The sequence below is a fragment of the Azospirillum baldaniorum genome, assembly GCF_003119195.2.
Classification (GTDB): Bacteria; Pseudomonadota; Alphaproteobacteria; order Azospirillales; family Azospirillaceae; genus Azospirillum; species Azospirillum baldaniorum.
In genome coordinates, this window is the sequence record NZ_CP022260.1 from 170,025 (window position 1) to 212,500 (window position 42,476).

At 69.3% G+C, this 42,476-nt stretch carries 30 protein-coding genes (2 of these 30 cut by a window edge); 10 read left to right on the forward strand and 20 right to left on the reverse strand.

The features are described from left to right. The 6 genes from kdpA to Sp245p_RS27510 form a co-directional block, all read left to right on the forward strand. Positions 1-401, forward strand: partial view of a potassium-transporting ATPase subunit KdpA gene (gene kdpA / locus Sp245p_RS27485; RefSeq protein WP_014242080.1) — the final stretch only. 1,309 nt of this gene lie to the left of the window's left edge; only the last 401 of its 1,710 coding nucleotides appear in the window; the start codon falls outside the window, past its left edge; it ends in the stop codon at positions 399-401. A 13-nt stretch (positions 402-414) separates the two neighbouring features. Continuing rightward, positions 415-2,544: a potassium-transporting ATPase subunit KdpB gene (kdpB, locus tag Sp245p_RS27490; protein WP_014242081.1), complete on the forward strand. Its 2,130-nt coding sequence runs from the start codon at positions 415-417 to the stop codon at positions 2,542-2,544. A gap of 10 nt (positions 2,545-2,554) precedes the next feature. Next, positions 2,555-3,163, forward strand: coding sequence for a potassium-transporting ATPase subunit KdpC (gene kdpC, locus Sp245p_RS27495; protein WP_014242082.1), 609 nt, complete (start codon positions 2,555-2,557; stop codon positions 3,161-3,163). Positions 3,164-3,249: 86 nt separating this feature from the next. Next, on the forward strand, positions 3,250-6,009 hold the full coding sequence (locus Sp245p_RS27500) for a sensor histidine kinase (protein WP_014242083.1): 2,760 nt from the start codon (positions 3,250-3,252) through the stop codon (positions 6,007-6,009). Continuing rightward, on the forward strand, positions 6,006-6,704 hold the full coding sequence (locus Sp245p_RS27505; RefSeq protein WP_014242084.1) for a response regulator: 699 nt from the start codon (positions 6,006-6,008) through the stop codon (positions 6,702-6,704). Before Sp245p_RS27500 ends, Sp245p_RS27505 begins: the two co-directional genes overlap by 4 nt. Before the next feature lie 171 nt (positions 6,705-6,875). Then, entirely contained in the window at positions 6,876-7,529 is a 654-nt protein-coding gene (locus Sp245p_RS27510; RefSeq protein ID WP_014242086.1) for a TerC family protein, read from the forward strand. Between the two features lie 56 nt (positions 7,530-7,585). Here the strand turns inward: Sp245p_RS27510 and Sp245p_RS36350 are convergent, their stop codons facing one another. Continuing rightward, positions 7,586-9,286 carry an adenylate/guanylate cyclase domain-containing protein gene (locus tag Sp245p_RS36350; RefSeq protein ID WP_014242087.1) on the reverse strand — a complete coding sequence of 567 codons (1,701 nt, stop codon included), beginning with the start codon at positions 9,284-9,286 and terminating at the stop codon, positions 7,586-7,588. Between the two features lie 158 nt (positions 9,287-9,444). On the opposite strand from Sp245p_RS36350, the gene Sp245p_RS27520 reads away from it, so the two are divergent. Beyond that, entirely contained in the window at positions 9,445-10,143 is a 699-nt protein-coding gene (locus Sp245p_RS27520; RefSeq protein ID WP_014242088.1) for a Crp/Fnr family transcriptional regulator, read from the forward strand. A 9-nt stretch (positions 10,144-10,152) separates the two neighbouring features. On the opposite strand, the gene Sp245p_RS27525 is transcribed toward Sp245p_RS27520, so the two are convergent. Beyond that, a complete protein-coding gene (locus Sp245p_RS27525) occupies positions 10,153-10,731 on the reverse strand; it encodes a YceI family protein (protein WP_014242089.1) in 579 nt (192 codons plus the stop codon). Between the two features lie 46 nt (positions 10,732-10,777). Continuing rightward, positions 10,778-11,632 (reverse strand): hypothetical protein, encoded by an 855-nt coding sequence (locus tag Sp245p_RS27530; protein ID WP_014242090.1) that lies wholly within the window; start codon positions 11,630-11,632, stop codon positions 10,778-10,780. Positions 11,633-12,074: 442 nt separating this feature from the next. Between Sp245p_RS27530 and Sp245p_RS27535 the strand changes: the two genes are divergently transcribed. Both Sp245p_RS27535 and Sp245p_RS27540 read left to right on the forward strand, forming a co-directional pair. After that, positions 12,075-15,053, forward strand: coding sequence for an HsdM family class I SAM-dependent methyltransferase (locus Sp245p_RS27535; RefSeq protein WP_014242091.1), 2,979 nt, complete (start codon positions 12,075-12,077; stop codon positions 15,051-15,053). A gap of 1 nt (position 15,054) precedes the next feature. Continuing rightward, positions 15,055-15,840 (forward strand): hypothetical protein, encoded by a 786-nt coding sequence (locus tag Sp245p_RS27540; protein WP_129557244.1) that lies wholly within the window; start codon positions 15,055-15,057, stop codon positions 15,838-15,840. Between the two features lie 274 nt (positions 15,841-16,114). Here Sp245p_RS27540 and Sp245p_RS27545 read toward each other — a convergent pair whose 3' ends face one another. The 10 genes from Sp245p_RS27545 to Sp245p_RS27590 form a co-directional block, all read right to left on the reverse strand. After that, positions 16,115-16,819 (reverse strand): nitroreductase, encoded by a 705-nt coding sequence (locus Sp245p_RS27545; protein ID WP_014242093.1) that lies wholly within the window; start codon positions 16,817-16,819, stop codon positions 16,115-16,117. A gap of 77 nt (positions 16,820-16,896) precedes the next feature. Further along, complete coding sequence (locus Sp245p_RS27550) at positions 16,897-17,271, reverse strand: response regulator transcription factor (RefSeq protein ID WP_014242094.1); 375 nt, start codon at positions 17,269-17,271, stop codon at positions 16,897-16,899. Positions 17,272-17,428: 157 nt separating this feature from the next. Next, positions 17,429-18,076, reverse strand: a complete 648-nt coding sequence (locus Sp245p_RS27555; protein WP_014242095.1) for a response regulator transcription factor — start codon at positions 18,074-18,076, stop codon at positions 17,429-17,431. Between the two features lie 34 nt (positions 18,077-18,110). Further along, complete coding sequence (locus Sp245p_RS27560; RefSeq protein ID WP_014242096.1) at positions 18,111-19,601, reverse strand: PAS domain-containing sensor histidine kinase; 1,491 nt, start codon at positions 19,599-19,601, stop codon at positions 18,111-18,113. A 165-nt stretch (positions 19,602-19,766) separates the two neighbouring features. Further along, positions 19,767-21,440, reverse strand: a complete 1,674-nt coding sequence (locus Sp245p_RS27565) for an FAD-dependent oxidoreductase (protein WP_014242097.1) — start codon at positions 21,438-21,440, stop codon at positions 19,767-19,769. A gap of 228 nt (positions 21,441-21,668) precedes the next feature. Next, the gene (locus Sp245p_RS27570; protein WP_014242098.1) at positions 21,669-23,165 is read right to left on the reverse strand and encodes an efflux transporter outer membrane subunit; all 1,497 of its coding nucleotides are present in this window, start codon (positions 23,163-23,165) and stop codon (positions 21,669-21,671) included. A gap of 70 nt (positions 23,166-23,235) precedes the next feature. Beyond that, on the reverse strand, positions 23,236-26,499 hold the full coding sequence (locus tag Sp245p_RS27575; RefSeq protein ID WP_109139091.1) for an efflux RND transporter permease subunit: 3,264 nt from the start codon (positions 26,497-26,499) through the stop codon (positions 23,236-23,238). After that, positions 26,496-29,597 carry an MdtB/MuxB family multidrug efflux RND transporter permease subunit gene (locus tag Sp245p_RS27580; RefSeq protein WP_109139092.1) on the reverse strand — a complete coding sequence of 1,034 codons (3,102 nt, stop codon included), beginning with the start codon at positions 29,595-29,597 and terminating at the stop codon, positions 26,496-26,498. The genes Sp245p_RS27575 and Sp245p_RS27580 overlap by 4 nt, the downstream gene beginning before the upstream one ends. 15 nt (positions 29,598-29,612) lie before the next feature. After that, positions 29,613-30,965: an MdtA/MuxA family multidrug efflux RND transporter periplasmic adaptor subunit gene (locus Sp245p_RS27585; RefSeq protein WP_014242100.1), complete on the reverse strand. Its 1,353-nt coding sequence runs from the start codon at positions 30,963-30,965 to the stop codon at positions 29,613-29,615. Positions 30,966-31,261: 296 nt separating this feature from the next. Further along, positions 31,262-32,440 (reverse strand): pyridoxal phosphate-dependent aminotransferase, encoded by a 1,179-nt coding sequence (locus tag Sp245p_RS27590; RefSeq protein WP_041813145.1) that lies wholly within the window; start codon positions 32,438-32,440, stop codon positions 31,262-31,264. A 296-nt stretch (positions 32,441-32,736) separates the two neighbouring features. Between Sp245p_RS27590 and scpC the strand changes: the two genes are divergently transcribed. Next, on the forward strand, positions 32,737-34,230 hold the full coding sequence (scpC, locus tag Sp245p_RS27595) for a succinyl-CoA:acetate CoA-transferase ScpC (protein ID WP_014242105.1): 1,494 nt from the start codon (positions 32,737-32,739) through the stop codon (positions 34,228-34,230). Positions 34,231-34,302: 72 nt separating this feature from the next. On the opposite strand, the gene Sp245p_RS27600 is transcribed toward scpC, so the two are convergent. The 7 genes from Sp245p_RS27600 to Sp245p_RS27630 form a co-directional block, all read right to left on the reverse strand. Next, positions 34,303-34,656, reverse strand: a complete 354-nt coding sequence (locus Sp245p_RS27600) for a hypothetical protein (protein ID WP_014242106.1) — start codon at positions 34,654-34,656, stop codon at positions 34,303-34,305. A gap of 116 nt (positions 34,657-34,772) precedes the next feature. Then, the gene (locus Sp245p_RS27605) at positions 34,773-36,476 is read right to left on the reverse strand and encodes a methyl-accepting chemotaxis protein (protein ID WP_014242107.1); all 1,704 of its coding nucleotides are present in this window, start codon (positions 36,474-36,476) and stop codon (positions 34,773-34,775) included. A gap of 121 nt (positions 36,477-36,597) precedes the next feature. Then, positions 36,598-38,127, reverse strand: a complete 1,530-nt coding sequence (locus Sp245p_RS27610) for an AMP-binding protein (RefSeq protein ID WP_014242108.1) — start codon at positions 38,125-38,127, stop codon at positions 36,598-36,600. A gap of 55 nt (positions 38,128-38,182) precedes the next feature. Beyond that, on the reverse strand, positions 38,183-39,952 hold the full coding sequence (locus Sp245p_RS27615; protein ID WP_014242109.1) for an ABC transporter permease subunit: 1,770 nt from the start codon (positions 39,950-39,952) through the stop codon (positions 38,183-38,185). Next, a complete protein-coding gene (locus Sp245p_RS27620; RefSeq protein ID WP_014242110.1) occupies positions 39,949-41,052 on the reverse strand; it encodes an ABC transporter ATP-binding protein in 1,104 nt (367 codons plus the stop codon). Before Sp245p_RS27620 ends, Sp245p_RS27615 begins: the two co-directional genes overlap by 4 nt. 30 nt (positions 41,053-41,082) lie before the next feature. After that, positions 41,083-42,156, reverse strand: coding sequence for a polyamine ABC transporter substrate-binding protein (locus tag Sp245p_RS27625; protein ID WP_014242111.1), 1,074 nt, complete (start codon positions 42,154-42,156; stop codon positions 41,083-41,085). A 111-nt stretch (positions 42,157-42,267) separates the two neighbouring features. Next, positions 42,268-42,476, reverse strand: the final stretch of a protein-coding gene (locus Sp245p_RS27630) for an enoyl-CoA hydratase/isomerase family protein (RefSeq protein ID WP_014242112.1). It continues 562 nt past the right edge of the window; the window shows 209 of its 771 coding nt (coding positions 563-771); its start codon lies beyond the right edge, outside the window; its stop codon occupies positions 42,268-42,270.

The window sequence follows — 42,476 nt, forward strand, 5'->3', positions numbered from 1 at the left end:
CCGCCTTCGCCGTGGTGCTGGACAGCGGCCTCGCCTCGCTCGCCAACGCCGGCCCGCACGGCTTCTCGGAAGCGCTCTACGCCTACGTCTCGGCGGCGGCCAACAACGGCAGCGCCTTCGGCGGGCTGTCGGGCAACACGCTCTGGTACAACCTGACGCTGGCTGCCGGAATGCTGGTGGGCCGCTTCCTGGTCATCGTGCCGATGCTGGCGGTCGCCGGCTCGCTCGCCGCCAAGACGCGCAGCGCGGCCTCGGCCGGCACCTTCCCGACCCATGGCGGCCTGTTCGTCGGGCTGCTGGCCGGCGTCATCCTGATCGTCGGCGGCCTGACCTTCTTCCCGGCGCTCGCCCTCGGCCCGGTGGCCGAGCATCTGGCGATGCGCGCCGGCCTCCTCTTCTGACCGGGGACCATCCATGGACACCCATTCGAAAACCGCCACCCGGACTCCGGCCTCCACGCTGCTGGACCCGGCCATCCTCCTGCCCGCCGTCGCCGGCTCCGTCCGCAAGCTCGACCCGCGGCTGATGGCCCGCAACCCGGTGATGTTCTGCGTGGAAGTGGTGGCGGCGCTGACCACGCTGCTGTTCCTGCGCGACCTCCTGACTGGCGCTGGGCTGACCGGCGCCGGGGGGATCGGCTTCTCCCTGCAGATCGTGCTCTGGCTGTGGTTCACCCTGCTCTTCGCCAATTTCGCGGAGGCGGTGGCGGAGGGCCGCGGCAAGGCCCAGGCGGCCAGCCTGCGCCGCACCCGCACGGAGACCACCGCCAAGCGGCTGGCGGGCGAGGGCTGGGAGAGCGTTCCGGCCACCCTCCTGAAGCCCGGCGACCTCGTTCTGGTGGAGGCGGGTGACCTCATCCCCTCCGATGGCGAGGTGGTGGAGGGTGTGGCCAGCGTCAACGAGGCGGCGATCACCGGCGAATCCGCCCCGGTCGTCCGTGAATCCGGCGGCGACCGCTCCGCGGTGACCGGCGGCACGCAGGTGATTTCCGACTGGATCAAGGTGCGGATCACCGCCGCCCAGGGCAACACCTTCCTCGACCGCATGATCGGGCTGGTCGAGGGCGCGCAGCGGCAGAAGACGCCCAACGAGATCGCGCTGAACATCCTGCTGGCCGGCATGACGGTCATCTTCGTCATCGCCGTGGCGACCATCCCCAGCTTCGCCGCCTACGCCGGCGGATCGGTGGGGGTGCTGGTGCTGGCGGCGCTGTTCGTCACGCTGATTCCCACCACCATCGGCGCGCTGCTGTCGGCCATCGGCATCGCCGGCATGGATCGGCTGGTGCGCTTCAACGTGCTCGCCATGTCAGGCCGGGCGGTGGAGGCGGCGGGCGACGTGGACACGCTGCTGCTCGACAAGACCGGCACGATCACGCTCGGCAACCGGCAGGCGGCGGAGTTCCTGCCGATTTCCGGCGTGGCCGACCGCGATCTCGCCGACGCCGCCCAACTCGCCTCGCTGGCCGACGAGACGCCGGAGGGCCGCTCCATCGTCGTGCTGGCGAAGGAGAAATACGGCATCCGTGCCCGTGACATGGCCGGGCTGCACGCCCAGTTCGTGCCCTTCACCGCCCAGACGCGGCTGAGCGGTATCGACAGCGACGGTGTGACGATCCGCAAGGGTGCGGTGGACGCCGTGCTGGCCCATGTGCGGACCCTCGGGCAGGGCATCGCCCACCAGGGCAACACCGTCACCGCGCTGCGCCCCGATCCCGCCCTGGAGGCGGCGGTGCGCGAGGTCCAGGCCATCGCGGAGCGCGTCGCCAAGTCCGGCGGCACGCCGCTGGCCGTCGCCCGCGACGGCCGGCTGCTCGGCGTCATCCATCTGAAGGACATCGTCAAGGGCGGCATCCGGGAGCGCTTCGCGGCGCTGCGCCAGATGGGCATCAAGACGGTGATGATCACCGGCGACAACGCCATGACCGCCGCCGCCATCGCGGCGGAGGCCGGGGTGGACGATTTCCTGGCCCAGGCGACGCCGGAGATGAAGCTGCGGCTGATCCGCGACGAGCAGGCGCGGGGCAAGCTGGTCGCCATGTGCGGCGACGGCACCAACGACGCCCCGGCGCTGGCCCAGGCCGACGTCGGCGTGGCGATGAACACCGGCACCGTCGCCGCCCGCGAGGCCGGCAACATGGTCGATCTGGACAGCGATCCGACCAAGCTGATCGAGATCGTGGAGATCGGCAAGCAGCTGCTGATGACCCGCGGCGCGCTGACCACCTTCTCCATCGCCAACGACGTGGCGAAGTACTTCGCCATCATCCCCGCCATGTTCCTGGCCTTCTACCCGCAGCTGGGCGCCTTGAACGTGATGGGGCTGGCCAGCCCGGAGAGCGCCATCCTGTCGGCGATCATCTTCAACGCGCTGATCATCGTCGCGCTGATCCCGCTGGCGCTGCGCGGCGTCGCCTACCGCGCGGTGGGCGCGGCCCGGCTGCTGCGCCGGAACCTGCTGATCTACGGGCTGGGCGGCCTGATCGTGCCCTTCGTCGGGATCAAGCTGATCGATCTGCTCGTCACCGCCATCGGACTCGTGTGAGGACCCTGCCATGCTGAAGGAACTGCGTCCCGCCCTCGTCATGATCGCCGCGCTGACCGTGGTGACCGGGCTGATCTACCCGCTGGCCGTCACCGGAATCGCCCAGGCCGTCTTTCCTCATCAGGCCAACGGCAGCCTGATCGAGCGGGACGGGACGGTCGTCGGCTCCGTCCTGATCGGCCAGGGCTTCACCGGGGAGGGCTATTTTCACGGGCGGCCCTCCGCCACGCTGGGGCCGGACCCGTCCGACCCGTCGAAGAGCGTGCCGGCGCCCTACAACGCCGCGGCCTCCGGCGGCTCCAACCTCGGCCCGACCGCCCAGGCGCTGGCCGACCGGGTGCGCGCGGAGACGGAGCGGCTGAAGGCCGAGAAACCCAAAGCTCCGGTGCCGGTCGAGCTGGTGACGACCTCGGCCAGTGGCCTCGACCCGCATCTGTCGCTCGCCGCCGCCGATTTCCAGGTCCCCCGTGTCGCCCGCGCCCGCGGCCTGTCGGAGGCCCAAGTCAGCGCCCTGGTCACCATGAACACCGAGCCGTCGCTGCTGGGGCCGCTGGCGGAGCCGGTGGTCAACGTGCTCCGGCTCAATCTCGCTCTCGACGCCGCCACGGCGACGCATTAGCTGAAGGTCAACAGGCGGCCCCGCTCCGTCTCCCGCGCGGGCGGGGGAGGGGACGGGGCCGTCGATCCGTTCCGAAAGCCGCCCCGATGCCGAACGACCGAACCGCCGCCGCTGCCCGGCCTTCGCCCGAAGCGCTCCTGCGCGCGGCGGCGCGGGAGGGGCGCGGGCGGCTGAAGCTGTTCCTGGGTGCGGCCCCCGGCGTCGGCAAGACCTACGAGATGCTGCTGACCGCCCAGGCCAAGCGGCGCGACGGGGTGGACGTGGTGGTCGGCGTGGTCGAGACCCATGGCCGGCGCGAGACCGAGGCGCTGCTCGCCGGCCTGACGGTCCTCCCGCGTCTCAAGGTCGAGTACAAGGGCCGCCGGCTCGACGAGATGGACCTCGACGCCATCCTCGCCCGCCGCCCGGCCATCGTTCTGGTGGACGAGCTGGCCCACACGAACGCCCCCGGCAGCCGGCACGCCAAGCGCTACCTTGACGTGGAGGAGATCCTCGCCGCCGGGATTGACGTCTACACGACGATGAACATCCAGCATGTGGAGAGTCTGAACGACGTCGTCGCCCGGATCACCCGCGTCCGCGTGCGCGAGACGGTGCCGGACTCGATCCTCGACCGCGCCGACGACATCGAGGTCATCGACATCACGCCGGACGACCTGATCCAGCGGCTGAAGGACGGCAAGGTCTATGTCCCGCGCACCGCCGAGCGGGCGATCCGCCATTACTTCTCCCCCGGCAACCTGACGGCGCTGCGCGAGCTGGCGCTGCGCCGCACCGCCCAGCGGGTGGACGACCAGCTGCTCACCCACATGCAGGCCCACGCCATCGCCGGCCCCTGGGCGGCGGGGGAACGGCTGCTGGTCTGCGTGAATGAGGACCCGGCCTGCGCCGCCGTCGTCCGCTACGCCCGCCGTCAGGCCGAGCGGCTGCGCGCCCATTGGACCGCGTTGCACGTCGAGACCCCGCGCAGCCTGCGCCTGAGCGAAGCCGAGCGCGACCGCATCGCCGACGCGCTGCGGCTGGTCGAGAAGCTGGGCGGCGAGGCGGTGACCATCCCCGGCGGCGACGTCGCCGGCACGGTGGTCGAGTATGCGCGGACCAACAACGTCGCCCACATCGTCATCGCCAAGTCCCACCGCGGCCCCTGGGCGGAGCTGCTGCGCAGCTCCGTCGCCTTCCGGCTGATCCGGCAGGCCGGCGGCATCAGCGTCCACGTCATCGCCGACGACGCCGAGGAGCCGATCCCGCCCAAGACGGTGCGCACCGCGGCCCCCCGGCGCCCGGCGCTGTCCTGGTGGCCCTACGCCGCCGCCACCGGCTACGTCGCCCTGGCGCTGGGCATCGGGGAGGTGCTTCAGCAGGTGCTGGACGTCAGCAACGTCGCGCTGGTCTTCCTGACGGCGGTGCTGACCAGCGCGGTGACCGGCGGGCTGGGGCCGTCGCTCTACGCCTGCGTCGCCAGCATCCTGGCCTTCAACTATTTTTTCCTGAACCCGCTCTACACCTTCTCCATCGCCGATCCGGAGAACATCGTCGCGCTGTTCTTCTTCGCGGTGGTCGCGGTGATCGCCAGCAACCTGACCGCCCGCGTGCGCGCCCAGGCCGTCACCGCCCGGCTGCGCGCCAAGACGACCGAGGATCTGTACGGCTTCAGCCGCAAGCTGGCCGGCGTGGTCACCATGGACGACCTGCTGTGGGCGACCGCCCACCAGATCGCGGCGATGCTGAAGGTGCATGTGGTCCTGCTGCTGCCCGAGGGCGGCACCGTGTCTGTCCGCGCCGGCTACCCGCCGGAGGACGAACTGCGCGAGGCCGACCTCGCCGCCGCCGTCTGGGCGTGGGAGAACAACCGGCCGGCCGGGCGCGGCTCGGACACGCTGCCCGGCGCCAAGTGGCTGTTCCTTCCCCTGCGCACCGGGCGCGGCCCGGTCGGGGTGGTCGGCATCGACACCGACACCGCCCGCACCGGCAAGCCCGGCGCCCTGCTGACCCCGGACCAGCGCCGGCTGCTCGACGCGCTGACCGATCAGGCCGCACTTGCCATCGAGCGCGTCACCCTGGCGGAGGACGTGGACCGCGCCCGTCTGGCCGCCGAGACGGAGCGGTTGCGCTCGGCCCTGCTCACCTCGATCTCCCACGACCTGCGGACGCCGCTGGCCTCCATCCTGGGGTCGGCGACCAGCCTGACCGCCTACGGCGCCGGGATGGACGAGGCGTCGCGCCGCGACCTCGCCGCCACCATCCAGGAGGAGGCGGAGCGGCTGAACCGCTTCATCGCCAACCTGCTGGACATGACGCGCCTGGAATCGGGGGCGATCCGCCCGCGCACCGGCCCGGTCGATCTGGCCGAGACGGTGGGCAGCGCGCTGGGGCGGGCGGGCCGCATCCTGGCCGGGCACCGGGTGGACGTCGATCTGGCCGCCGACCTGCCGATGCTGGAGGCGGACGACGTGCTGTTCGAACAGGTTCTCTTCAATCTTCTGGACAACGCGGCCAAATACGCGCCAACAGGCTCGCTGATCCAGGTCGGGGCGTCGCGGGAGGGCGATCGGGTGCGCATCGAGGTGCGGGACGAGGGCGACGGCATCCCGGCGGCGGATGTCGAGCGGATCTTCGACAAGTTCTACCGCGTCCAGGCCCAGGACCGGCAGCGCGCCGGGACCGGGCTGGGGCTGGCGATCTGCCGCGGCTTCGTCGAGGCGATGGGCGGCACCATCGCCGCCGGCAACCGCAAGGACCGCTCCGGCGCCGTCTTCACCCTGACCATGCCCGCCGCCGCCGCCCTGCCTGATCTTGAGGGGCCTGATCTTGAGGGGCCCGGCCTTGAGGAAGAGGGGACGCCATGAGGTCGGACACCCTGCCGCTGCGCGTCCTGGTGGTGGACGACGAGCCGCCGATCCGCCGCTTCCTGCGCACCACCCTGTCCGCCCAGGGCTACGACATCGCCGAGGCGGAGGATGGCGCGGGGGCGCTGGCGGCGGTGCGGCGGCGCCCGCCGGACCTGCTGGTGCTCGACCTCGGCCTGCCGGGGATCGGCGGGCTGGAGGTGATCCGCCGCCTGCGCGCCGACGGGGTGGCTGCCCCGATCATCGTGCTGTCCAGCCGCGCCGACGAGGCGGGAAAGGTGGAGGCGCTGGACCTCGGCGCCGACGACTATGTGACCAAGCCCTTCGGCATGGACGAGCTTCTCGCCCGCATCCGCGCCGCGCTGCGCCACCGCCTGCAGCAGCAGGGGGAGCGCCCGCTGTTCCGCAGCGGCGACCTCGCCGTCGATCTGGTCCGGCGCATCGTGACGGTCCGCGGCGCCGAGGTGAAGCTGTCGCCCCGCGAGTACGACCTGCTGCGCCTGCTGGTCGCCCATGCCGGCAAGGTGCTGACCCACCGCTTCATCCTGAAGGAGGTGTGGGGTGCGGACACCGACGTGCAGTATCTGCGCATCTACGTCCGCCAGCTCCGCCAGAAGATCGAGGCGGAGCCGGAGCGCCCCTCGCACATCCTGACCGAGACCGGCGTCGGCTACCGGCTGCGCGCGCCGGATTGATCCCGCACCCACATCCGTTGCAACCCACCGCTGCACGCTAAACCTGCTGCGCCGTGGTTGGATTCGTGCGACAGAACCCCCAGGGCCGCTGTTTCAAGCGCAAGCCCCCAAAAAAAGAGATGACCGCACACCGCAACTGAGCCCAACCGAAGCCTTCGAAGAGATTTTTATATGGAAAGCGTCGATCTCTGGTCGCAGCTCACCGCCCTTGGGCAGGTGGTCGCCATCGACCTCGTTCTCGCCGGCGACAACGCCATCGTGGTCGGCATGGCCGCCGCCGCCGTGCCCGTGGAGCAGCGCCGCAAGGTGATCTTCTGGGGCATCGGGGCGGCCATCATCCTGCGCATCTTCTTCGCCCTGATCACCACCCAGCTTCTCGCCATCATCGGGCTGACCCTGGCCGGCGGCGTGCTGCTGCTCTGGGTCTGCTGGAAGATGTTCCGCGAGCTGCGCTCCGGAGGGGCGGACGAGGTGACGCCTGACGAGGCGCTGGCCGCGAACGGGTCCGGGGACGCCGCGGTCGGTGCGGCGGTGGCGACGACCACCTTCGGCGCGGCGGTCTGGCAGATCGTGGTGGCGGACGTGTCGATGTCGCTCGACAACGTTCTGGCCGTGGCCGGGGCCGCCAAGGACCACCCGACGGTCCTGGTCATCGGCCTGCTGCTGTCGGTCATCCTGATGGGGGCCGCTGCCAACATGATCGCCCACATCCTGCACAAGCACCGCTGGATCGGCTGGATCGGCCTCGCCATCATCACCTATGTGGCGCTCGACATGATCTGGCGCGGCGGCAACGAGGTTCTGACCCAAGCCCACCTGCTCTGATGTCCCATCTGCTCTGACAATCGAAAAACCCCCGCCCCTCCGGCGGGGGTTTTTCTTCAGGCGCCAGCGCTCTCCAGCAGCGCCCGCAAATCCTCCTGGCGCCGGACCGTCCGCACCCCCAGCGTGCCGTCGCGGCCCCGGATCGCCACCTCCCGGCGCTCCAGATGCTCAAGCTGCCGCAGCCCCGCCAGTTCGGCGGCCGCGTCGGAGAAGACCACGGTGGCGCCCAGCGTCTTGGTCATCTCCTCCAGCCTTGCGGCGACGTTGCCGGTGTCGCCGATGAACTGCAGCGACCCGTCCTCCGAACAGGCCACCGCCCCGACCACGGCGAGGCCGGAATGCACCCCGGCTCCGAAGGCCAGCGGCTGGTCCAGCTCCTCCGCGAGGTCGCGGCTCAGCACCTCGATGTCGCGCCACAGGTCGGCGGTGGCGCGCAGCGCGCTGGCCGCCGCCGCGGTGGGGTCGTCCTCGTTCGCGAACATGCCCATCACCCCGTCCCCGGCGATGGCGATGACGTAGCCGCCGTGCTTCCGGATCGCATCCGTGACCACCTGGACGTAGCGGGTGACGATGAACAGCGCGTCGAAGGGCAGCCGCTCCGCCGCCAGCGAGGTCGACCCCCGCAAATCCACGAACAGCGCGGTGATCGCCAGCTCCCGCCCGCTGTCCATGGGGGCGGTGACGGCGAAGGTGCGCCCGTTGTCCCGCGCCGACAGCAGCGGCGTCACCGACAGCGGTGCCACCGGGCGGAGCTGGCAGGCGAGGCGGACGGCGCGCGGCGCCTTCATCCGCTCCAGCACCGCCCGTTCCGTCGCGTTGGGCGGCGGCAGGGCGTCCACCCCCTCGGTCACGCGGATGCGGCAGGTGGAGCAGCGCCCCCGCCCGCCGCACAGCGCGGTGTGCGGGACGCCGTTGGCGCGGCTGGCCTCCAGCACCGAGGTGCCGCGCGGGACGGTCACCGTGCGCCCGCCGGGATAGGCGATGCGGACCGGGCTGGTCGCCCGCGCCCGCCAGTTGCGGTATTGCCGCATCCCCAGCGTGCCGACCAGCAGCAGGACGTAGGTGTTGAACACGCCGCCGCTGATCGCCGCCAGCGCGGCACGGTTTTCCGCCTCCGGCGTGCCGGCGGGGGGCGCTCGGAACTGCTCCAGATAGGCGGGGTCGGCGGCGGCCCGGCGCTCGGCATCCCAGCCGGCGTTGACGATCCCGGCCAGCGCCAGCAGGGGCAGCAGCATGGCGAAGGCGCCGAGCAGCGAGGCCCGGCTCCGGTACCAGGGCTTCGTCATCAGCCAGCCGCGCACCCCGATGCAGCCGTGGATCCACACGATGACCAGCAGCAGGAGCTGGCGCCACAGCAGGGTTTCCGGCGCGGTGATCCAGTAGAGGACGATCGCCCGCGGGTAGGTCAGCGGGTCGTTGTAGAGGTCGTCCGACAGCATCCCCGCCATGCCGTGGGGGATCAGCAGCAGCGGAATGCACAGGCCGAGTCCGAGCTGCCACGCCTCCCCGGCGGGCATGCGCAGGTGGCGGCGCCGGTACAGCGCCCAAAGCCCCAGCCCGGCGTGGGTGACGAAGGAGCCGGCGAGCAGCGCCTGCCCCGGCGGCGTGTCCCAGACCCACAGCAGGGTGCGCCGCGCCACCTCCATCCCCGGAAGCAGCAGCAGCCCGGCGGCGTGGGCGAGAAAATGGGTGATGACGAAGGTGAACAGCGTCAGGCCGGTGAACAGGCGCAACGGGCGTTCGATCCGGCGTTTCATGAACGGGTCCCGGTCATGAACAGCGGCGGGCGGCGGATGGGACGGTCGTCATGTCGGTCGGCGGGCTCGGGCTGTGAAGGTCGGCTTCGGCGTGGCGTCCCCGGGCATCCTATGAGATCATCCCGCGCCATGCCACAGCCGGACATCCACACCCGTTCATGAGGCGCCGGAGCGAAACGCTGGCCGGGGCGGCGCTGTTCCGCTCCCTGTCCCCCGACGAGCTGCGGGCGCTGGAGGACCGCTGCCTATGGCGCCGGGTGGAGGCCGGGCAATGGATCATCGATTTCGAGGATGAGGGGACCGACGTCTTCGTCGTCGCCGCCGGTCTGGTCCGGGTGACGATCCGCGCGATCTCCGGGCGGACGGTGATCCTGCGCGACATCCCCGCCGGGGAGTTCTTCGGCGAGCTGGCGGCCATCGACGGCAAGGCCCGCTCCGCCGGCATCGTCGCCGTGACCAACGCCACGGTCGCCTGCATGCCCGCCCCGCTGTTCCGCGACTGCATCCACCGCCACCCCGACGTCTGCGACCAGGTGATGGTCCTGCTGGCCGGGGAGATCCGGAAGCTCGCCACGCGGGTGAACGAGTTCAACACGCTGGACGTGCGCCACCGCATCTACGCCGAGCTGCTGCGGCTGGCCCGGCCGGACGGGCGGGGAGAGCACAGCGCCACCATCTCCCCGCCGCCACCCCACGCCGACCTCGCCGCCCGTGTCAGCACCCGGCGCGAGGCGGTCTCGCGGGAGCTGAGCGCGCTGGAGCGCGACGGGCTGCTGGAGAAGCGGCGGGGGGCGCTGGTGCTTCTCGACACCCGCCGCCTGCGGGACCGGGTCCGGCAGGCGGCGGAGGAGGATTGAAGGCGCTCTTTACGCCTTCACCGCCTCGGACTCGATGATGATCTGGATGTCGTCGCCGATGTTCGGCACGCCGTACTTCATGCCGAAGTCGGAGCGCTTGATCGTGCCGCGGGCGGAGAAGCCGACCGTCTCCTGCTTGCTGGCCGGGCTGACGCCGTCCTTGTTGAAGGTGACGTCGAGGACCACCGGCTTGGTGACGCCCAGCAGGGTCAGGTCGCCGTGCAGCTTGCCGGTCTTGTCGCCGGTCGTCTCGATCTTGGTGCTCTTGAAGGTCATCTTCGGGAATTCCTTCGCGTTGAAGAAGTCCGGCGACTTCAGGTGCTCGTCGCGCTTGGCGTGGTTGGTGTCGACGCTGGTGGTGTCGATGGTCACCGACAGGCTGCTCTTGTCGGCGGCGTCCTTGTCGAAGGACAGCTCGCCGGCGAACGTGTTGAAGCGGCCCATGGCTTTGGCGAAGCCCAGATGGTCGACGATGAAGACCACGGCGGTGTGGGCCGGGTCGAGCTTGTAGGCGACCGGGGCGGCCTGGGCGGTCAGCGGCAGGGCGACGAGGGCGGACAGGGCGGCGGTGGCGAGAAGACGCTTCATGATTTGGAAGTCCTTTGTCGGATGGAACGGGATGAGTGGGGTTGGGTCAGTAGCCGGACACGTCGGAACCGGCGGAGAGAAGGAAGGCGACGCCCACGGCGGCGACGGCCGGCACCAGGGCGATGGCGGTCAGCGCCACGGTGCCCATGGCCCGTCCCGCGGCGGTGCGCGGCAGGGGCAGCCGGTCGCGCAGCCGGTCGGCGAAGAAGGCCGGCAGGACGAGCAGCAGGGCTTCGGCGTGGGCGGAGGAGAAGAAGGTCAGAGTGGCGGTCAGCAGCACCAGGATGCCCAGCGCCGCCTGACCGGCGTTGCCCCAGGCGTGGCGCTCCACCGGCCAGTTCCACAGCAGCAGGCCGCCGGTGGCCGCGGCCAGCGCGAAGGCGAGCTGGGCGACGGAGGCGGAGGCCCCGACCAGCGCCACCCCGCCCACCGCCACCGCGGCGGCCAGCAGGGCGACGCCGGGCGTCGTCGCCCCCTCGCCCTCGCCGGCGGTGCGGGACAGGGCGATCCAGCCGCCGGCCAGCAGCAGGACCGCGGCGGTGATGGTGTCCAGGCCGCCCGGCAGCACCGGCAGGGCGATCCACAGCAAGGACGCCGTCACCCAGGCGCCGAGCAGCCAGGTGCCGCGGCGGCGGTCGAGCCCGGCGAGGTCGGCGCCGACGCCGATGACCAGACCGGCCACCGCGCTCCAGAACAGGCGCCCCATGCTGGAGGGCGGGGGCAGGGCGGGTAAACCGACGATCAGCGCGTAGGCCGCCAGGAAGGCGGCGGCAACGCCCGCCGCCGCCAACCGGGGACCCCGCGTGCGCCCGCCGGCGAGACGGACGACACCGACGGCGGCGACGCCGACCACCAGGGGAAACAGGGCGGTCTGCACCACAAGATCATCGAGCAGAGCCATCGTCGGAACACTCCAAGCCGCAGGAAACGGGACGCGGGGCGCGGGGCCTGCCGGGATGGAACGGTCAGGCCAGCGCTTCGCGGCGCGGCTGGAGAGTGCCGTCACGGCCCGCCGAAGCCTGTGCGAAAACGCACATCGCGAACGCGGTGTGACTGGGTTTTTGGGCGTGCCCGATGCCGTTGGAGTCGTGCCTCCGTTCAGCTCGTGCGTGCCGTCCGTGTCGGGTTGGAGGATGGCCACCAGGAAACGGGCGCGGGTTTGCGGTGAGGCCGGTACCACGGATCATCAAACGAAATTTCTCTTTCACCGCCTAAGTGGCTGAGCCTGCTGAGCTTTTCCCGTTGGCAGATTAGTCTTTTGTTTTCAGTGCGTTGGAGTTATATTGGTTAGGTTGTGAGAGTACTTTCGCGATAGGTGACGCGATGCATTGGAAGATGGAAGTGTGAACGCTGACGACTTGGTCCATCGCCTGGATGCGCTGTGCGAGCTGCTGGGCTATAGTGCCTCCAGCACCTTTCTCACCTCCGCCGACGTCCAGGACGGCCGGCCGCTTCCGCATGCGATCCGCGAAGCTTTGAGAACGATCGGCGTCTCCGGCGTATTCGCCATGAAGGATGGCTCCGCGACTGGTCGTCTCAAGGCCGTCGTTTACGTTGCCACAGCTGTCGGCGAGGACGACGTGCACAGGCTTCGTAAAGAAGTCTGGACGCAGGGTGTAGTCCCCTTCCTCGTCATCGTCATGATTGACAGGGTTCTCGTCTGCTCCGGCTTTGAGCCTCCTTCACGCAACGCGCATGTCGTGCGCGGGGAGTTGCTTCAGAACCATAAGCTGGCGCAACTCTCTGCTGAACGCCTGCGTTCTTCGATCACTTGGCAGGATTTCGATATCACTGCCTCGTCGAAGGTGGACGACGAGCTGCTGGCGGCGATCCAGGAACTCAGCAAGCAGATCCGGCAGGACAACATTGCCCTGAAGGACCGACCAGACCTTGTGAGCGCGCTAATCGGGCGCTTCCTGTACCTCTACGTGTTGATTGATCGCGGCATCGTCTCACAGCGCTGGCTTGACAATACTGTCCTAGGAGGCCGCGGTGTGCGCAACTTCATCTCCGACGCGCTGTCTGCCGCGAGGTCGGGGGGGGCTCGGCGCTGGGGACGAAACGATGCGTTCGTCGTGTTTGATGCGCTCGACGCCGCTATCAATGGCTCGGTTTTCCCCATCGTGGAGGCGGACCGGACGTTGCTCGACGACGAATCCTGCAGGCTGATCCATTGCGTCCTGCGTGCGGGTGAGAAACTGAAGAGTGGGGGAAGACAACTCAGCTTCTTTGACATCTCGTATCGCGTGATTCGGACAGAGACGATCTCGGCCCTTTACGAACGTTTCGTCGCGCTTAAGGGCTTGCAGCCAAAGAAGGACAAGGGCGTCTTCTACACTCCACCATGCCTCGCCGACCACGTCCTGGACCGCATCGAGGAAACGGCCCCGCTGGATCGAAATTCGCGCCTGCTCGATCCGGCAGCCGGCTCCGGGATCTTTCTCGTTGGGGCGTTCCGGCGCATTATGGAACGTCACGCGCCAGCCGGCGGGTGGCGGCTTGCGAACCTCCACGAGGCGCGGGCCCTGCTCACGGACTGCATCCACGGCATCGAGGAACTGCCTGAGGCCGCCAATGTTTGCCGCTTCAGCCTTTATCTCACTTTGCTCGACTATGTCGGCCAAGTCCCAATCGAAGCCTTGCGAGAGGCGTTCGGCGAGGAGAAGTTCTTGCCGTCGCTTTCGGACAACATCTATGCCAGGGATGCCTTCTCTAACCCGTTCGGCAGCCGCCGGTTCACCCATGTCGTCGGCAATCCGCCCTGGTCGCAGGAAGGTGGGCAAAAGGATCGGACCAACCAGACGCGCGACAAGAAAGCGTCGAGCGCGGCGCTTGAGGAATTCAAGAAGCGCCTTGACGGCAAGGCCGAGCCCGTCGGCCACAATCGTCTCGCCGATCTCTTCTTTTGGCTGGGAACACGGCTCGCCGAGGAGGGTGCGACCCTCGGCTTCGTGATGCCCGCGCGCTCATTGATCGGTAAGCACTCGAACGGCTTCGCCAAAGCCGTCGCGGCGCGAACGACTCCGACCTTCATCGGGAACCTAGCGCATCTTCGCAGAAAACTCTTCGACGGTGCCGAGGCAGCGGCGTGCCTCGTGATCACTAGGAACAGGGCGCCCGACCGCGACGACAAGGTTTCCATCTATCGCCCGCTGCTGTCTTCACTGCCACTAGGCAAGAACTTTCCGATCTGGCTGCTTCCCGCCGGGCCCACCGATATACAGGCCTTTCTCGTGCGGGATCTCCGTGAGGGCGCGGCCGGCTGGTTCGAGCAGGCGATGCTGAGCGCGCTTGATCGACGGACTCTGAGGGCCCTGTCGACTTGGACCTCCGCCAAGGCCCTCTCTCTCTCCGATTTCCTCGACCGGTCGAACCTTGTCATGCACAAGGGGCTATCGCCCGCATACACTGGGGTGGAAAGGCGCAAGGTCGACGGCAGGACCGAGCAGATCTCGCCTCTTACGGCCGGCGAACTGGACCGCATTCCCGCTAACTATCGTGCAAGGTTCGCGGGCGATGTGGTGTTGCTACCCCGGACGCCCGGCCAGTTGGCGATCCATCTCGCCGGGCCACACCAGTTTCCCTCCACCTTCAATGTTATCCATCCGGCGGAGCGCGACTCTCCCACCGAGGACGAGACCACGGGGCCCCGAGAGAAGAACAAGGCGTGGTGCGATGCGGTGCCCGCCCTCCTCGCGTACTTCAACTCTGGCCTTGTGAACTACTTCTCCTCCCTCTACGCACCGACCTATCTCATCGACGCGATGCGCTTCGAGCGCGACGACCTGCTTCAGGTTCCCTGCCCCTTCCGGGACCTGACCGACCCAAACCTCCTCGCAATTGGGGATGCGGTGGACGTGGACGAGGCAATCCTTGACGCGATGGGGGCTGGGGACGAGTTCCGTTCGGCTTTTCGCGAATTTCAATCGTTCCGAAAGGACTTCGGCAACGCTCAGGTGCCGGAGTCCGCGTTTGAAGAGCCGAACGACGGCGAGTTGCGCAGTTATCTCGCGAGGCTTCAGGCCGAGTTAGAAGCGGCCGGAAACGTCGGCGGCCGAGCGACATGCGAGGCTCCGCTCGACACGAAAATCGACGGCAGGCGGAACGTGACAATTCTCATCGGAGGCGCTTCGCGGAACGAGCTGCCACCACCGCCCAGCGGGGGGTTTCTCGGCGCCTCCTCGGTCGCCGTCTCGAACAGCGCGCAGGCGGCCGTCCTGGTCAAGAGCGTTGCGCGCTATGCGTGGACCGTAGAGCAAGCCGTCGCGGACGCGGCGGCGCTGCGCTCGGACATCAGCAAGCTCCAGCGGATGCGGAGGTAGTGTGGCGAGCGACGAAGACCTCTGGTGCGGATTCCTTGAGCGCGCGTTGTGGGGATTGCGACGTGCCGCTCTGATGGTGCATACGCCAGAAGGGCGCGCTCGTCATCGCGGTAAACGCGGCTTTTGGCGCAAGGAACGGCCCTTGGGCGGCCTCCCCCGCGTTCGAGTTCCCTCCGAAACGGCGATGAGCGAGGCGATTGTCCGGGAATTCGAGACTATCGCCGCGGACCAAGTCATTTCAGGGCGAAAGTCAGGCGAGCCGGACCTGCGGCATTTCCATATCGCGGTGGAGCAGTTCCGGCAGCTCGATCCTGCCATCGGGGAGTATTCCAACCCCACGGACATCGCCATTAAGCTACGCGAGGGGCTGATTTTTGATTTTAGAATCGAGGCGAAGACCGTTGCGGCGGAAGGACAGATCAAAACGGGGTATATCAACAAAGGGCTGAAACGCTTCGACGATGCCGACAATCCGTACACCATTGAACGTTTTGGCGCGATGATCGCTTACGTCGTCACCGACGATGAATCGACTTGGGAAGGTCGAGTCAGCGAAGTTGTCACCGCATATGTCGGGTCCACGCGCATCGGCACGACGCTTTTATCGGGGCGTTCCTTTTTCACCTCGACACACCGCTTCGTGCCGACGGCAAAGGCACCGGACGAAATCGAGGTCCGCGTGGTTCACTTCGTCTTCCCGGTCGAGGCGGACCCGGTTTTGAGCGGAGAGCAACGCGTGAAGGGGCAACGTGAGGATTGTGCTGTTGGGACCGCCGGGTGCCGGTAAAGGCATCTAAGCGGCGAGGATATCAATCCGGTTCGACATTCTCGCCCTTTCGATGGGAGAAATGACGCGGAAGGGAGGAACCTACGCGGCGCGGATGCGCCCCTGTCCTCCGGTCGATTTTTTCCCCCATGCCCCTTCCGCGCCGCCGATTCGGTGTGTTCGGCATCGCCCGGTGGCGAGCGCCGACCGTCCAGGCGTCAAATTGGACCGGCACCGTTACGCAAGGTGCCGTGCCCATTGCATCCTTCTCCCACTCCGGGATTGGGAGTAGCCCTCAGAATCCGTGGAAGCGGGTGAAGTCGGCGACCGGGGCGCGCTCGGTCTCCAGGCGGTTTTCCGGCGCGTCGGGGTCGGCGTGGCCCAGTGCCATGCCGCTCAGCAGGATGTCGGTGTCCGGAATGCCGAGATGGCGGCGGACGATGCGGTGATGGGTGATGAAGGCGGCCTGCGGGCAGGTGTCCAGCCCGAAGCCCCGCGCCGCCACCATCACATTCTCCATGAACATGCCGACGTCGAGCCAGCTTCCCTGCTCCATCCGCCGGTCCATGGTGAAGAACAGCCCGACCGGGGCGCCGAAGAAGTCGTAGTTGCGGGCGTGCTGGTGGGCCATCGCCTCCCGGTCGCCCTTGGCGATGCCGAGCAGGCCGTAGAGATCCCAGCCGATCTTCCGGCGCCGCGCCAGATAGGGCTCGAACCACTGGGTCGGGTAGTAGGTGTATTCCGCCCCGGCCTGGGCGTCCGCCGGGTCGAAATGGGCGGCGCGCAGCTCCGCCGACAGCGCCTCGCGCGCCGCCCCGGCCACCGCATGGACTTTCCAGGGCTGGATGTTGGAGCCGCTGGGCGCCCGGCTGGCGGCCTCAAGGATTTCCTCCACCACGGCGCGCGGCACCGGCTCGGCGGTGAAGGCGCGGACGCTGCGGCGGCTGCGCACGGCCTCCAGGGCAGACAGGGGGCGGGTATAGGATTCTTCGGACGCCATGGGCGCGCTCCGCTGCGGACGGTGTCTCACGAACCCTGTCCGGGGAACGGCGGCCCTCTCAGGACCGAGAAGGACGGTCAGGCTGGCAGCAGGCGCTGCACCGCGTCAAGGAGCTGGTCCTCCTCGAACGGCTTTTCCAGGAACGTGGTCACGCCGGCCTCCCGCGCGCGGGCGAAGGTCGCGGGATCGCCGCGCCCCGACACCATGATGACGGGCAGGCCATGCAGGTTCGCGCCGAAGCGCTCGATGAACTCCAGCCCGCTCATCACCGGCAGGTGCAGGTCGAGAACGAGGCAGCCCGACGGCTTGCCGTTGTACTGATCCATGAAACTCTGACACGACGCGTAGTCGCGCACTTCGAAGGCACAGGCTTCGAGCAGCGCCTTCATCGAGTCCCGCACCGGCTCGTCGTCGTCGACGATGTAGACGATGCTATCGCCCGGTTCGGCCAAGACTGCCTCCAGCATCGGAAATCACGCGGAATGACGCCCGTCGTGGGGCGTTACAGGGAAGATAGAAGCCGACCGGCGGTGCCGGAATACGGAGTTCCCCTTATCGGGCGTGGTTTTGATGTGGATCAGTCGCCGCCGGCGCCGCTCGCCGTCCGAATCACTCCCCTTTGGGGGTGATCCCGGCGGCCAGGGCCATGCGGACCAGCGAGGGCAGGCTGTCGGCGCGCATCTTCTCCATCACGCGGGCGCGGTGGATCTCCACGGTGCGCGGGCTGATGGACAGCTCGAAGGCGATGACCTTGTTCGACTTGCCTTCGACCAGCCATTGCAGCACGTCGCGTTCCCGCGGCGTCAGGCTGGACAGCCGCTCCAGCACCTCCGGAGACACGGCGGGGGCGGCCGGGGCCGGAAGCGGCGCCTGGGCGGCCTGTGGGGCCGTGGGCGGAACGGCGCGGGCCAGGGCGGCCTTCACGCTGCCGATCAGGGCCTGCTCGTCGAAGGGCTTCTCCACGAAGTCGATGGCGCCGGCCTTCATGGCCCGCACCGCCAGGGGCACGTCGGCGTGGCCGGTCATGACGATCACCGGCAGGCCGCGCCCCTCCCGGACCAGACGCTCCTGCACGTCCAGCCCGCTCATCTGCGGCATCCGCACATCGACCAGCAGACAGCCAGGCCGCGACGGCGCGTCGGATTCCAGGAAGGCCAGGGGGGACGCGAAGCCTTCCACCCGGAAGCCCTCGCATTCCAGCAGGATCACGACGGAGTCGCGCACCGCCTCGTCGTCGTCCAGGACGAAGACCGTCATGTCCGACGGGGGAAGTTCGGGCGGCAATGGGGACTCAGGGCGCATCATCCTCTCCGGCAACCGGCACGGTGAAGGCAAAGGTGGCCCCTCGGTCCCCCGGTTCCAACCACAGGCGGCCGCCATGGGCCTCGATGATCGACCGACAGATCGACAGGCCGAGCCCCATCCCCTTCTCCTTGGTGGTGACGAAGGGCTGGAAAAGCTGGGCCAGGACGGTCTCGTTCAGGCCGGGGCCGGTGTCGCGGACGGTGACGCGCATCAGCGCCGCCGACTCCGGGTCGGGGCCGGTGGCGACCGTCAATTCCCGAATCTCCGACTCGGCCATCGCCTCGATGGCGTTGCGGACGAGGTTGAGGACGACCTGCTGGATCTGGATCTTGTCGATCAGCACGGGCCGCTCGTCGCCGCTCATCTCCAGCCGGACATGGACGCCGCGCTCCTTGGCGCCGACCAGGGCGAGGGCGCTGGCTTCCTCCACCACCTTGCCGATGCTCTCCGCCGTGTGCTCGGTCTGGCCCTTCTCGATGAAGTTGCGCAGGCGGCGGATGATCTGGCCGGCGCGGGCGGCCTGGGCGGTGGCCTTGTCCATCGTCTCCCGCGCCTTGTCCGCCCCGTCCGGACGGTCGAGCAGGCGCTTCACCGCCTTGGCGTAGTTGATGACGGCGGTCAGCGGCTGGTTCAGCTCGTGCGCCAGGGTCGAGGCCATCTGGCCCATAGCGCTGACCCGGCTGACGTGCAGAAGCTCGGCCTGAAGCTCCTGAAGCCGCTTCTCGGTGGCCTGCCGCTCGGTGAGGTCGCGGATGAAGCCGGTGAAGCAGCGGTGCCCGGCCAACCGCACTTCGCCCACCGCCAGTTCCATGGGGAAGACCGAACCGTCGCGGCGCAGGCCGGAGACGACCCGCCCGATGCCAATGATCCGGCGCTCCCCGGTCGTCAGGTAATGGTCCATGTAGCGGTCGTGCTGCTCCCGGTAGGGGGAGGGCATCAGCATGCTGACGTTCCGTCCCGACACCTCGGCGGCGCTGTAGCCGAACAGCCGCTCCGCCGCCGGGCTGAAGGACTCGATCTGCCCGCGCTCGCTGATGACGATGATCGCCTCGGGCACGGTCTCCAGGATGGAGGTGAGGCGGGCCTCGCGCTCACGCAGGGCGGTTTCGGCCCGCTTGCGCTCGCTGATGTCGCGGATGATGCCGATGTAGACCCCGTCGCCGCCGGCCTCCCGGCAGGCTTCGCCGACCGACAGCTCCATCGGGAAGGTGGTGCCGTCGCGGCGCAGGCCGGTGACCTCGCGCCCGATGCCGATGATCCGGCGCTCCCCGGTCCGGTGGTAGCGCTCCAGGTAGCCGTCATGCTCCTCCCGGTAGGGCGGCGGCATCAGCATCTTGACGTTGTGGCCGATGACCTCCGCCGCCGTCCAGCCGAACAGCCGCTCGCAGGCCGGGTTGAAGGTCTGGATGCGCCCTTCGGCGTCGATGATGACGACTCCGTCCGGCACCGTGTCCAGCATGGCCTGAAAGCGCAGCATGAGGTCCGGATTTCCCGTCCCGATATCGTCCGCCATCCCCGTCCCCAACGTCTCTTGTCCCTCGAACCGTTCTTGGCCCAAGAGTAGTTGAGTTGATTTCTCGGTCAACGGGGATTGGGGGTTGCGGGCGGGAAGATCGCTCCCCGCCCGTGCCGGACCAGTGAATCACGCCGCCTGCTGGCCCTCCAGCGTGACCGCCCGGTCGTGCTGAAGCTGGGCCGACACCTCCTCGGCGAGGCGGAAGGCCAGCGCCACGAGATTGATGGTCGGGTGGTCGCAACCCATGCTGGGGAAGACCGAGCTGCCGCCGATGTAGAGATTGTGCATCCCGTGCACCTTGCAGCGCGCGTCGACCACACCCTGCTTCGGATCGTCGTGCATGCGGGTGGTGCCCATATGGTGCCAGCACCAGGAGATGCGCTCCGCCCAGGCGCGCTCGGCGGCCTCCTGCGGGTCGGGCTCGGTTACCGTAATCAGGCCGTTGCGGGTCAGCTCCGTCCGCACCAGCTCGTTGGTGCGCAGGAAGTTGTCGCGGTCCTGCTCGGTCAGGCGCCACACCGTGTCGGCCCGGTTGAGGCCCAGCGCGTCGCGCTCCGTCGCCAGGGTCACGCGGCTGTCGGGGTTGGGCACCGGCTCGACGATGGTTTCCAGCAGGAAGCTGCGCGTCACCCAGGCCGGATTCACCACATTGTCGAACATCGCATAGGCGAGATTCGGCAGATGCAGCGCGATCTGCGGCACCGCCTCGCGCAGCAGGGCGCGCAGGTCGCCCTCGGCGTGGCCGAACTTGCGGCGGTCGGACATCAGCATGCGCAGGTCGTGCAGCGCCCGCACTCCGGCGGTCGCCTCGCCGTGATACTGCGCCACCAGATAGCTGCGCGAGTTCATCAGCCCCAGCCGGCGCTGCGTCTCCACCGTCGGCGACAGGGAGGCGGAGACGGGGAGGTGCTTGGCGTTCAGCCGGCGGCGCGACAGGGTCAGCGTCATGTCGTAGAGGCGGCGGTGCCGCGCCTGATCGGTCAGGCGGACGGAGCCGGCCTTGATGCGCGGGTGGTCGGTGAAGTAGCGGCCGACCAGATCGTGGCCGTTGCCCAACCCGGCGCTCTGTACCCTGTTGGACAGCAGCAGCAGGCGGGCGTTCTCGATGCCGCCGCAGCACAGGACGAACTGCCGCGCGGTGACCGTGAAGCGGGCGCCGCTGAGCGCGGCACAGCGCACCCGCTCGACCACCGTGGCGGTGTCGTTGGTCTCGAACTCGGTGACGTTGGCGTTCAGGTAGCAGGCGATGTTCGCGGCCTGGACGATCTCGTCGACGGAGGTCACGCCGACGCGCGGCTGGTCGCTGATCTGGGCGATGCGGTTCTCCAGCGCGCCGCCCTCGACCGGCAGGAACTCGATCCCGTCCGGCGCCAGGGTCTTCTCCCAATGGCCGTTGTCGTAGATGCGCGACGGCAGGTTCAGGTGGCTGTGGGCGCGGGCGTAATAGGGGGCCAGCATCTCCGGCCCGAAGGGCCAGCCGCTGTTCGGCACCCAGGGCCGCGCCTCCATGTCGATCGGCTCGAAGGGCCGGCAGAAGCCGCCCCAGCAGTTGGTGCTGCCGCCGAAATAGCGGCTGCGCGCGGTGGACAGCCGCTCGTAGGGCAGGCCGAGATTCTCGCCGGCGTAGAGCGACTGGGTGTGGCCGTCGGGGTCGAGTCCGCCGCTTTCCAGAAGGACGATCTTCCAGCGCGAACCGGCCAGCGCACGGGCTATGGCGAGCCCGGCGGCGCCGGCGCCGACGATGCAGAGGTCCGCGTCAAGGTTGGTGCCCGAGGACACCGAGCGAGCATCGAGAATCATGCTGCGCCTGCTTTTCTTTGGGGTTGAACGCACGGGACTCAGATAAATCTCAAGTTCCCCATGCCGTTACTGAAATTGCGGGCTAGCCCGTCCAGCGGGTTAGCCCCGGCGCCGCCCCCATCCTCGGCAACTGCGCGGATTTCATCCATTTTTTCAAAGGACTGGCCGCCCCTTCCCCGCACCACTTCCGATGTGCAGTCCGAAGGGGTAGCCCGGCCTTGCCGAGGATTAAAAATCCGGCGGAGTGCCCCCCAACGCTTGGAGCAGCGACACGGCGGCCAGCAGGCGGCTCTGCCGCACCGCCAGGGCGCTTTCCTCGTCCGACAGGGCGGCGGTCTGGGCGGTCAGGACGCTGCTGTAGGGCAGGGTGCCGGCCCGGTACTGGTTCAGGGTCAGCCGCTCCGCCTCGCGTGCCAGCCGCACGGCGTCGTCCTGCACGGCGGCCTGCTGGGCCAGGATGCGCTGGGCGGCAAGCTGGTCTTCGACCTCCTGGAAGGCGGTCAGCACGGTCTGGCGGTACTGCGCCACGCTCTGCTCGAACACGGCGCGGCGCAGCTCCACCTCGGCCGTCCGCGTGCCGCCGTCGAACAGGGTCTGGGCAACCTGCGCCCCGACCGCCCAGATCGCCGTCGGCGCTTGGAGAAGCTGCGGCAGGATCGTCGCGCTGTTGGTGAGGGAGCCGGACAGCACCACGTCGGGATACCAAGCCGACTCCGCGATGCCGATCTGGGCGTTGGCCTGGGCCATCTGCCGCTCCGCCGCCGCGATGTCCGGGCGGCGTTCCAGCAGGGCGGAAGGCACGCCGGGCGGGATCGCCGGGACCGCGGCGGCCAGCGGCGCCGGGGCCAGCGCGAAGGCGGCGGGCGCCTGCCCGACCAGAACCGCGATGGCGTGCTCGAACTGGGCGCGCTGCACCCCCAGCGCCACGAGCTGCGACTCGGTGGAGCGGACCTGCGTTTCGGCGGTGAAGACGTCGGCCAGGGTCGCCGTGCCCACGGCGTGGCGGTTGCGGGCGATCTCCAGCGACTGGCGGTAGGCGGCGATGGCCCGCTCCAGAAGCGCCTTGCGCTCGTCCGCCACGCGGAACTGGACGTAGGCGGTGGCCAGCTGCGCCTGCGCCGACAGGCGGGCGGCGGCGAGGTCGGCGGCGCTGGCCTGGAGGTTGGCGTCGTTGCTTTCCACCGACCGGCGGATGCGGCCCCACAGGTCCGGCGCCCAGCTCGCCCCCAGCCCGGCGTCGTAGGTGGTCACCGGGGTTCCGCCCCGGCTGGCCGCCGTGCCGGAGCTGGCGCCGGAGGTGCTGCGGTTGCCCGACCCGACGCGTCCCGCCCGGTCGGCGCCGCCGCTGATCGACAGGACGGGGAAGAATCCGGAGCGTGCCTGGTCCGACAGCGCCTTCGCCTGCCGGTAGGCGGCCTCCGCCGCCTTCAGGCTCTGGTTGTCGACCTCCACCCGGCGCATCAGCCCGTCCAGCACCGGATCGTTGAAGACGGTCCACCAGGGGCTGGCCTCTGCCTGTCCGGGGGCGGCGGGGCGCCAGCCGTCGTCGCGCGGGGCGGGAGGAGCTGCGAAGACCACGGGGGTAATGCCGGCCTCCTTGTAGGTCGGCGGCACGGCGGCGGACGGCCGCTCGTAATCCGGTCCGACCGCGCAGGCCGACAACAGCGTGAGGGCGCTGAGCGCCGTGCCCAGGAGACGGGCGCGCCGCCCGATGATCGTGGTCATGTCAGGTCCATCCGCACGTCAACTTCCCTCTCCCCAGAGGGGAGAGGGTTATTATCGACAAAAGCGTCCATCATGCCGCGACACCCGCCTCGGGGCGCCGCCAGCGCCGCCGGCACCACAGCCGGAAGCGGTCGAGGTACAGGTAGGTGACCGGCGTCGTGTAGAGGGTCAGCATCTGGCTGACGACCAGACCGCCGACGATGGCGATGCCCAATGGCTGGCGCAGCTCCGCCCCGTCGCCCGAGCCGAGCGCCAGCGGCAGGGCGCCCAGCAGGGCCGCGACCGTGGTCATCATGATCGGGCGGAAGCGCAGCAGGCAGGCGCGATGGATCGCGGTGCGCGGGTCCAACCCCTCGCTCCGCTCCGCCTCCAGCGCCACGTCGATCATCATGATCGCGTTCTTCTTGACGATGCCGATCAGCAGGATCACCCCGATCAGCGCGATGATGCTCAGCTCCTTGTCCAGCGCCATCAGCGCGACCAGCGCCCCCACCCCGGCGGAAGGCAGGGTGGACAGGATGGTCAGCGGGTGGATGTAACTCTCGTAGAGCACGCCCAGCACGATGTAGACGGCCAGCAGTGCCGCCAGGATCAGCACCGGCTGATCGCCGATCGACTGCTGGAACACCCGCGCGGTGCCCTGGAAGCTGCCCTGGATGGTGGTCGGCACGCCGATCCGGTCCATGGTGTGGCGGATGACGGCCAGCCCCTCGCCCAGCGAGATTCCGGGGGCGAGGTTGAAGGAGAGGGTGGTGGCGACGAACGGCCCCTGGTGGTTCACCGACAGCGGCGTGTTCTCCAGCGCGACGCGGGCGATCGCCGAGAGCGGGACCATCGTCTCCACCCCCGTGCTGAGCGCCGACCCGGTGGAGGCGGCGGTGCGGCCGGTGGTGGCGATCTGGTTGATGCGCTGGTTGCGCGCGGCCTCGGTATCGGCCGTGGCGGCGCCGGCGATGGCGCTCGTCGCCTGCGTCCCGCTGACCGCCCCGCCGGATTTGCTGATGAGGATGTCCTTCATCATCTCCGGGTCCTCGCGGTACTGGGGGGCGACCTCCATGATCACGCGGTACTGGTTCAGCGGGTTGTAGATGGTCGAGGCGGAGCGCTGGCCGAAGGCGTCGTAGAGCGTGTTGTTGATCTGGTTGAAGGACAGGCCCAGCCGCGCCGCGGCGTCGCGGTCCACCGTCACCTCCAGCGCCAGCCCGCGCTGCTGCTGGTCGGAGTTCACCTCCGTCAGCTCCGGCACCTGCTGGAGCGCCTGGGTCAGGCGGGGCGCCCAGGTCTGCAACTCGTCCAGCGTGTCGCCCTGGAGCGTGAACTGGTAGTTGGCGTTGGCTTGCCGCGCCCCCGCCCGCAAATCCTGCATGACCGACAGGTAGAGGTTGGCGCCGGGCACCTGGGTGAGCTGGGTGCGCAGCCGGGCGATCACCCCGTCGGCCGTGACGTCGCGCTGCGCCAGCGGCTTCAGCGTGACGGCCATATAGCCGCTGTTGGTCCGGCTGCCGCCGGTGTACCCCACCACCGTCTCCACCGCCGGGTCGGCCTGCACCAGCGCCACGAAGCGCTCCATCTTCTCCTTCATCAGCGTGAAGGAGGTGCTCTGGTCCGCCACGACGAATCCGTTCAGCCGGCCCGTGTCCTGCTGCGGGAAGAAGCCCTTGGGGATGATCGTAAAGAGATGGACGCTGAGCGCCACCGTCGCCGCGAAGACCACCATGGTCAGCAGGCTGTTGTCGAGCGCCGCCGTCAGCGTCCGGTCGTAGAGGCGCAGCGTCCCCCCGCCGATCCGCGCCCCGAACCGGCGCAGGGCGGCCACGGCGCGGCCCGGCTCCTTCGCCTTGCGCGGCTCGCGCAGCAGGATGGCGCACATCATCGGCGTGGTGGTCAGGCTGATGACCATCGAGACCAGGATGGCGATGGACAAGGTCAGGGCGAATTCGCGGAACAGCCGCCCGACGATGCCGCCCATCAGCAGAATCGGGATGAAGACGGCGACCAGCGACACGCTCATCGACAGGACGGTGAAGCCTACCTCCCGCGCGCCGCGCAGCGCCGCCTGGGTGCGGGACATGCCGTTCTCGATGTGGCGGGCGATGTTCTCCAGAACGACGATGGCGTCGTCGACGACGAAGCCGGTGGCGATGGTCAGCGCCATCAGCGACAGGTTGTTCAGGCTGTAGCCGAGCAGATACATGGCGCCGAAGGTGGCGACCAGCGACACCGGCACCACCACGCTGGGGATCAGCGCCGCCCGCGCGTTGCGCAGGAACAGGAACACCACCATCACCACCAGCCCGACGGCGATGATGAGCGTGTGCTCCACCTCGGCCAGCGAGGCGCGGATGGTCGTGGTGCGGTCGCTGGAGACCGACAGGTCGATGTCGGCGGGGATGGAGGCGCGCAGTTCGGGCAGCATGGCCTTCACCCGGTCGACCGTCTCGATGATGTTGGCCGCCGGCTGGCGGTTCAGCATCAGCAGGACCGACGGCTTGCCGTTGGTGATTCCGGCGTTGCGCAGATCCTCCACGCTGTCCGACACCTCGGCCACGTCGGACAGGCGGACCGCCGCCCCGTTGCGGTAGGCGATGACCAGCGACCGGTATTCCTCCGCCTTGCGGGCCTGATCGTTGGTGTAGATCTGGAAGCGCAGCTCCCCGTCCTCGACGGCGCCCTTGGGGGCGTTGGCGTTGGCCGACGCGATGGCGGCGCGCACGTCCTCCAGCCCGATGCCGTACTGGAACAGGGCGCGCGGGTTTAATTCCACCCGCACGGCGGGCAGCGAGCTGCCGCCGATGGTGACCTGCCCGATGCCTTCGACCTGCGACAGCTTCTGCTGGAGCACGGTCGCCGCGGAATCGTAGAGCTGCCCCTGGCTGAGCGTCGCCGAGGTCATGGTCAGAATCATGATTGGGGCGTCGGCGGGGTTGACCTTGCGGTAGGTCGGGTTGCTGCGCAGGCTGGACGGCAGATCGGCGCGGGCGGCGTTGATGGCGGCCTGCACCTCGCGGCCTGCGCCGTCAATGTCGCGGTTCAGCCCGAACTGCAGCGTGATGCGCGTCGAGCCGGCGGAGCTGGAGGAGGTCATCTCCGTCACGTCGGCGATCTGCGCCAGATGCCGCTCCAGCGGCGTCGCGACGCTGGCCGCCATCGTTTCCGGGCTGGCGCCGGGCATCGAGGCGGTGACCGAGATGGTCGGGAAGTCCACCTGCGGCAGCGGCGACACCGGCAGCCCGACGAAGCCCAGCGCCCCGGCCAGCGCCAACCCGAGCGTCAGCAGGGTCGTCGCCACCGGCCGCCGGATGAAAGGCGCCGACAGGTTGGCGGCCCAGCTCATCGCGCGGCCCCTTCCGCCTGCCCGTCGGGACGCCCGCGCAGGCGCGCGGCCAGCCGGTCGAAGGCCAGATAGATCACCGGCGTGGTGTAGAGGGTGAGAAGCTGGCTGAGAATCAGCCCGCCGACGATGGACACGCCCATCGGCTGGCGCAGCTCCGACCCCGTGCCGGTGCCGAGCATCAGCGGCAGGGCGCCGAGCAGCGCCGCCATGGTCGTCATCAGGATCGGCCGGAAGCGCAGCAGGCAGGCCTGATAGATCGCCTCGCGCGGGGGCTTGCCCTCCTCCCGCTCGGCGTCGAGCGCGAAGTCGATCATCATGATCGCGTTCTTCTTCACGATGCCGATCAGCAGGATGATGCCGATGATGGCGATGATGTCCAGGTCGTGCCCGGCCAGCATCAGCGCGATCAGCGCCCCCACCCCCGCCGAGGGCAGGGTGGAGAGGATCGTGATCGGGTGGATGTAGCTCTCGTAGAGGACGCCCAGCACGATGTACATCGTGACGATGGCGGCCAGGATCAGCAGAAGCTGGTTGCCCAGCGACGCCTGGAAGGCCAGCGCGGCGCCCTGGAAGCGGGTCAGCACGCTGGCCGGCAGGCCGAGTTCCTGTTCCGCCGCCTCGATGGCCTTGACCGCGGCGCCCAGCGACACTCCCGGCGCCAGGTTGAAGGAGACGGTGACCGCCGGGAACTGCCCGAAATGGTTGATCTGGAGCGGCGCGTTGCGCACCTCCATCCGCGCGAAGGCGGCCAGCGGCACCTGTCCGCCGCCCGCCGAGGGCAGATGGATGGAGGTGAGCAGCTGGTCCACCGTCATGCGGTCGGGATCGGCCTCCAGGATCACGCGGAACTGGTTGGCCTGGGTGAAGATGGTGGAGACGATGCGCTGGCCGAAGGAGTCGTACAGCGCATTGTCGATGGCCGCCGTGGTGACGCCGTAGCGCGCGGCGGTGTCGCGGTCGATGGTGATGGCGGCCGACAGCCCCTTCTCCTGAAGGTTGCTGGTGACGTCGGTGATCTCCGGCACCGCGGCCAGCCGGTCGATCAGCCTCGGCGCCCAGACCCGCAGCTCCTCGGGATTCGCGTCCTCAAGCACGAACTGGTACTGGGTGCGGCTGACCGTGGCGTCGATGGTCAGATCCTGCACCGGCTGCATGAACAGCTCGATTCCGGGGACGGCGGCGGTGTTGTGGCGGATGCGGCGGATGATGTCGGCCACAGGATCCGTCCGCTGCTCCTTCGGCTTCAGGTTGATGAGCAGGCGCCCGCTGTTCATGGTGGTGTTGGTGCCGTCCACCCCGATGAAGGAGGACAGGCTGACCACGTCGGGGTCCTTCAGCACCTCCACCGCCAGCGCCCGCTGCCGCTCCGCCATGGCGGCGTAGGAGACGGACTGGGTGGCCTCCGTCACGCCCTGGATCAGGCCGGTGTCCTGCGCCGGGAAGAAGCCCTTGGGGATGGCGGTGTAGAGCACCACCGTCAGCGCCAGCGTGCCCACGGCGACCAGCAGCGTCGCCCCCTGGCGGTCCAGCACCCAGCGCAGCGTGCGGGCGTAGCCGGCGATCACCGCGTCGAACCACGCCTCGCTGCGCCGCGCGATGGCGGACATCTCCCGCGGCTCGCGGTGGCGCAGCAGCTTGGCGCAGAGCATCGGCACCAGCGTCAGCGAGACGACGGCGGAGATCAGGATGGTGACGGCCAGCGTGATGGCGAACTCGCGGAACAGCCGGCCCACCACGTCGCCCATGAACAGCAGCGGGATCAGCACCGCGATCAGCGAGACGGTCAGCGACACGATGGTGAAGCCGATCTGCTTCGACCCCTTCAGCGCGGCCTGGAGCGGGGATTCGCCGCGCTCCACATGGCGGGCGATGTTCTCGATCATCACGATGGCGTCGTCGACGACGAAGCCGGTCGCGACGGTCAGCGCCATCAAGGACAGGTTGTTCAGGCTGAAGCCCGCCAGATACATCACCGCGAAGGTGCCGACCAGCGACAGCGGCACCGACAGGCTGGGGATGATCGTCGCCGGGATGTTGCGCAGGAACAGGAAGATGACCAGCACCACCAGCCCCATGGCGACCATCATCTCCATCTGCACATCCTCGACGGAGGCGCGGATGGTCACGGTGCGGTCGGTCAGCACGGCGACGTCGACCGAGCCGGGCAGGGCGGCGGTCAGGTTGGGCAGCATCTCCTTCACCCGGTCCACCACCTCGATCACGTTGGCGCCGGGCTGGCGCTGGATGTTCAGGAGGATGGCCGGCGTGTCGTTCATCCAGGCGCCCAGCCGGGTGTTCTCGGCGCTGTCCAGCACCTCGGCGACGTCGGACAGGCGCACCGGGGCGCCGCTGCGGTAGGCGACGACGAGGTCCTTGTACTCGTCGGCCCGGCGGAGCTGGTCGTTGGCGTTGATGGTGTAGTTGCGGGTCGGCCCGTCGATGGTGCCCTTGGGCGAGTTGACGTTGGCCGTGTTGATGGTGCTGCGCAGGTCGTCGATGTTCAGGCCGTAGGCGGCCAGCGCCTGGACGTTGGCGCGGATGCGCACCGCCGGCCGGTGCCCGCCGCTGAGGCTGACCAGACCGACGCCGGGAAGCTGCGACAGCTTCTGCGCGAAGCGGCTGTCAGCCAAGTCCTGCACCTGGGTCAACGGCAGTGTCTTCGACGTCAGGGCGAGCGTCAGGATCGGCGCGTCGGCCGGGTTGACCTTGGCGTAGACCGGCGGGGCGGGCAGGTCGGAGGGCAGCAGGTTCCCGGCGGCGTTGATGGCCGCCTGCACCTCCTGCTCCGCGATGTCGATGCTGAGTTCCAGCCCGAACTGGAGCGTGATGACCGACGCCCCGGCGGCGCTGACCGAGGACATCTGGACCAGCCCCGGCATTTGGCCGAGCTGGCGTTCCAGAGGGGCGGTGACCGACGAGGTCATCACCTCCGGGCTGGCGCCGGGGAAGAAGGTCTGGACCTGGATCGTCGGGTATTCCACCGCCGGCAGCGCCGACAGCGGCAGGAAGCGGTAGGACACCGCCCCCACCAGCAGGATCGCCAGCATCAGCAGCGAGGTGGCGACCGGGCGGACGACGAAGGGGTGGGAGATGTTCATGGCGGCAGGCGCGCGTTACGACGCGTTGCGCTGGGGCCGGCGCTGCGGGCGCGGCCCCTCGCTGGACGGGGCGGGAGTCGCCGGCTGGGCCGAGCCGTCGGTCGCCGCGACCTTGGCGCCCTCGCGCAGCCGGTCGGCGCCCTGGATCACCACCGTCTCGCCGGGTCGCACGCCCTGGGTGATGACGGTCTTCACCCCGTCACTGGCGCCCAGCGTCACCGGACGGACCGAGGCCGTGCTGTCGGCGCCATTCACCACATAGACATAGGTGCCGGGTGCCCCACGCTGCACCGCCGCCACCGGGACCATCGGCACGCCGGCCAGCGTGTCCACCAGAAGCTGGACGTTGACGAACTGGTTGGGGAACAGCGACTGGTCGGTGTTGTCGAACTGGGCGCGCAGCTTGACCGTGCCGGTGGTCACGTCGATCTGGTTGTCCACCGTCGTCAGCGTGCCGGTCGCCAGCACGCGGTCGCGCGTCCGGTCGTAGGCGGTCACCGGCAGGTGCGCCCCGTCGCGCAGGCGGGCCATGATCGCCGGGATGTTGTCCTCCGGCAGGGTGAACAGGACGGAGATCGGCTGCACCTGGGTGATGACGACGATGCCGCCGGCCTCGCCCGCGGTGACGTAGTTGCCGGGATCGACCAGCCGCAGCCCGGCGCGGCCGGACACGGGCGCGGTGATGCGGGTGTAGGACAGGTTCAGCTTGGCGTTCTCCACCGCCACCTGATCGGCCTTCACCGTGCCCTCATACTGCTGGACCAGTGATTCCTGGGTGTCGCGCTGCTGCTTGGCGATGGAGTCCTGCTTGACCAGGAGACGGTAGCGCTCCAGGTCCAGCCGGGCGTTCTTCAGCAGCGCCTGATCGCGCAGCAGCTGGGCCTCCGCCTGCTCGACGGCGAGCTGAAAGGGCCGCGGGTCCACCTCCGCCAGGAAGTCGCCCTTCTGCACGGCCTGCCCCTCGGTGAAGGCGACCTGGGTGAGCTGGCCGCCGACCTGCGGGCGCACCGTGACGGTGGCGAGCGAGGAGACGGTGCCGAGCCCATTCAGCCGGATCGGCATGTCGCCCTTCTCCACCGTGGCGGTCACCACCGGCGAGGCGGTCGGCATGCCGGGCCGGAACCCGCCGGGGCCGCCACGGGCCGCCATCTCCGGCGCCGGGCGGAAGGCGAACCACCACACCCCGCCGCCGATCAGCGACAGCACGACCAGCCACGCCAGCACCCGGCCCAGGATCGAGCGGCGCTTGGGCGCGTCGGTCCGCTGGGCGTCGGGAGCCGTCCGGTCCCGGCGGGCCTCCGGCGCGGCCGTGGCGTGGCTGTCCGGCCCGGGCGCGGGCGGCGGTTTCAGGGGCGTGTCCAAATCCATCGGGTCCTTCATCGCCTGCGGGCGTCGTCCTGAACGTCGCGTCGGGAGGGTGGCCGGCGGCCCGGCCCCGATCCCGGCGGGACGCTATCACGGCGTCGCGCGCAGAATATGTCCAGAAGGGATTAGATTTGTAACGCTCGGTAACAGCGTCGAGGGGGCGTTTGAAGTCCCCTCTCCCCTCCGGGGAGAGGGTCAGGGTGAGGGGGGTGCGCTTTTGCCGGACGTGCCGGAAACGCGCAACCCCCTCACCGGCCCTGCGGGCCACCCTCTCCCCAGAGGGGAGAGGGCTATGTTACTCAGCCGCCAGACGCCAACCCCGTTACGAAGGCGGCGATGCGGCGGCAGGCCTCCGCAAGTTCCGCCTCGCTGACCGCGAAGGACAGGCGGACGCAGCCCGCCGCCGCCGGGCCGAAGGCGCCGGCGTCGAGGACCGACACGCCGGTCTCGCGGAACAGCCGCCACGCGAACTCCATGGTCGGCAGGCCGGTGCCGCGGACGTCCACCAGCATGAACATGCCGGCCTCCGGCTTCAGGCAGCGCAGGCCGGGAACGGAGCCGAGCGCCTCCAGCGCGATGTCGCGGCGGCGGCGGTAGCCCTCGCGCATCGCCGCCACCGCCTCGTCGCCCTGCTCGACGGCGACCAGCGCCGCCTGCTGCACGAAGCCCGGCAGGCCGTAGAGCATGCACAGCGCCAGCGTGCCCATATGGGCGACCAGCGGCGCCGGGGCGACCACCCAGCCGGCGCGCCAGCCGGTCATGGCGTGCGACTTGGACAGGCTGTTGATGGTCACCGTGCGCTCCGCCATGCCGGGAAGGGTGGCGATGCCGATGTGGGGGCGGTCGAAGGTCAGGCTGGCGTAGACCTCGTCGGCGACGACCCACAAATCGTGGCGGCGGGCGAGGTCGGCGACGGCCTCCAGTTCCTCTGCCGACATGACGATGCCGGTGGGGTTGGCGGGGGTCGCCAGGAATATGGCGCGGGTGCGCGGGGTCACCGCGGCGGCCAGCGCCGCCGGGTCCAGCCGGAGCGTGGCGGCGTCCGGGGCCACCGGGACCAGCGTGGCGCCCGACGCGCGGACACAGGCCTCGTAGGTCAGGTACATCGGCTCCGGCACCAGCACCTCGTCCCCCGCTTCGACGAGGCAGAGGGTGGCGTTGAACAGGCCGTTCTGCGCCCCGGCGCAGACGATGACGTTCTCCGGCTCCACCGGCAGGCCGGTGCGGCGGGCCACGTCGCGGGCCAGCGCGGCGCGCAGCTCCGGACGGCCGGGAATCGGGGTGTAGTGGGTGTCGCCGGCGTGAAGGGCGGCGATGGCGGCGTCGCGCACCGGGGCGGGCGTGTCGAAATCCGGGTCGCCGACGCTCAGCACGATCACGTCCTCGCCGCGCCCCTTGGCGGTCCAGGCGGCGAAATGGATGTCCCAGGCCGCGACGCGGTCGCCGCGGATGCGGTCGGTGAGGGAAGAGAAACGCATCGGCGGAGGCTCCCTGGCAGGCTTTCCCGTTGGCCGGACACGGGTCACGGCGCAAGCCCATCCATATGCCCCAGGGCAATGCCGGGGCACAACCGGGCGTTTGAGAAGCGACGGCGCAAGGCGGCCATTCATGCCCATTAGGACACCCTGATATGACTGACCGGCAATTGCAGCGCTGCGAAAGCGGGGCCTATGACGGACCTCAACGATAAAACGAGTGAATCGTCCGCCGAACAGTTGCCAAAGACAACAAACGTCCGAGGCAGCAAACGCCCGAGAACGTGCAAAGGATAACCATGTACCGCGATCGTATTCGCCTGAAGTCCCTGTGGGGTAAGGTGGTGACGCCGGAAGAGGCGGCCCTGCTGATCCGTGACGGCATGACCATCGGCATGAGCGGCTTCACCCGCGCCGGTGACGCCAAGGCGGTGCCGTTGGCGCTGGCCGAACGCGCCGCGACGGAGCGGCTGAAAGTCACGCTGATGACCGGCGCCTCGCTCGGCAACGACGTGGACCGCATCCTGACGGAGGCCGGAGTGCTGGCCCGCCGCCTGCCGTTCCAGGCCGACCCGGTGCTGCGCAAGGCGATCAACCGCGGCGAGGTGATGTTCGTCGACCAGCACCTGTCGGAAACGGTGGAGCTTCTGCGCTCCCGCCAGATGGGGCCGGTCGACGTGGCGGTGATCGAGGCCTGCGCGATCACCGAGACGGGCGGGATCGTCCCCACCACCTCCATCGGCAACTCCGCGACCTTCGCCATCCTGGCGGAGAAGATCATCGTCGAGCTGAACTTGACCCAGCCGCTCGACCTGGAGGGAATGCACGACGTCTACATCCCGACGCGCCGCCCCTTCCGCGAGCCGATCCCGGTGGTGACGGCGGAGAGCCGCGCCGGCCTGCCCTGCATCCCCATCGATCCGTCGAAGATCGCGGCCATCGTGGTGACCCGCAAGCAGGACAGCAGCGCCACCATCCTGCCACCGGACGGCGAGACCCGGGACATCGCCGGCCACCTGATCGAGTTCCTCGACCGCGAGGTGCGGCAGGGCCGGCTGGGTCGCTCGCTGAATCCGCTCCAGGCCGGCATCGGGACCATCGCCAACGCCGTGCTGCACGGCATGATCGACAGCCCGTTCCACGACCTGACCATGTACAGCGAGGTCCTGCAGGACAGCACCTTCGACCTGTTCGACGCCGGCAAGCTGACCTTCGCCTCGGGCTCCTCGATCACTCTGAGCGCCGGGAAATACGCCGAGGTTCTGCCGAAGATCGGCAGCTACAAGGGCCGGCTGCTGCTGCGCCCGCAGGAAATCTCCAACCACCCGGAGGTCATTCGGCGGCTGGGCGTGATCGGCATCAACACGGCGCTGGAGTGCGACATCTACGGCAACGTGAACTCGACCCACGTCAACGGCACGCAGATGATGAACGGCATCGGCGGCTCCGGCGACTTCGCCCGCAACGCCCACCTCGCCATCTTCGTCACCAAGTCGCTGGCGAAGGACGGCCGGATATCAAGCGTCGTGCCGATGGTCACCCACACCGACCACAACGAGCATGACGTGGATGTCCTGGTGACCGAGACCGGTCTGGCCGATCTGCGCGGCCTCGCCCCGCGCGAGCGGGCGGAGACGATCATCCGCAACTGCGTCCACCCCAGCTACCGCGAGCTGGCGCTGGATTATCACCGCCGGGCGCTGCAGCGCGGCGGCCACACGCCGCATCTGCTGGAGGAGGCCTTCTCCTGGCACCTGCGCTACCAGCAGACGGGCAGCATGCAGCCGGCCTGAGGTCCCGAAGCCCTCCCCTGCGCAGCGGGGGAGGGTTGGGTGGGGGGCCGTCGCAAGAGCCGTTTCGCCGGATCAGGGGCAGACGGCCTCGACGATCCGGCACACGTCCCCGGCGGTCCGCGGGGTGAAGCGGGCGAGCAGCCCGCCGCGCAGTTCGGGCACGATCAGCGACACCGGCTGTTCGGCGGGTACCGTCAGGTCATGGTCGAGGTCGCAGACGCTGACGTAATCCAGCCCGGTCATGGCGACCAGGAGCGATTGCCGCCCCCGCTCGTCGACGGCGTGGGCGATGGCCCGCCCGTTGGCGGCGGCGTAGGCGGCGGCCTGATCCCGGGTGTAGCGGGACACCGGCAGCACCCGCAGCGACGGGTGGCTGCGCAGGACCGTGGCGATGAGGGCGTTGAGGCCGCTGGACAGGCTCGGCATGGTTTCCAAAGGCTTCCGACTGTGGAGCGCCATGCTACCACGAATTCGGCCGTTGGGGGCGCCACCCCCGCGTGATGCGAAAATGGTCACGCGGGGGTCACGCTCGTGCAAAGGTGTCAGCCGGCGCGGACCCGTGCGATGAAGCCGTGGATCTCGTCGCGCAGCAGGTCGGAGTCGCGGGACAGGCTGTTCGCGGCGTCCAGCACCTCCGCGGCGGCCTCGCGCACGTCGGTGGCCGACTGGCTGACGCCACCGATGTTGCCCGAGACCAGCCGGGTGCCCTGGGCGGCCTGCTGGATGTTGCGGCCGATCTCGTGCGTGGCGGCGGTCTGCTCCTCCACGGCGGCGGCGATGGCCCCGGCGATGGCGTCCACGTCGGCGATGGTCCGGGCGATGTTGCGGATGGCCGTCACGGTGCCTTCGGTGATCGCCTGGATTTCGGTGATCTGGCTGGCGATCTCCTCGGTCGCCTGGGAGGTCTGGGTGGCCAGCGCCTTGACCTCGCCCGCCACGACGGCGAAGCCCTTGCCGGCCTCGCCGGCGCGCGCCGCCTCGATGGTGGCGTTCAGCGCCAGCAGGTTGGTCTGGCTGGCGATGTTCTGGATCAGGTTGACGACGTCGCCGATCTTCTGGGCGGCGCTGGCCAGCCGCTCGACCAACGCGTTGGTCCGTTCCCCTTCGGCCACGGCATCGCGGGCGACCGTCGCCGCACCGTTGACCTGACGGCCGATCTCCCCGATGGAGCTTCCCAGCTGCTCCGACGCCGCGGCGACCGTCGCGACGTTTGCCGACGCCTGCTCCGTCGCGGCGGCGACCGAGGAGGCCTGTTCCGTCGTCGTCTCGGCGGCACCGGTCATCGTCTGCGCGTTGCTCTGAAGCTGGCGGGCGGCCTGCGAGACGGCCTGGACCACGCCCTGCACGTTGGCGTCGAACTGGTCGGCCAAGGCCAGCATGGCGGACCGGCGATCGGCCTCCATCTGGCGCTTCTGCGCGTCGCTCTCCTCCTGGAGGCGGCGCATGTCCAGGCCGTTGCTCTTGAAGACCTGGAGCGCGCGGGCGAGCAGGCCGACCTCGTCCGTGCGTTCGGTGCCCTGGATGGCCACGGTCAGGTCGCCGGCGGCGATGGAGGTCATCTCCGACGTCAGGCGGTGCAGCGGACGCACCACGAAGAACAGCAGGATGGACCCGAGCAGGCCGAAGGCGAACAGCAGGCCGGCGCCCGCGACCGTGTAGAGCCGCGTCATGACCTGCTGGGAGAGCGCGGTGGCGCGCCGCTCGGCCTCCCGCGTCTCGGCCATGCTCTGCTCCACCCGCTCGCCCAGCGCCGCGGTCAGCTTTTGCCGGACCGGGCGGCCGACGTCGATGGACACGCGGATGGCGCCGTCGGTGTCGAAGCCGCGGGCCAGCTGCACGGTGGTCTGGGCGACGCGCTCATACTCCCCGACGATCGACTTGATGGCCTGGATGCTCTCGCGTTCCGCCGGGTCGTCGTAGGCCTCGGCCAGCGTGTCGATGGCGGACAGGGCCTTGGCGATGTTGGCCGTGAGCTGCGCGTTGGCGGCGTCGATGGCTTCGCGGGACGAGGCGACGATGGCGTTCGCCTCGGTGTCCATGGCGTCGCCGAGCGCCGACTGCACGGCGATGGTCGCGCCGAGCCGGTCGGCGACCAGCTCGGTGATGCGGGCGGTGGAGCTTGTCAGATCGGAGATCGCGCTCCGGGCGGTCCAGACGAGGCTGGCGATGACGATCAGCAGGACGAGAACCGGAACGAGAATCTTGTGCAATAATTTGCGGTTCGAAAACCAGCGGTGCAGCGGCATGTCCAGGGCTTTCCAGTAAATCGGGCTCGATCGGGGGGACGGCGCGGGCGGCGCCAGGAGCCGGGTCCATAAAAAATTCCCCCGCAGCCTTGCGGCATGCGGGGGGAGGTGAGACGTGCCGTCAGCCGGCCAGCCGGTCCCAGCAGCCGTCTAAGGCGGGGGACAGCTTGTGCTTCATGATGCGCTGGCTGGGGGTGCGCTCGAACTCCTCGACCACCGCGATGTAGCGCGGATTCTGATAGGGAGCGAGCTGTTTTCCAAGCCAGCCGGACAGCGACGGGATGTCCAGCGTCGCCCCGGCCTTCGGCTTCACGAACAGCTTGATGTCCTGCTCGCCCACGTCGGCGGCGACCCCGATGATGGCGCAGTCCTCGACGGAGGGGTGAGTGGCCGCGACATGCTCGACCTCCCAGGCCGAGACGTTTTCGCCCTTGCAGCGCACGCTGTCGGTCATCCGGCCGTGGAACAGCAGCGTCCCGCCCTCATCAAACGAACCGAGGTCGCCGGTGTGCAGAGCGCCGTCCTTGAGCGCGCGGGCCGTCGCCTCCGGGTTGCGGAAGTAACCGGCGAAGATGGCGCCGGGGCGATCGGTGCGGACGACGATCTCGCCCCGCTCGCCCTTCGACACCGGCGTGCCGGCGGCGTCCAGCAGCTCCACCGTGAACCAGGGCATCGGGCGGCCGACCGCGCCGACCACGCCTTCGTCGTTGCAGGTGGTGATGCTCGACGCCTCGGTCATGCCGTAGCATTCGCGGATCTGCACGCCGAACCGCTCCTCGAAGGGCGTCCAGGTCTCCTTGGGACAGCCGCCGCCCCAGGCGATGCGCACGGGGTGATCATGGTCGCGCGGGGAGACCGGCTGCTTCAGCAGGATTTGCAGGATGCCGCCCAGATAATGGATGTGGGTCGCCCCATACTCCCGCACCTGGTCCCAGAAGCGGCTGGCGCTGAAGCGGTCGACCATGGCAAGCGACACGCTGCGGATCAGCGGCATGACGATCATCTGGGCGCCGCCGATGTGGTACAGCGGCTCCCACACGAACAGGACGTTGCCGTCGCGGGCGGCGGAGACGCGGGCCACCGCCTCGCCGGCCAGCCGCATCATGCGGTGCGACACCAGCACGCCCTTGGGACGCCCGGTGGTGCCGGAGGTGTACATGATGGCGAAGGTGTCGTCGGGGGCGGGCGGCGCCTCCTCGAAGGCGGCGTCGGACTCCAGCAGGGACTCCAGCCGCAGCGTCGCCGCCGGGTCGCCCTGGACGATCAGCGGCGTGCCGGCGGGCACCGCACCCGTCTCGGCGATCACCGGCAGGAACTCGGCCTCGGCGATGATGGCGCCGGGCTCCGAATGCTCCAGGATGTAGCGCAGCCCCTCGCCGCGCTGCTGGGCGTTGATCGGCACCCAGACCAGCCCCGCCTTGGCGAGGCCGAACAGGGTGGAGAGCACCAGCGGGCTGTTGCGCAGCATGAGCGCCACGCGGTCGCCGGGCTTCAGCCCCAGCCGCCGCAGCTCCGCCGCCACGCCGTCGGACTGGCGGTCGAGCGTGGCGAAGCTCAGCGCCTCGCCGTTGAAGCGGGCGAACAGGCGGGCGCGTCCGGTCCGGGCCGCCTGCGTGAACAGGCGGACGAACCCTTCTTCGAAATCGGACATGATGCGTATCTCGAATGCGTTTGGTCGGTTGGTTACGGCCGAAAGGGGTTGCGGATCACCGCGCCGGACGGCGCAGCCATTCCGCCATCAGCAGCAGGGCCATCACGATCGCGAAGACCACGACAGACACGGCAGCCAGCGTCGGGTTCAACTGGAGGATCATGTCGTCCCACATCTGCTTCGGAAGCGTGGTCTTGACGCCGCCGCTGACGAAGATCGCCACCGTCAGTTCGTCGAAGGAGGTGATGAAGGCGAACAGGAACGCCGCCACCAGACCGCCGCGGATCAGAGGGACGGTGACCAGCATCAGCGTCTTGAAGCGGTTCGCTCCCAGCGTCGCCGCCGCTTGGTCCAGCCGCCAGTCGTGCCCCTTGACCACCGCGGAGATGGCGACGAAGGCGAAGGGCAGGGCCAGCACCGTGTGGCCGATGATCAGGCCGAGGTCGGTGGCGACCAGACCGATCTGGGCGAACAGGTAGAACAGCCCGACCGCGATGACGATGCGCGGCACGATCATCGGCGCCAGGAAGAAGGCGAAGATTGCCCCCCGCCAGCGCGAGGAGGAACGGGCGAGCGCCAGCGCGGCCAGACCGGCGACCAGCGTCGCCAGGATCGCCGTGGCGAAGGCCACCGCGAAGGAGCGGATCGTCGCCGACACCCAGAGGTCGGAGTTGAAGTAGACGCGGAACCACTCCAGCCCGTAGCCCGGCGGCGGGAAATCGAGGAAGGGGGAGGTGGTGAAGGCGATGGGGACGACGACCAGCGCCGGGGCGACCAGGAAGACGATCACCGCCGCGGAATAGAGCGGCAGCAGCCGGTCCATCATCTTCGGCCCCAGCGCCCGCCCGAGCGGGGCGCCCAGCGCCGTCGACGCCTTGGCGAGCGCCGACAGGATTTTCATCCCGGCGCTGCGCAGGTGGCCCTGACCGGCTCCGGTCCGCCCGGAACTCTCTCCCGACAGCGACGAGAGGCCGAACAGCCGGTCGTAGACCCAGCAGGTGACCAGTGCTGCGACCAGCATGAAGGTGGCCAGCGCACCGGCGAAGGCCCAGTTCAGCATCTCCTGGATCTGGGTGATGATGAGCTGCGCCAGCATGGTCTGCTGCGGTCCGCCGAGCAGCGCCGGCACGATGAAGAAGCCCAGCGAGGAGATGAAGGTCAGCAGCCCGGCCGCCGCCACGCCGGGCAGCGACAGCTGGAAATAGACCAGCCAGAAGGCGTTGGCCGGCGGCGCGCCCAGTGTTTCCGCCGCCTGGACCAGCCGGCGGTCGATGGTGGTCATCACCGGCAGCATGGTCAGCACGGCCAGCGGCAGCATGGCGTGGACCATGCCGGCCATCACGCCGAATTCGTTGTGAAGCAGCGGCAGGGGGGACATCCCCGTGCCGGAGAGAATCTGGTTGATGACGCCGGCGCGCCCCAGGATGACCATCCAGGCGAAGGTCTTGACCAGATAGCTGGTCCAGAAGGGCACCATCACCGCCAGGATCGCCAGCCCGCGCTGGCGCTCCGGCAGCTGCGCCAGCCAGTAGGCCAGCGGATAGCCGAACAGGAGCGACAGCAGGGCAGTCAGCCCGGCGATGCGGAAGGTGCTCATCAGGACGCGGAAATAGACGTCCGTGGCGACGATGCGGGCGTAATGGTCGCCGGTCCAGGCCGAGGTCTCCAGGTCCTGGACGCTGAGGCCGAGCAACCGCAGCACCGGGAACAGGAAGAAGATGGCCAGGAAGGCGAGGCCGGGGGCGGCCAGCCACAGCGGGCCGAAGCGCAGCCGCCGCCGCGCCGCGGCGAAGGCGCCGTCATGATTCAGGGTGGCGGCGCTCATGACACCAGCACCCCGGCGTCGGCGCGCCAGCGCACCGCGACCACCTCGCCCAGCCGCGGCGGGGCGGTGCCGCGGCGCAGGCGGACGGTGATCGTCTCCTCGCCGCCCAGCGACACCAGCACCCGGGTCTCGGACCCGGCATAGACGGTGTCCACGACCTCGCCCCGCACCTCGTTGTCGCCGTCGCCGTCGATGTCGAGCTGCTCGGGACGGACGACCAGCGCGCCGTCCGGACGGTCCGGCGTGTCGGCGGACAGGCGGAAGCTGCCGTTGCCGGTGACCAGCATGGGCGCCCCGCTGCCGTCGCGCCGGACTTGGCCGCGGAAGATGTTCGACACGCCGATGAAGTCCGCTGCAAACGCGGTTTTCGGGCGGGCATAGATGTCGTGCGGGGTGCCGAGCTGCTCGATCCGGGCGTGGTTCATCAGGCAGATGCGGTCGGACATGGCCAGGGCTTCCTCCTGGTCATGGGTGACGTAGATGATCGTCGCGCCCGTCTCGCGGTGCAGGCGCTTGATCTCGTACTGCATGTGCTCGCGCAGCTTCTTGTCGAGCGCCCCCAGCGGCTCGTCCATCAAAATGACCGAGGGCTGGTAGACGAAGCAGCGTGCCAGGGCGACGCGCTGCTGCTGCCCGCCGGACAGCTCCTTGGGGAAGCGCCCGGCGAGATGGCCCAGATGGACCATCTCCAGAGCCTCCTTCACGCGCCGCGTCAGGTCCGCCGGGGCGACGCCGCGCATGCGCAGGGGAAAGCCGATGTTCTCCGCCACCGTCAGGTGGGGGAACAGAGCGTAATGCTGGAAGACGAGGCCGATGTCCCGCTTGTGCACGGGCGTCCGGGTCTCGTCCTGCCCATCGATCAGGATGCGCCCGCCGCTCGGCTCCACCAGCCCGCAGATCATCTGCAAAAGCGTGGTCTTGCCGGACCCCGACGGGCCGAGCAGCGTCAGGAACTCGCCCGCCGGGACTTCCAGGCGGGTGGGCTCCAGCGCCGTGATGGCGCCGTACCGTTTGGTCAGGCCGTCGACCAGCAGCTTCGGCGTGGCGGCGGCTCCGGCCTGGACCGGCGCTGTCCGCGCCTGTGCGAGCGGTGAGAGCATGGCGGCGGGTCTCCTTTCCGACAGGCGGGCTTAGCCGAGGATCCAGGCGTTGAAGCGCTCGTTCATCTTCGACCGGTTGGCGCCCCACCAATCTTCCTTGGCGATGGTCATCACCTTCAGATTGTCTTCGAAGGTCGGCAGCGCCGAGGCGCGCTCCTTCGGGATGCTCTTGTAGGCGTCGAGGTTGGTCGGGCCGTAGGCCAGCACCTCGGTGAAGACGGCCTGACGGGACGGATCGGCGCAGAATTTGATGAACTGGCGGGCGGCGTCGGCGCGCGGGTTGCCGCGCGGGATGCCCCAGCCCTCGATCGAGTAGAGCCCCTGGTTCCAGCTGATCTTCACCGGGGCGCCGCCGTCGATCACCGCCTGGGCGCGGGCGTTCCACAGAGCGATCATGTCGACTTCGCCGCTCTGGATGAGCTGGCTGGACTGGGCGCCGCCGGTCCACCACACGGCGACGTGCGGCTTGATGCGGTCGAGCGCCTTGAAGGCGCGGTCGACGTCGAGCGGGTAGAGCTGGTCGAGCGGCACACCGTCGGCGAGCAGCGCCTGCTCCAGCGTGTCGATCGGGTTCTTGCGCAGCGAGCGGCGGCCCGGGAACTTCTCGACGTTCCAGAAATCGGCCCAGCTCTGCGGGGCGTTGGAGGCGAATTTGTCGGCGCGGTAGCCGAGGATGGTCGAATAGACGTCGGTGCCCATCCAATGGCTGGTCAGCGAGTCCGGCATCAGGCCGGGCGCGTCCGCGGTGGTGAAGTTCAGCGGCTCCAGCAGGTTCTGCTTCATCAGGATGTCGCGCGCCGACAGGGTCAGCGTGCAGACGTCCCAGGTGTAGGACTTGGTCTCGACGATGGCCTTGAACTGGGCGGTCGGCTCCGCCTCGCGGGCGACGTTGACGACCTTGATACCGGTGGCCTTCTCGAACGGGTCGTAGAAGGCCTTGCGGAAGGCCGGGCTGTAGGGGCCGCCCGGGTCGGCGACGGTGATCTGCGTGGCGGCGAAAGCCGGACGCAGCAGCCCGGCGGGCAGGGTGGCGCCCAGCGCGACGCCGGCGGCTCCCTTCATCAGGCTGCGGCGGCCCATGGAGAAGCCGGAGGTCTTGCTCATGTGAAACTCCCTGTTCTGTGCGGCCGGGGCGTCTCTGTTGCCCCGGTGGATGAGCGCCGCCGTGGCGGCGCGGGTGGGCGGATCGTTGCGCCCTTGGACCAAGTGTCTGCGTTACGTGCGCTTTGCGGCGCGCTTGGCGAGGAACTCCTCCATCATCCGGGCCGGTTCGCCGGACGCGTAGGCCTCGCGCTGGATGCGCACGCCGGCGGCCAGCGCGTCGCGGAAGCCGGCCTCGGTCATCTCACGGAACCGCTGCTTGTCCAGACGCATGGCGACCGGCGGCTTGGCGGCCAGTTCCTCGGCCAGAGCCAGCGATTCGG

What these genes read in the sequence shown, in the direction of transcription:
- Sp245p_RS27525 (WP_014242089.1), bottom strand. Translation starts at nt 10,731, where the DNA reads ATGAAGCGTCTTCTCGCCACCGCCGCCCTGTCCGCCCTCGTCGCCCTG.
- Sp245p_RS27565 (WP_014242097.1), bottom strand. Translation starts at nt 21,440, where the DNA reads ATGATTCTCGATGCTCGCTCGGTGTCCTCGGGCACCAACCTTGACGCG.
- Sp245p_RS27625 (WP_014242111.1), bottom strand. Translation starts at nt 42,156, where the DNA reads ATGAGCAAGACCTCCGGCTTCTCCATGGGCCGCCGCAGCCTGATGAAG.
- Sp245p_RS27605 (WP_014242107.1), bottom strand. Translation starts at nt 36,476, where the DNA reads ATGCCGCTGCACCGCTGGTTTTCGAACCGCAAATTATTGCACAAGATT.
- Sp245p_RS27590 (WP_041813145.1), bottom strand. Translation starts at nt 32,440, where the DNA reads ATGCGTTTCTCTTCCCTCACCGACCGCATCCGCGGCGACCGCGTCGCG.
- Sp245p_RS27520 (WP_014242088.1), top strand. Translation starts at nt 9,445, where the DNA reads ATGAGGCGCCGGAGCGAAACGCTGGCCGGGGCGGCGCTGTTCCGCTCC.
- Sp245p_RS27620 (WP_014242110.1), bottom strand. Translation starts at nt 41,052, where the DNA reads ATGCTCTCACCGCTCGCACAGGCGCGGACAGCGCCGGTCCAGGCCGGA.
- Sp245p_RS27555 (WP_014242095.1), bottom strand. Translation starts at nt 18,076, where the DNA reads ATGACGGTCTTCGTCCTGGACGACGACGAGGCGGTGCGCGACTCCGTC.
- Sp245p_RS27570 (WP_014242098.1), bottom strand. Translation starts at nt 23,165, where the DNA reads ATGACCACGATCATCGGGCGGCGCGCCCGTCTCCTGGGCACGGCGCTC.
- Sp245p_RS27585 (WP_014242100.1), bottom strand. Translation starts at nt 30,965, where the DNA reads ATGGATTTGGACACGCCCCTGAAACCGCCGCCCGCGCCCGGGCCGGAC.
- Sp245p_RS27600 (WP_014242106.1), bottom strand. Translation starts at nt 34,656, where the DNA reads ATGCCGAGCCTGTCCAGCGGCCTCAACGCCCTCATCGCCACGGTCCTG.
- scpC (WP_014242105.1), top strand. Translation starts at nt 32,737, where the DNA reads ATGTACCGCGATCGTATTCGCCTGAAGTCCCTGTGGGGTAAGGTGGTG.
- Sp245p_RS27505 (WP_014242084.1), top strand. Translation starts at nt 6,006, where the DNA reads ATGAGGTCGGACACCCTGCCGCTGCGCGTCCTGGTGGTGGACGACGAG.
- kdpB (WP_014242081.1), top strand. Translation starts at nt 415, where the DNA reads ATGGACACCCATTCGAAAACCGCCACCCGGACTCCGGCCTCCACGCTG.
- kdpC (WP_014242082.1), top strand. Translation starts at nt 2,555, where the DNA reads ATGCTGAAGGAACTGCGTCCCGCCCTCGTCATGATCGCCGCGCTGACC.
- Sp245p_RS27530 (WP_014242090.1), bottom strand. Translation starts at nt 11,632, where the DNA reads ATGGCTCTGCTCGATGATCTTGTGGTGCAGACCGCCCTGTTTCCCCTG.
- Sp245p_RS27510 (WP_014242086.1), top strand. Translation starts at nt 6,876, where the DNA reads ATGGAAAGCGTCGATCTCTGGTCGCAGCTCACCGCCCTTGGGCAGGTG.
- Sp245p_RS36350 (WP_014242087.1), bottom strand. Translation starts at nt 9,286, where the DNA reads ATGAAACGCCGGATCGAACGCCCGTTGCGCCTGTTCACCGGCCTGACG.
- Sp245p_RS27560 (WP_014242096.1), bottom strand. Translation starts at nt 19,601, where the DNA reads ATGCTGCGCTTTCAGGCCATGCTGGACACGGTGCCGGACGGAGTCGTC.
- Sp245p_RS27500 (WP_014242083.1), top strand. Translation starts at nt 3,250, where the DNA reads ATGCCGAACGACCGAACCGCCGCCGCTGCCCGGCCTTCGCCCGAAGCG.
- Sp245p_RS27575 (WP_109139091.1), bottom strand. Translation starts at nt 26,499, where the DNA reads ATGAGCTGGGCCGCCAACCTGTCGGCGCCTTTCATCCGGCGGCCGGTG.
- Sp245p_RS27545 (WP_014242093.1), bottom strand. Translation starts at nt 16,819, where the DNA reads ATGGCGTCCGAAGAATCCTATACCCGCCCCCTGTCTGCCCTGGAGGCC.
- Sp245p_RS27580 (WP_109139092.1), bottom strand. Translation starts at nt 29,597, where the DNA reads ATGAACATCTCCCACCCCTTCGTCGTCCGCCCGGTCGCCACCTCGCTG.
- Sp245p_RS27615 (WP_014242109.1), bottom strand. Translation starts at nt 39,952, where the DNA reads ATGAGCGCCGCCACCCTGAATCATGACGGCGCCTTCGCCGCGGCGCGG.
- Sp245p_RS27610 (WP_014242108.1), bottom strand. Translation starts at nt 38,127, where the DNA reads ATGTCCGATTTCGAAGAAGGGTTCGTCCGCCTGTTCACGCAGGCGGCC.